Here is a 57369-nt window from a genome sequence, read left to right on the forward strand (position 1 = left end):
TTATCTTCGCTGCCAGTGAGTTCGTACGCGACCGCCAGGTTGTTGCGCAGGGTCGGGACGGCCGGATTGATTGCGTGGGCGCGTTCGTAGAAGGGAATGGCGTCCGTGTGACGGTTGGCGAGCTGGAGCGCATAACCGAGATGCCAGAGCGCAAGCGCGTGCTGCGGATGACGATCGACAAGTTGAGCCGCGAGCTGAATTCCATCGCCAATGCGGTTTTGTTTCAGCATGGAGTCGACCAGGTCGAGGCCCGTCTCCGGCTGATCGGATTGCAACATCATGGCGGCCTGCAGCCAAACGGCGCGCTCGACCTGATTGCCTTGCGCGTTCGCGCTGCGAGCGTTGTCAATGAATGCGTTCAGCGCGCGCGGGATAATGGTGTCTTGAACGGCGCCGGTTTGCGGCGCTTCGCTGAGAAGCTGATTGGGGCGGGAGGATGGGCTGTTAGTCATTTTGTGTATGCGGCCTGGCCGCCCTGTACGAGACAACGCTAGATGGTGCGGCAAGCGGCTATATCCAACCATTAGACTAATCTGAAATTTGAGGTGAAATTCACCGCGATGCATCGAATAACGAACACCGGCCGCGTCAATCTCGGTCACCTGTTTTGGCTTCGCAGTCTGGCGATCATCGGTCAATTGGGGACGATCGCTGTCGTACAGACGTTCTATGGTGCGCATCTCCCGCTAGCGGCCATGCTGACCGTTGTCGCGCTCGAGGTATTGTTCAACGCGTTGACATGGGTACGCGTTGCGCGCGCGCAGCCTGAAACGAATCTGGAGTTGTTCGGGCAGCTTTGGGTCGATCTCGGTGCGTTGTCCGCCTTGCTGTTCCTGAGCGGCGGCGCGACGAATCCTTTTGTCACGCTGTACCTGCCGTCGCTGGCAATTGCTTCCGCCGTGCTGCCGTGGCGGCTGATGGCCTGGCTCGCGTTGTTCGCGGTCGTCTGTTATTCGTTGCTGACGGTCAGCTACGTGCCGCTGAACATAGAAGATCCGCTGAATTTGTTCGAATATTTCCGCATTGGGCTGTGGGTGAACTTCATGGTCAGCGTGGGGTTGATCGGCTGGTTCGTGGCGCGGATGTCGCGGGCGCTGCGAGCGCGGGATTTTGCGCTGGCCGATGCCCAGGAGCGGCTTCTGCGCGACGAGCGCGCCGTGGCGCTGGGTGTCCAGGCGGCAACGGTCGCGCACGAAATTGGCACGCCGCTGTCGACCATCGCGATGCTGAGCGAGGAGTTACGCGATTCCGCCCGTCACGACCCACATCTCGCCCCTTATTCCGCCGATATCGAACTCCTCGAGCAGCAAATGACGCTGTGCACGTCCGCGCTCGCGCGCCTGCGCAGTCGCGCGACCGTACCCGCGCCGCGGCAACCGCTGGATGACTGGCTGCATGGGTTTGTCGAACAATGGCGGCTGCGCCATCCGCACGTGCGTTTCGAGTTGATTGAGTCAGGAAATGAGTCGGAAAATGAAGCGGAGGAGCACAAGCGCGCGGGGCTGTTTCTCAGCGATCCCGTCGCGGTAGGGCAAATACTGACTATTCTGCTGGATAATGCTGCGCGGGCCAGCAGCGATTCGGTGACGCTGATGACGTCGGCAAACCGGCATCTTGGCGAGCCCGTGATTCAATTCGATGTCCGCGATCAAGGCCCCGGGATTCCGGCGGCATTGCGGGGTTCGCTCGGCGCGATGCCCGTCGACAGTACGCAAGGCGGCCACGGTGTCGGCTTGTATCTGGCATTCTCAGCGGCAACGCGGCTTGGCGGGTCGATCGAACTCACGCCAGCCAGTCCGCACGGTACGCACGCCATCCTGCGTCTCACCGACACAAGCGCCCCCGAATCGCGGGAAAAAGCAGCACGGACGGGCCGCGGCGGGGTCGCCGCTTCCGTCACTACGGAGAAAAGAGCATGAGCGATACAAATTTTTTGGTCATCGACGACGATGAGGTCTTCTCGGGCATCCTCGCGCGCGGACTGACGCGCCGCGGCTATACGCCGCATCAGGCGCACGACGCCGCCACGGCGTTGCGATTGGCGAACACGCAGAAGTTCGGCCAGATCACTGTCGATCTGCACCTCGGCCACGATTCAGGATTGACGCTCGTCGCGCCCTTGCGCGATCTTCAACCTGATGCGCGAATTCTCGTGCTAACGGGTTATGCGAGCATCGCGACGGCGGTTCAGGCCGTGAAGGACGGCGCCGATAATTATCTGGCGAAGCCGGCAAACGTCGAGACAATCCTGTCCGCGCTGCAGGAGGAGGCCAGCGAGCAGACGGCCGAAGAAGCGATCGAGCACCCGGCGTTGTTATCTGTTGCGCGCCTGGAGTGGGAGCATATTCAGCGCGTGCTTGCCGAGAACGGCAACAATATTTCGGCTACGGCGCGAGCATTGAACATGCATCGGCGGACACTGCAGCGCAAGCTGGCGAAGAAACCCGTGCGGCAATAAACGTTATGTAGAACGTAAAAGGGCGGTTCACGATTTCAGTCATTTGCTGAAACCGTGAACCGCCCTTTTTTGACTCGAATCGCGTTACAGCACGTAGCGCGACAAATCTTCGTCTTCGGCTACATCGTTCAACGCTTTATCGACATAAGCGGCGTCAATTTTCACCGGATGACCCGTGTGATTGCCCGCCGCAAACGACACTTCTTCGAGCAACTTTTCGATCACGGTATAAAGCCGCCGCGCACCGATATTCTCCGTCTTCTCATTCACTGAAAACGCAATCTCTGCCATCCGGCGAATACCGTCCGTGCTGAAAGCCAGTTCGACGTCTTCCGTTGCCAACAACGCCGTGTACTGCTTCACAAGACTGGCGTCGGTCGTATTCAGAATGGATTCGAAATCCTCAACGGACAGCGAATCCAGTTCGACGCGAATCGGAAAACGCCCTTGCAGTTCGGGGATCAGGTCGCTCGGCTTGGCCAGATGGAACGCACCGCTGGCGATAAACAGGATGTGGTCGGTCTTGATCATCCCGTATTTCGTATTGATGGTGGTGCCTTCCACAAGCGGCAGCAGGTCGCGCTGCACACCGGCCCGCGATACTTCCGCGCCACCCGTCTCACTGCGCGACGCGATCTTGTCGATCTCGTCCAGGAACACGATGCCATTCTGCTCGACGTTCTGAATAGCCTTCGTCTTGACCTCTTCGTCATTCAGCAGCTTGCCGGCTTCTTCGTCGGTGAGCAGCTTCAGCGCGTCCTTGACCTTCACCTTGCGGTGCGTCTTCTTGCCGCCGCCGATATTCGCGAACATGGAGCGGATCTGGTCGGTCATTTCCTCCATGCCCGGCGGCCCCATGATGTCCATGCTTGGCTGCGGCCCTTCAATGTCGATCTCCACTTCCTTGTCGTCGAGCAGACCTTCGCGCAGGCGCTTGCGGAACGTCTGGCGCGTGCTGTTCGCGCTGTCGTCCTGCAACTCGGCCGTGCCGAAACCTGCCGCCGGCCGCGCGCTCGGCAGCAGAATGTCCAGGATCCGATCCTCGGCGCGATCGATGGCGCGCGAACGCACTTTGCGCATCTCGCTTTCGCGCGTCTGCTTGACCGAAATTTCGATCAGGTCGCGCACGATGCTGTCCACATCGCGACCGACGTAGCCGACTTCGGTGAACTTCGTTGCTTCAATCTTGATGAACGGCGCGTCGGCAAGCTTCGCCAGACGCCGCGCGATTTCCGTCTTGCCGACGCCGGTCGGTCCGATCATCAGGATGTTCTTCGGGGTGATTTCCTGGCGCAGCGGTTCGGCGACCTGCTGACGCCGCCACCGGTTGCGCAGCGCGACAGCGACCGCTTTTTTCGCGCGGCCCTGGCCGATGATGTGTTTATCGAGTTCCGAGACGATCTCGGCGGGAGTCATGGTTGTCATCGTTGGTCCTTGTCCTGTGCTCGCGAATACGCGAAAGCCGTGTTACTCGATCGTCTCGATGACGCGATTGTGATTCGTATAAATGCACATGTCGCCCGCGATTGTCAGTGCCTTTTCGACGATATCGCGCGGCGAGAGTTCGGTGTTTTCGGCGAGCGCTTGTGCTGCGGCCTGCGCGTACGCACCGCCCGAACCGATCGCGCAAATGCCGTTTTCCGGATCGAGTACGTCGCCGTTACCCGTGATGACGAGCGTGGTTTGGGCGTCGGCGGCAATCAGCATGGCTTCCAGACGGCGCAGCATGCGGTCCGTGCGCCAGTCTTTCGCAAGCTCGACGGCGGCGCGTGTCAGGTTGCCCTGGTGTTTTTCCAGCTTGGCTTCGAAGCGGTCGAGGAGTGAAAACGCGTCGGCTGTGCCCCCCGCGAAACCGACCAGGACCTTGCCGCCATAGATGCGGCGCACTTTCTTCGCGCCGCCTTTCATCACGATATTGCCGAGGGTGACCTGGCCGTCGCCACCGAGGGCGACCTTGTCGCCGAGTCTTACGGAGACGATAGTCGTGCCGTGAAATTGTTCCATGTGCATTCCTATGAAAGCGGAGTGGGCGCGGCAGCCGGTTGACCGGTATGCCGCCGCGCCGCCGGGGAATCCTTGGGGAGCGTGAGGAGCCCGGACGCGCTGCAAGGTTGCGCTCGACCGGACCCTGGCCACGTCCGCGCTACGAGAGCGCGTCCAGTTCATTTTAGGGCGCTGCGGAGTTTATCAAGGCGCGTCTTGCGGCATCTTGTGCGGGATGGCGTTTTGGACGTGCCAGCCTTATGGAATAAGCCTTATCAGCCGAAAAAACGGGGCACAAAAACAAAAAGGCACACGATTTTTCGTGTGCCTTTTGTGTTTCAAGCGTGTTTTCAAGCGCTTTCCAATCTCTTCGATACAAATCCCAGCCGGCAAGTTTCCCGCCGCGGCCCAGGCCGCAGCGTATGCTCGACCGGCCGATCAGTCCCCGAACAGCTTCTGGCGCAGTTCGCGTCGTTCCTGCGCTTCGAGCGAGAGCGTCGCCGTCGGGCGCGCGATCAGGCGCGGAATGCCGATCGGCTCGCCTGTTTCCTCGCACCAGCCGTAATCGCCCGACTCGATACGCGCCAGCGATTGCTGAACTTTCTTCAGCAGCTTGCGTTCGCGGTCGCGCGTGCGCAGTTCGAGCGCGTGCTCTTCCTCGATCGTCGCGCGATCAGCCGGGTCCGGAACGATGACGGTTTCCCGCAGGTTTTCCGTCGTCTGGCCCGCATTCTTGAGAATGTCGGTCTGCAGCTGTTCCAGTCGGATCCTGAAGAACGCGAGTTGATCCTCGTTCATGTAATCCTTGTCGGCCATCTTCAGGATTTCGTCTTCGGTCAACAATCGTTTCGTCGTCATCTGGCTTGCTTCTTCAATGTGGGGCGATGTCGTTCGCCATCTTCGCGGTCGCTCGCCGCGCTCGCCGCCGCTGTCGTTCGGTTACCCTCACTCCAGCGATACTCGCCAACAATTACTGCATGCACTTACTACGCTAAACGGGCTGCGACTCTCGGGCGCTGGACGGCGCCACGCGGGGCCGGATTCATCTAGACCGATTCATCTGTACTGATTTTCAAGCGATTCGACCGGTGCCCGATGTTCGGAACAACACCTTACTCGTCACTTCCACTCTCTTGCCGGGTTTGCAATATAACGGTGAAACGTTGCTCGCGGCGCCGGCGGGAGCCTTTTTTAGCGTCTTTTCAGCAAGCCCTCGCGCCGGGCTTTGCAGTCAAGGCTTGGCGGCGTACCGGCTTCTCCAGTGGGGCTGTATTGTAACTGAATCGCAAATGCGTACTACACCTGAGCAAAACGCCGGCGCGATTCGTTCGTTATCTCAAAAATATAACGCGCTGACGTTTAAAAAGCGATGGTTCTTGGCGTGCGTGAACACATATTGCAACGACGCTCATCGCAAAAAAAGCAGCGGCCCCTAAAGGCGCAGCGATTTTAGCTTCGCTGAAGCGCCGCAATGGTTGCGCTACAGGAGAGAAATAGCGAGAACTGTGCCGAGAATGGAGGTTTTGGATCGAGCGGCGGCGCGAAGCCTTCGTGTGAAGGCTTCGCGTTCGCCGGTTACTTCGGTTACTTTCGCGCTTCAGCGTATTCCGCTTCTTCGATCAGACCAGGCAGGCGGTCAGTCCGTCGATGATCAAATCCTGCGGCAGCTCAATGCCAATGAACACCATCTTGCTGTTCTTCTTTTCGATCGGTTGCCATTTCGCGGCAAGATCGCTGCCCATCATCTGATGCACACCCTGGAACACGACCTTGCGATCGACACCCTTCATATACAGCACGCCCTTGTAGCGCAGCAGGCGTTCGCCGTAGATCTGCAGGATGCCGCCGAGGAAATCTTCGAGCCGGTTCGGATCGAAGGCGCGGTCGCTGCGGAATACAAACGACTTGATTTTGTCGTCGTGATGCGCGTGATGGTGATTCGCGTGGCCATGCTCATGGTCGTGGCTGTGATCGTGGCCGCAGGTGGCGTGGTCGTGATCGTCGTCGTGCGCATGATCGTGCTCGGCATGGTCGTGCGCGTGATCGTCTTCCGCCAGGAAATCCGGATCGATTTCGAGCTTCGAGTTCAGGTTGAAGCCGCGCAGGTCGAAGATTTCCTTGATGTCCGCTTCACCGAAATTCACCACTTTGATCGCGGCGCGCGGGTTCATGTGAACCAGCCGGTGCTTGAGCGCGTCGAGCGCGGCAGCGTCGACCAGATCGGATTTCGTGATGAACAGACGGTCCGCGAAACCCACCTGGCGCTGGACGACTTCATGCTCGTCTAGCTGATGGTTGGCGTGCTTTGCATCGACCAGCGTGATGATTGCGTCGAGCAGGAATTCGTCGGCGATGCTGTTGTCCATGAAGAACGTCTGAGCGACCGGGCCAGGATTCGCGAGCCCGGTTGTCTCGATCACTACGCGGTCGAAGTTCAGCGTGCCGGCCTTCTTGCGCTCGGCGAGATCTTCGAGCGCCCGCGCGAGGTCGCCGCGGATCGTGCAGCAGATGCAGCCGTTGCTCATCTGGATGATCTGCTCGTTCGTTTCCTGGACGAGGATCTCGTTGTCAATATTTTCTTCGCCGAACTCGTTCTCGATCACGGCGATCTTCATGCCGTGCTTGTCGTTCAGGATGCGCTTGAGCAACGTGGTTTTGCCGCTGCCTAAAAAGCCGGTCAGGATGGTAACGGGAATCATGGTGGTCGCCCTGTTCTTTAAAGTCGAAGGATCGTGCGGCATGTTTTTCGGCGGCGGGCGTGATCTGAGAGCCTGCGCTACGCCTTAAAACATGCGGTCGGTCGATTATTGAAACATATTTGTCAAGCGGACGCTCTGTGCTCCCCTCAACGCGCGCTGTCCGAAGCGTTCAACTATGGGCGATCACGCGATTTGCAACAATAGGCCTTTCAGGTATTCCCCTTCGGGAAACGCGGTTAAAAGCGGGTGATCGACGCCTGCGCCAAGGCGCTTCAGGATACGCGCGTCAACTTTCGCGTCGGCCGCGGCGCCTGCCACGATCTTCTGGAACAGATCGGCGTCAATGGCGCCGGAGCACGAATAGGTGAACAGCAGGCCGCCCGGGCGCAACAGTTTGAAGCCGGTCAGGTTAATGTCCTTGTACGCACGCGCGGCGCGGTCCACATGTTCCCGCGAAGGCGCGAACTTGGGCGGATCGAGCACGATCAGGTCGAAGCGCTCGCCTTCCTCATGCAAGCGGCGCAAGGTCTTGAACGCGTCGGCGTCGAGCCACTCTGCGCGTTGCGGATCGAAACCGTTCGCTGTGACGTTTTGCTGGGCGAGGGCCAGCGCGTCGCCGGAGGAGTCGATCGATACCACGCGTTTTGCACCGCCTTTCAACGCCGCCAGCGAAAAACCGCCGGTGTAGCAGAAGCAGTTGAGAACGTCCCGGTCGCCCGCGTATTCGCGGACAAGCGAGCGATTGTCACGTTGATCGACATAAAAGCCCGTTTTATGACCCCGTTCGACGTCGATGTGGTACCGCACCCCGCCTTCCTTCGCAATCAGCGTTGCCGGGGGCGGATCGCCGGCGAGCACGCCGGTGATCTGTTCGAGCCCTTCCTTCTGCCGGATCGACACGTCCGAGCGCTCATAGACGTTCGGGCAGCCGGTCGCGCCAATCAACGCCTTCACGATCGCCTCTTTCCAGTGTTCCACGCCCGTCGCCATGAACTGGCAGACCAACTGGCCACGCTGGCTTTCATCGTCTGCGATGTAGTAATCGACGATCAAGCCCGGCAGCCCGTCCGCCTCGCCGAAAATCAGCCGCGTGGCGCCGGTGTCGCGCACCATCGTTTGCCGGTGCGCGATCGCGCGTTGTACGCGTCGCTTAAAAAACGCGTGATCGATGGGCTCGCTTTCATCGAAACTCCAGACACGGGCGCGAATCTGCGAAACCGGGCTGTACGATGCGCGCGCCATGAATCGGCCATCGTGGGCGCGGATCAGCACGGTTGCACCCGGCGCGGGTTTGCCTTCCACGTGTTCGATCGCGTTCGAATAGACCCACGGATGGCGGCGCGCCAGCGATTTTTCTTTCGCCGGTTTCAGCGTGATGGTGTTCATGAGGGTCTTCGGTGAAAGCGCAAACTGGGACAGAGAAGTGCACGTTGGAGAGGTTTTGATCCGTGTTCTGTTTCTGTTTCTATTCGCAGCGAGAGAATTTGGCGGTAGGGCGGTTAGGGCGGTTCGGCCGTTACGCCGGTTTCACGGTGAGTCGGCCACGTTTTTGCGCGCAGCGACACGCCCGCATCTCGTTGCTTACGCGCATGCCGGCCTAGTCGCGTTTTTTTGCGCGTGGATGTGTCTGGTCGTAGACGCGAGCCAGATGCTGGAAATCGAGCGACGTATAAACCTGCGTGGCCGCGATACTGGCGTGGCCGAGCAGTTCCTGCACAGCCCGGAGGTCGCCGCTGGATTGCAGCACGTGTGTGGCGAACGAATGCCGCAAGACGTGCGGATGCACATTCGACGGCACGCCGGCCAGCAAAGCCATGCGTTTCACGCGGTCACGCACCACATTCGGCGACATCCGGTTGCCGCGCACGGACAAAAACAACGCGTGCGGATCATCTTTCACGAATTGCCCGCGCACCTCAATCCACGCGCGCAACGCGGTGATCGCCTTGCTGCCCACGGGCACCGACCGCCGCCGGTTTCCCTTGCCGAGCACATTGACTTCGGTGCTGGCGAGGTCGAGCCAGCCGGCCGAAAAATATCCTTCGGATTGCACGAAATGCACGTCCAGCCCGACCAGTTCGGCGAGCCGTAAGCCGGACGAATAGAACAGTTCGAGTATGGCGTGGTCCCGCAGCGCCTCAGGCGTATCGGCCTGGGGCGCTTCCATCAGCGCGTTGGCGTCGTCGACGGAAAGCGCCTTGGGCAAGGACTTCGCGCGTTTCGGCGCGCGCACGGTCGCGACCGGATTGGCTTGCATTTCAACCTGCTCGGCAAGCCACCGATAAAACGCCCGCCATGCCGATAACCGATGTGCAATGGAGCGCGCCGACAACCCGCCGCCGTGAGCACGCGCCACAGCGCCGCGCATGTCCGTGGCGGTCAGCGATTCCAGCGCCCGTCCATTGGCCAGCTTCTTCAGCTCGTCGAGTTCGTGCGTATAACCGCGCAACGTATGGTCCGATAATCGCCGCTCGTGCTCGAGCATCGACAGATAGGCGGCTACCGGATTGTCGGTCATATCAGTGGGGCAGCAAGCGGCTGAGCGCGGCGCTTGCGAGCGTGCCGATCTGTGTAAGGAAGTCGGTGGCCATGCCTTCGTGGAACCGGCGCGGATCGGGCGAACCCATGACCAGCAAACCAAACGCGGGCGCTTCGGGGCCGGCCGACGGATCACGCAGCGCGAGCAGCGCGATGGATTCAGTGGTGTTGGCGGTATCGACGACACCATCCGTTGTCGCCGATGCCACCGAGACCGAACTCGCCGATGTCAGCCATTGGGCCGCCTCAAAGCCGGTGTTCGGCCCGCAATACGCTGTGGTCAGGCCACTCGTGAAGGAGCGGACTTCCTCGCTCGTGGTCCGCGCGAATTCGGCTTGCGCATACGGTTCCGCGACATCCCACACCCGCAGCGCGGCTTGCGGCACCTCGAAGATTTCACACAGGCCAGCGGGAATGGTTTTCGGCAGCGCATGCGGATCGCGCTCGGACATGACCCGAATTGTCCATCGATGAAACTTCGCGGCAATGCTGTCGTTCTCATGTCCATACCGCAGGAGCTCGGCCAACCGGCGCTCGATCTGCTTGTTCTTGTCGCGGAGCATTTGCATCTGGCGCTCCTGCAGCGACACCGCGGACTTGCCATGCGGATTGGACAGCCGGATCGCACCGAGCAACTCGGCGTGCTCGGCAAAGAAATCAGGATTGGCGATCAGGTAATCGGCGACTTCGCGTTCGTTCATGGTATCGGGCAGCATCGTGGTTCCTGGCGGTCAGTCGGCGTGAGCGAGTTTGGAATCAAGCTCGATCTGGCCTTCGAATACGGTGGTGGCGGGGCCGGCCATGAAGAGCGGGGCCGCGGCGTTGTGCGCGCCATCCCAGGCGATGGTCAGCATGCCGCCGTGGGTCTGGACCTGCACCGGCGAGTCGAGCAGACCACGCCGGATACCCGCCGCGACCGCCGCACATGCGCCGGTACCACACGCCAGCGTTTCGCCCGCACCACGTTCGAAAACGCGCAGCTTTACCGCACCGCGGTTCACGATCTGCATGAAGCCCGCGTTGACCCGGTTTGGAAAGCGCGCGTGATGTTCGATCACCGGGCCCTCTGCCAGCACCGGTGAGTTTTCCACGTCGGCCACGATCTGTATGGCGTGCGGATTACCCATGGATACAACGGAAATCCAGCGCGCTTCGCCATGCACGTCGAGCGGCCACAGCGTGTCGGCGCCTTCAGTGCGGCCTTGCAAACCTGCGGCGTCGAAGGGCACCAAAGCTGGTTCGAACTCCGGCCGCCCCATGTCCACCACTACGTCGCCGTTCTCCTGCATGGTCGGTACGATCACGCCGTGATGTACCTGTACCCGGATGCTCGTCTTGCTGGTAAGGCCCCGGTCGCGCACGAACTTCACGAAGCAGCGCGCGCCGTTGCCGCAATGCTCTACTTCGCCGCCGTCGCAATTGAAGATGCGGTATTTGAAATCAACGTCTTCAATGTCTGGTTTTTCGACCAGCAGCAACTGATCCGCGCCGACGCCGAAGTGCCGGTCCGCGAGCGCGCGCACCTGGGCTCCGTTCAGCGAGAGCGGTTTGGAGTAGCCGTCGAGCACGACAAAGTCGTTGCCCGCGCCTTGCATTTTGGTGAATTCGAGTTTCATGCCGCTATTGTAAGTGACGCGCAGCAAGGGCACGCACTAGACCGAATGGGGGATGAGCCCGATCTTGTGCAGCAATCTCCCGTTGTTTCCCGGACACTGGTACACGCCGGTTAATAAAAGCCCGGCTCGCCTGGCGGGCGCGTCTTGAAGCGCTTGTGCACCCAGTAATACTGTTCGGGCATCAAGCGGACCTGGTCTTCGAGGAAGGCGTTCATGCGGCGGGCGTCGGCTGCGTCGTCGCCGGTCGGGTAGTTGTCCCAGGGCTTGAAGACCCGCAGCCGGTAACCCTTGTAGTTCGGCAGCACTTCGCCCACGAACGGCATGATTTGCGCGTGCCCGGTTTTGGCCAGGCGGCCGACCGCCGTCAACGTGCATGCTTGCACGCCGAAGAACGGCACGAAGGTGGAGTTGCGCATGCCGTAGTCCATGTCGGCGCCGAGCATGACCGGCTTGCGGTCCCGCAGCCAGCGCAGCACGATGCGTGCGCTGTCAGCGCGGCTCGCCATTTCGGCGTCGAAACGGCCCCGCTGCTTCTTGGCTATGTCGTCGAGCGCTTTGTTCGACATCGGCTGATACAGCGAACCACACGTACGGTGCAGCGAGTAGTTGATCCACACTGAAGCCGCCTCGATCGCGACGAAGTGGAAGCCGAGCAGCAACGTGGGCGGCATGTCGGGATCGAGGAGATCGACTTCACTGTCCACCTGGATCAGCTTGGTGAGTTTCTCCGCCGAGCCGAACCATTGCACGCTGCGCTCCACGTAACTGCGGATCGCGTGCCGGAAGTGCTTCTGGGCGACTTCTTCCCGGCGCTCGGGCGTCCACTCGGGAAAACACAGGCGGAGATTGATATGCACGATCCGTTTCCTGTGGCTCGGGACTTGATAAAGCAGCCAGCCGAGACCGTCGCCGAAACGGGCGGTGATGCCGTAGGGAATGAGGGCGAGCAGCTTCAGGAAGCCCACCGCCAGCGCGACGCCAATGCGACCTAACATGTGACGCTCCCGTGGGTCCGTGTGGCGGGGTTTCGATTTTGCCGGGGAGCGTTCCGGGCATGACGCAGGTGAAGGTAATTCTGGATGGGCAGCAAACGTTCGGCTCTGTGACAAAAGTGAGAAACCGCTATAATAAAACCTTCGCCGAGTTAATGGACAACTTGCGGGGCGAAGCCGGATGGCGCTTAACGGCGCTTTCTGGACCATGTTTTCCGCTAAAGCGTCGCCGCTTCAGACTCCAGACGAAGTCGGCTACGTGAGCAACTTACCCGTACTCAAATGGAGTCTGAAGCGTGTCAAACAATTACTTCTTTACCTCTGAATCCGTCTCCGAAGGCCACCCGGACAAGGTAGCCGACCAGATCTCCGACGCCATCCTCGACGCCATCCTGGCGCAGGACAAGTATTCGCGCGTCGCGGCCGAAACCCTTTGCAACACGGGTCTGGTCGTTCTGGCGGGTGAAATCACCACGCAGGCGAACGTCGACTACATCCAGGTCGCGCGTGACACCATCAAGCGTATCGGTTACGACAACACGGAATACGGCATCGACTATCGCGGTTGCGCGGTGCTCGTCGCGTATGACAAACAGTCGCGCGATATCGCGCAAGGCGTGGACGCCGCTCATGACGACAACCTCGATCAGGGCGCCGGCGACCAAGGGCTGATGTTCGGCTACGCATGCGACGAAACGCCCGAACTGATGCCGCTGCCCATTCACTTGGCACACCGACTGGTCGAGCGTCAGGCGAATCTGCGTCGCGACGGTCGCCTTAACTGGCTGCGTCCGGACGCGAAGTCCCAGGTGACCGTGCGTTATGTGAACGGCAAGGCGCATAGCATCGACACCGTCGTGCTGTCCACGCAACATGCACCGGACATCGAACTGAAGGCGCTCCGTGAAGCCGTGATCGAAGAGATCATCAAGCCGGTTTTGCCGGCCGAGTTGATCAAGGGCGATATCAAGTTCCTGGTGAATCCGACCGGACGTTTCGTGATCGGCGGTCCGCAAGGTGATTGCGGACTGACGGGTCGCAAGATCATCGTCGATACATACGGCGGCGCGGCGCCTCATGGCGGCGGCGCGTTCTCGGGCAAGGACCCGTCGAAGGTCGATCGCTCCGCAGCGTATGCAGGCCGCTACGTCGCGAAGAACATTGTCGCGGCAGGGTTGGCTTCGCGATGCCTGATCCAGGTGTCCTACGCAATCGGCGTGGCGCGCCCGACTTCGGTTATGGTCAACACGTTCGGCACGGGCCGCGTGTCGGATGAAAGGATCCAGGAACTCGTGCTCGAGCATTTTGACCTGCGTCCGAAGGGCATCATCCAGATGCTCGATCTGCTGCGTCCTATCTATGAGAAGTCGGCTGCGTATGGCCACTTTGGCCGTGAAGAGCCGGAATTCTCGTGGGAAGCCACGGACAAGGCACTGCTGCTGGCGGAAGCCGCCGGAACGGAACCGGTTGTTGAAACGGCCTGAAGGTCTGGTTTGAGTATGTAAAAAAGCCCGCTGAGCGTTGCGCTCAGCGGGCTTTTTTAATCATGGCGCAGTTGGACGTCGATCTTGCCACCGGGGGGGAAACTCCGCTTCGCCCCGCACTCACAGCGGCAAATCGGCGCACGCGTGAGGACAACCGAGTTCAGACCAAGGCATTGCGTCTTCAAAAATAATCAGCGGACAGCAAACGCAAACCATCCGTCGCTGGTCGAAAGCCTGCGCGGACGACGGCTCGTCGTATTAATCACACCAGGCGCCAATTTCAATTTAGCCACGGGCGCACGTAATTGCGTTGGTTTTCGCAATAGCGCTTTAAATGCGGCCTGTCGCGATGCTGCCCTTAATCGCAGATTCGAAAAAAATCCGTGAAACCAGGAGCGAATACCATCGACGGGGTGGGTATTCCTGAATTGTCCTGCGAGCAATTGAGTGCGCGCGGAATGATGGCGTAGGGCCCGAACAACGCTGCGTCCGGCTGGACGTGCAGCGCGGACGGCGGCACGGGTAAGACGATTCGTGAAACGAATATTCATGGATTTCACAGGCTCGGGTTCGCAATGGCTGCAACCCGACATTAGTCGGATCAAAAAAAGCGTTCAACAGTTTGATCGATTGAACACAATAAAAGTTGCGAGCCTGAAGCGCGCACTTATTTAATAGATTTTCATCGAAAGCGATTTTCGATGGGCTCTCTCAATGCACGACGGCAGGTTATAGAAGAAATGTTACTGCCGGAAGTCGGCATTTTCCCGCACGGATGTGCGAGCAATTGTTCGACGGCCGAAACTCGCAGGACGGAGCGCTGGGCGGCCCGGGCGATTTACAATCGATGTATTCGCCCTAATTAGCCGGCTTGTCTACAGTCTGATCAAGCCTGCCGGCCAGATGCTTTCCCTGTGAGTCGATATGCCGAATCAATCGAAGTTGGAACAAGTCCGCGCGTTGCGTGAGAACGGCTACGTGGTGTTGCCGGGTCTTGTCACGCCGGAACGCTGCGAAGCCATGCGCGACCTTGCGCGGCGGCAGTTAGTAGAAGCTGCGGCGCCCGTCGAGTTCGAAGCCGACCTGCAATATCCCGGCGCGCCGAATTCGAAAGACGCGCCCGGGGGGCAGACCGTGCGACGCTTGCTCGACGCATACGGGCGCGATCCGCGGTTCGCCGCCTGGGCCACGTCGCCCGATGTGCGTGGCTGGATGGAGGTGTATTTCGGCGAAGCGCCGACGCTTTCGCGCGCGCATCACAACTGCGTGATGACGAAACATCCGGCTTACGGCAGCCTGACCGGCTGGCATCGCGACGTGCGCTATTGGAATTTCGAGCGGGATGACCTGGTGTCGGCGTGGGTGGCGCTGGGTAACGAGACGGTCGAAAACGGCGCGTTGTGGTTCGTGCCGATGTCGCACAAGCTGCCGTTCACGTCCGAACGTTTCGATAAAGCCAAGTTCTTCCGTTCCGACCTGCCCGAGAACGAAGTGCTGATTCGCAGCGCGGTATCGCCGAAACTGAATGCTGGCGACGTAGTGTTTTTCCACTGCAACACGCTGCATTCGGCCGGCAAGAATCTCACCGATCAGGTGAAATTCTCGCTGGTCTACACCTATCGCGGCGCCAGCAACTTGCCGTTGCCGGGAACACGGTCGGCATCTATGGAAGACGTGCCGCTTATTTGAAGCATGCGCCTGAACGCGTCAGCGCTTGCCCGGGATCGCCAGGCCGATCAATCCGGCCAACATGGCGACCGCGCCTGCCGCGATCAACCAGATTGTCTTGTTCGTCGGCGCGCCGGTGAAGAACCGCGAGACGTCGTTGCCCAATGAATGGAACGACTGGCCACCAAAATACAGCAGCACGACGCCGCCTACGATCAGTGCAATGGAAATCGCCTTGGTCATGAAAATCTCTTCAATGTGCGGACGCCAAGCTTATTGGGCCTTGGCCGAAGCGTCCAGCGCCGCGTCAGTGCCAGGTGCGGGTGGCTGCGGGGCTGGCTTGATGCCCGGCTTGATCTGGCGCAGCAAATCGGCCTGCACGTTCGCGTAATCGGTCCGCTTTGTCCAGACGGCGACGTTCAGTTTCACGCCGGTATCGGTGTAATCGGAGACGGCGATCCACGGTTTGGTCTTGTCGTCGATGATGATGCGCGGATCGGTATCCACAATCCGATGCAGCGAAGCCAGCGACTCTTCAATATTGTGATCATCAGGGATGATCACATTCAGCACCACGCGCCGCCGGTCGTTGGCCGTGAAGTTGGTGACCGGGTTCGCCCAGATCGTGCTGTTTGGTACGAACATGATGACGCCGTCGCTTTTCGTCAGACGAGTGCTGAACAAGCCAATTTCGTTGACGGTTCCAGCAGTCGCCCCGGCCCCTTCAATGTAGTCGCCCACCTTGAACGGCCGCAGCAGCAACAGCATCATGCCCGCTGCAATGTTCTGCAACGTGCCCTGCAATGCGAGGCCGATAGCCAGACCGGCCGCGCCGAGCACGGTCAGGATGCTGGCCGCCGCGACGCCGAACTTGCCCAGCGCTGCAACAATGGCAACCACGCGGATCGCCCATTGCACCAGGCTCGCCATGACGGGCGTGAACGTGGCGTCCGCGTTCGTGCGGCCGAGCGCGCGTTTCACCGCGTTCGCCACGCGGTTCGACACCCACCAGCCGACCAGTAGAATCAATATGGCCATCAGGATGTCGAAGCCGTATGTGACACCTGCTGTCAGCAAGAAATTGTAGACAGGGCGTAGTTTGTCCAGCGGGTCCATGAAATTTCTCCTCGTTCGAATGAACAGGGTTTGGCCGGGTCCGCCCCCTAATCGTTCCCCTGTTGGCCATTTGGCCGTGTCCCGAATATCGGGATAGCCTTGATGTTCTTCGGGTCAAGCCCGACACGAGTTCGCGCGATTCGCTACCATGGCGGACTTGGTGCACGTCAGACGACATGTCCCGCGCGATTGTTGCTTGCCTGTGTTTGCACCCCCCTTTGTCCCTTCACCAATTCGAGGATTTCGTCATGGCTTACGAAGCAGCTTCCGAACGCTATTCAGAGATGACTTACCGCACCTGCGGCAAGAGCGGCCTGAAGTTGCCGGCGTTGTCGCTGGGTCTTTGGCACAACTTCGGCGACACCACGCCGATCTCCACGCAGCGCGACATCCTGCGCACCGCGTTCGATCTCGGCATTACGCACTTCGATCTCGCGAACAACTACGGGCCGCCGTACGGCAGCGCGGAGACGAATTTCGGGCGTTTGTTCAAGGACGATTTCCGGCCGTATCGTGACGAATTGCTGATTTCGTCGAAGGCGGGCTGGGACATGTGGCCGGGGCCGTATGGCCAGGGCGGCGGATCGCGGAAATACGTGCTGGCGTCTCTTGATCAGAGTCTGCAGCGCATGGGCCTGGATTACGTCGATATCTTCTATTCGCATCGTTTCGATGCCGATACGCCGCTCGAAGAAACCGCTGGTGCGCTCGCGACCGCCGTGCATTCAGGCAAGGCGCTGTACGTGGGCATTTCGTCGTATTCGTCGGCCAAGACGCGCGAGATGGCGAAGCTGCTGGCCGAGCATAAAGTGCCGCTGCTGATTCATCAGCCGTCCTACAACATGCTGAACCGGTGGATCGAGGAAGATTTGCTCGATACGCTCGACGATGTGGGCGCGGGCAGTATCGCGTTCACGCCGCTGGCGCAGGGGCTGCTGACGGGCAAATACCTGAACGGCATTCCGGCCGATGCGCGCGTCAACAAGCCGGGCGGCGGGTCGCTGAAGCAGGAGCATTTGAGCGAGAAGAATATCGATCATGTGCGCAAGCTCAACGAACTCGCGCAGCGGCGTGGCCAAAGCCTCGCGCAAATGGCATTGGCGTGGGCATTGCGCGGTGGGCGCGTGACGTCGGTGCTGATCGGCGCGAGCCGTCCCGAGCAAGTGACGGAGAACGTCGGTGCGTTGAAAAACCTGGAGTTTTCGAAGGAAGAACTTGCCGAAATCGATCAGCACGCGACGGAAGGCGGGATCAACCTGTGGGAAAAGCCTTCGACGGATCAGCGGATCTGAATTGCGCTGACGGGCATAAAGGGGCGCTACACGGGCTGCGTTCCCTTGACTCCTGATCGAAGCCGCAATGTTGCTTCGATACTGACGACCGGCTCTGCGTTGGCTGTATTGCCAAGAATGCCAACGGAATATCAGCGCCGAGTCTCATTTCACCTCGCCGAAACCAGCCTGACGGCAGCAGGGCTTTTGCCTTGCTGCCCGCACGGGTTGCTATCATGCGGACTCCGGAATGCTTGCTTCGTCCGCGATCGACTTCGTTGTCCCAGTTCGCAAGAGATTTTGCACGCTTCGCGCGACGTTGTCCCGACGATCCAGCCTGCAAATTGCGCATACAGGTCGACCATTCCAGTGCCGCGCGTTAAAAAAACGCGCCTTGAACCCGGAAATCGCGTGTGCGGTAAAATAGGCGTTTACGCGTGAGGCAAGCGGGGAATGCGGAACATTCGCTCCGAACGCGCGGGTCTTCGCAGCGCTCGACCTGGTTCTCGCATATCGCCGGAAATTCCGCTTTAGCATCACGCATTGCTTTCGTCGCGCCTTCGAGGTGTTGTCGCCGGAATCGAGCCCAAGTTGATCAAACAACGGCCGCCGGAACGCACTACTGCGCCGCCCTGATTCCGCACTATCCATGAAGCCATGAGCAACCTTAATCCGCAAACCGTTCTAAGCGTCCACCACTGGACCGATACGCTGTTCAGCTTCACTTGCACGCGCGACTCCGCGTTCCGTTTCGAAAACGGCCAGTTCACCATGGTCGGCCTCGAAGTCGATGGCAAGCCGCTGCTGCGCGCTTACAGCTTGGCGAGCGCGAATTACGAAGAGCACCTCGAATTTCTCAGCATCAAGGTGCAGGACGGTCCGCTGACATCGCGTCTTCAGCATTTGAAGGTGGGTGACCCGGTGTTGATCGGCAAGAAGCCGGTGGGTACGCTGATCGCCGACAACCTCTTGCCCGGCAAGACGCTGTGGCTGCTGTCGACGGGTACGGGCCTGGCGCCCTTCATGTCGATCATCAAGGACCCGGATGTCTACGATCGTTTCGACAAGATCGTGCTCACGCACACCTGCCGTTTCGTCGATGAACTCGCGTACAAGGACTTCATTACCGAGCACCTTCCGGCGCACGAGCATCTGGGCGAGTTGATCCAGGAAAAGCTGGTGTATTACCCGACGGTTACCCGCGAAGAGTTTGCCAATCGCGGCCGGATCACGGACCTGATCGAAACGAAGAAGCTGTTCGCAGACCTGGACGTGGCGCCCTTCTCCGTGGAAAACGACCGCGTCATGCTTTGCGGCAGTCCGCATATGCTGCGCGACACGCGTCAGCTCCTCGATGAAATGGGCTTCCAGGAAGGCAGCAACAATCATCCGGGACATTACGTTGTGGAAAAGGCCTTCGTCGGCTGAGCTTCGCTTGCGACCTTGGTACCTTGCCCGCGTGCTGGAAAACAAAAACCGAAGCCCTTGTGCTTCGGTTTTTTCATATGGCGGTTCCATCAACCAATCGCGTCATGCAATTCAACGTTGCGACAAGATGCCCTAAAAAGCGGCTTTTACTACTGATGCGGTTTGCGAAAGCCGATCTGATCTCAAATTAGTCCTGATACACAATTTTCGAACGTTTCTGGAAAAAATTCGCTGACACCGGGAAGTCAAAATTCCATTGTGTGCAACGTTTTGCGACGCTTAACTTCCTCATTCCGATAAAATCGCGGGTTTTCCAATCGATTTAGCGCTCCGCGCTCGAGGTTTGAGGAGTCACCCGTTCATGTCCCTGTTCCGCAAGAAAAGCATCGAGCACATGCTCGCCGGCGCGCAACGCGCCGGACTCAAAAAAACGTTGGGGGCGCTCGATCTGACGTTTCTGGGCGTCGGCGCGATTATCGGCACGGGTATTTTCGTGCTCACCGGGACGGGCGCGGTTCAAGCCGGTCCGGCGTTGATGGTGTCGTTTATTCTCGCGGCCATTGCGTGCGCGCTCGCGGCGCTCGCGTACGCGGAGTTTGCATCGACCATTCCCGTCGCTGGATCCATCTACACGTATTCGTATGCCACGCTCGGCGAACTCGCCGCGTGGGTTATCGGCTGGGACCTGATGCTGGAATACGGGTTGGCGACCTCCGCGGTGTCGGTCGGCTGGTCGGGGTATCTGCAGTCGCTGCTGTCGGGCTTCGGCATTTCGTTGCCCGTGGCGCTGACAGCGGCGCCCGGTGCCGTGCCAGGACATTTCACGCTGTTCAACCTGCCCGCGTTTCTCGTCATGATGGCGATCACGTCGCTGCTGTCGATCGGTATCAAGGAGTCGGCGCGCGTGAACAACGTGATGGTCGCGATCAAGGTCGCGGTCGTGCTGATGGTGATCGGCGTCGGCGTGTTTCACGTCACGCCCGCGAACTGGCATCCGTTCATGCCGAATGGCTGGAACGGCGTGTTCGGTGCGGCGGCTGTGATGTTCTTTGCGTTTATCGGCTTCGACTCGGTGTCGTCGGCGGCGGAAGAAGTGAAGAATCCGAAGCGTGACTTGCCGATCGGCATTATTTCGTCGCTGGCGGTTTGCGCCGTGCTTTACGTGGCGGTGGCCGCCGTGGTGACGGGTATTGTTCCGGCGGCGCAGTTCGCCAATGTCTCGCATCCCGTGTCGTACGCGTTGCAGGTCGTGGGGCAGAGGTGGGTGGCGGGTTTCATCGATTTGGGCGCGGTGCTCGGCATGCTGACCGTGATTCTGGTGATGAGCTACGGTCAGACACGCATCATCTACGCGATGTCCCGCGATGGCTTGCTGCCCGCGCGTCTGTCGACCGTGCATCCGAAATTCGGCACGCCGTTCTTTACGACGTGGCTGGTGGGTCTGTTCTTCGGGCTGATCGGTGCGCTCGTGCCGCTCAACGTGCTGGCGGAACTGATCAATATCGGCACGCTGGCCGCGTTTTCGATGGTGTCTATCGCCGTGCTGATTTTGCGTCGTACGCATCCTGACCTGCCGCGTGCGTTTCGTTGCCCAGGCGTGCCCGTCGTGCCGGTGCTGGCGGTTCTGGCTTGCCTGTTCCTGATGCTGAATCTGAAAGCGGTGACGTGGATTGCATTCGTGGTGTGGCTCGCAATCGGGCTGGCGATCTATTTCGGCTATTCGCGCTGGCATTCGAAACTGGGGCGCGGGGTGGAGTGACACGCGGAGGTTGAACCCAGCCGCTTAAGCCTTACGCCGCCCATCGAGGCGGCGTTTTTACGACCGCTTTCCGCGAGACGCGCCCCCGCAACCCTCTGTCCCCACCCGCCTTTAGCCCAATAGCGACGGTTTTCGTTTTGTGCTTTACTAAGTGCTACAACAAATAAACACGAACCCAGCCAGACACTCACACTCGTGAAGTCCGCAAGGCCAGTGAAACAAAAGCGATGAGTGAGCTTCGGCTGTATATCCCCCGAAGGAGACAGAAGCATGGCGCTCAGCATCAGTCTGACGGTCAACGGCAAAGCCGTTACCGCCACCGTCGAACCCCACATCCTCCTAGTCCAGTTTCTCCGTGAGGAGTTGTGTCTCACGGGCACGCACATAGGCTGCGACACCGCCCAGTGCGGCGCATGCACGGTCCACCTGGATGGCCGCGCGATCAAGTCGTGCAACATCCTTGCCGTGCAGGCCGACGGGTCGTCGGTGACGACTATCGAAGGGATGGCGAAGGACGGTGAACTCCATCCCATGCAAGCGGCGTTCAAGGAGTGCCATGGCCTGCAGTGCGGCTTCTGTACGCCCGGCATGGTGATGAGCGCGACCTCCCTCGCCGCGCAAAAGCCCGATCTCACCGAAGCCGATGTCCGCGAACAACTTGACGGCAATCTCTGTCGATGTACGGGGTATCACAACATCGTGAAAGCCATAGTGCAGGGCGCGCAAGCCATGAAGGCCTCGCCCTGAGCCGCCGCCCGCGCTTCAACTGAAGCTGCAACGAAGCCGCACTCACCTTTCCGATGAAGATTCGCGCCTGAACAGGAGTCCGCGATGAACGCCCCTGAAACACCCGATACCCACCGCATGATCGGCGCCGCCGTTAGACGCAAGGAAGACTATCGCTTCCTGACGGGCAACGGCCAATACACCGATGACGTCGTCCTTCCCCGCCAAACCTTCGCCGTCTTCCTGCGCTCACCCTACGCGCACGCGACGATCCGCAGTATCGACATTACCGCAGCGAAAGAAGCCCCCGGCGTCGTCGCGATCTTCACCGGCGCGGACATGGCCGGCGAAAGCGTCGGCGGATTGCCGTGCGGATGGCTGATCCACAACATCGACGGCAAGCCGATGAACGAACCGCCGCACCCCGTGATTGCGCATACGAAAGTGCGGCACGTGGGCGATCAGGTGGCGTTGATCGTTGCGGAATCGGTGAAGCAAGCGAAGGACGCGATCGAGTTGATCGAAGTGGACTACGACGTGCTGCCGGCCGTCGTCGATACCGCCACCGCCGCCGACCCCGGCCAGCCTCAGGTCCACGATGAAGCGCCGAACAACCTCTGCTACATCTGGGGCCACGGCGATAAAGCGGCCACCGACGCCGCTTTCGCCAAAGCCGCGCACGTGACCACGCTGGATATCGTGAACCAGCGCCTGGTGCCGAACGCGATCGAACCGCGCGCCGTGAACGCGAGCTATTCGAAGTCCGACGACAGCTACACCGTCTACGTCGCGAATCAGAATCCGCACGTCGAGCGTTTGTTGATGGCGGCGTTCGTGTTGTCTCTGCCTGAGTCGAAACTAAGGATCATCGCGCCCGATGTGGGCGGCGGCTTCGGCTCGAAGATCTACCTCTACGCGGAAGATGTGGCGTTGACGTGGGCGTCGAAGAAAGTCCGGCGGCCGATCAAATGGACGTGCGAGCGCTCGGAAGCATTCCTCTCCGATGCCCACGGCCGCGATCACGTCACTAAAGCCGAACTCGCGATCGACGCCGACGGCAAGTTCCTCGGTCTTCGCGTTCACACGACGGCGAACATGGGCGCGTATTTGTCGACGTTCGCGTCCGCGATCCCGACCATCTTGTACGCCACGCTGCTCGCCGGCCAGTACGCTACGCCCGCGATCTACGCCGAGGTAAAGGCTGTTTTCACGAATACGGTTCCAGTGGATGCCTATCGCGGCGCGGGGCGTCCGGAAGCCACGTACGTGCTTGAACGTATCGTGGAAACGGCGGCGCGCGAGATGAACATCGATCCTGCTGAATTGAGGCGGCGAAATTTCATCCGATCGTGGCCGTACACCACGCCGGTTGGCCTGACCTACGATTCCGGCGATTACTCGGCGTTGCTCGACCGCGCGATGGAACTTGCCGATGTGGCAGGGTTCCCGGCGCGGCGCGAGGAATCGAAGAAAAACGGCAAGCTGCGCGGGCTTGGATATTCCTGCTACATCGAGGCGTGCGGGTTGGCGCCATCGAATCTGGCGGGTGCGTTGGGCGCGCGGGCGGGCTTGTTCGAAGCTGGCGAAGTCCGTGTACATCCCACGGGGTCGGTCACCGTGTTCACCGGCTCGCACAGCCACGGCCAAGGGCACGAAACCACCTTCGCGCAAGTGGTGGCGGACCGGCTGGGGGTATCGATGGACAACATCGAGATCGTCCACGGCGACACCGGGCGGATTCCGTTCGGCATGGGCACGTACGGCTCGCGGTCGATTGCGGTCGGCGGCTCGGCGATCATGAAGGCGCTCGACAAGATCGAGGACAAAGCCAAGAAAATCGCTGCGCATTTGCTGGAGGCATCGGCGGAAGATATTGAGTTCAAGGACGGAATTTTCCGCGTGGCGGGGACCGATCGGACGAAGGCGTTCGCGGAGGTATCGCTGGCGGCGTATGTGCCGCACAACTTCCCGCTCGACAAACTCGAACCGGGCCTCAACGAAAACGCGTTCTACGATCCGAGCAACTTCACGTATCCGTCTGGCGCGTATTTGTGCGAAGTGGAGGTTGATCAGGACACCGGCGAAACGCGCATCCAGAAGTTCACCGCCGTCGATGATTTCGGCAACATCATCAATCCGATGATCGTCGAAGGCCAGGTGCATGGAGGGATTGGGCAGGGCATTGGTCAGGCGATGCTGGAACGCGCCGTGTACGACAACGAGAGCGGCCAGTTGATGTCGGGTTCGTTCATGGATTACGCGATGCCGCACGCGTCCGATCTACCGAACTTCGATGTGGAAACGTCGAAAGGCACGCCGTGCGTGCATAACCCGCTAGGCGTGAAGGGCTGCGGCGAAGCGGGCGCGATTGGATCGCCACCGGCGGTGATCAACGCGATCATCGACGCGCTTTCGCCGCTCGGTGTGACCGATCTGCAGATGCCTGCCACGCCGCATCGCGTATGGGCTGCCATGCATGCAGCAGCCGATGCTTCGGCCGCTCGCGGCGCTTCGACTCCCGCTTAAGAGGACTTCGACATGTACTCATTCGATTATCAACGGCCCGACAAGTCCGACGCAGCGGTGGCGTTTCTCAAGCAGAACGAGGACGCCAAATATCTCTCCGGCGGCCAGAGCTTGCTGCCGACCATGCGCTTGCGGCTCGCGCAGCCGTCGGCGCTGGTGGATGTGACGCGCATTGGCACGATGAAGGACATCACCGTGACGGGTGACAAGGTGACTATTGGCGGTGCGGTGTGTCATGCGCAAGTTGCCGCGAACCCGGAGGTGCAGCGTGCGCTGCCGGGGTTGGCGGACCTTGCCGGTCATATTGGCGACCGGCAGGTTCGGGAGCGCGGGACGATCGGCGGATCGCTTGCCAACGATGACCCGGCGGCGTGTTATCCGGCGGCGGTGTTGGCGTTGAACGCGACTATCGTGACGGATAGAAGGCGTATTACCGCCGATGACTTTTTCCTTGGCATGTATGAGACGGCTTTGGAGCCGGATGAACTGATTACATCGGTTGAATTTCCGATTGCCGAGCGGGCGGGGTACGAGAAGTTTCGCAATCCTGCGTCGCACTTTGCTTTGGTTGGTGTGTTTGTTGCGAAGCATGCAGGCGGCGTGCGAGTGGCGATCACGGGCGCGGCAGCGAGCGTGTTTCGGGCGTCGGCGCTTGAGGATGCGTTATCGAAGGAGTTCTCGGTTGCGGCGGCGCGTAGCACGTCGATTTCCGCCGATACGCTCAACGAGGATATGCACGCGAGTGCCGAGTATCGGGCGCATTTGATCCCGATACTTGCCGGAAGGGCGGTCGATAGGGCCAATGCGTTTTAGCTTTTCGTTCGCCCCGGTTTTTTGCTCGCGCCGATGAACGGGCTGGGGTTCTCCCGGCGCGAGCGAAACAAACTCTGACTCAACCAGTCCCAGGAACCTTATGGACCCAGCCTCGATCGACGAAACCCTCGCCGCGCTGAGCGGGCAGCAATACTTCGCCAGCCGCGAACTCGCAACGGGGCTTTTCCTGGCGTTAAAAATGCAGCGCCCGCTATTTCTGGAAGGTGAACCGGGCGTCGGCAAGACTGAACTGGCAAAAGCGGCCGCCGGCATGCTCGGCACGCAAATGCTGCGGCTGCAATGCTATGAAGGACTCGACACCGCCAGCGCGCTCTACGAATGGGACTATCCGCGCCAGATCATGGCGCTGCGGCTTGCCGAGGCAGCAGGTGAACAACCCTCGAACGATTCGCTCTACAAAAGCGAGTTCCTCCTCAAGCGCCCGTTGCTGCAAGCACTTATGCCTGACCCCTCGAATCCAGGCGCTCAACGCGTTTTACTCATCGATGAAATCGATCGCGCCGATGAACCGTTCGAAGCTTTCCTGCTCGAGTTGCTGTCGGATTTCCAGGTATCGATTCCCGAGTACGGAACTGTGCGCGCCGAGCGGCCGCCGCTGGTCGTGATGACATCGAATCGCACCCGCGAGGTCCACGATGCGCTCAAACGACGCTGTTTATATCAATGGATCGGCTATCCCGCCCGCGATGTGGAACTGCAGATTGTGGCTGCACGCGCGCCCGAAGCAGGCGCGGACTTGCAGGCGCGAGCGGTGGCGTTTGTGCATCGGCTGAGGACGCTCGACTTGTTCAAGGCGCCGGGCGTGGCGGAAACCATCGACTGGTGTCGTGCGCTGGCGGCGCTTTCTGTCAGTGAACTCGATCCGCAATCGGTGCAGGACACATTGGGCGTACTGCTGAAGTACCAGGACGACCTAGCACGCGTGGACGCGGCCGAGATCGCCCAGTGCCTCGCCGCGCCGGCCTGAGCGATCATGTCGACGCCAACGCTTGCTCACAACGTCGTGCATTTTGTGCGGCTCTTGCGCGGCGCAGGCCTCGCGATGTCGCCGGCGCACAGCGTTGATGCGCTCGAAGCGCTGCGCTGGATCGACATAACCCGCCGCGATGATGTCCGCGCCGCGCTCGCCGCGCTGCTTGTTCATGCGCCCGACGAGCGCGACCTCTTCCATCAGGCCTTCGATCTTTTCTGGCGCGATCCCGATTGGGAAGGGAAATTGCGCGCGTTATTGCTGCCGAAGGTGACGAACGGCGTGCCGCCGCCCAAGCGTAACAATCGTCTCGCCGATGCCCTCGCCGCACGCGCGGCTGCATTGAAGCAGGAGAACAATCAGCCGGACACGGTTGAACATCTCCACGCGCGCATCACGTTCAGCGCGCAGGAGCGTCTGAGCCATCGCGATTTCGACACCCTTACGTCCGATGAATGGCGCGCGCTTCGACATCAAATTCGTTCGCATAGAATGCCGCTAGCCACGGAGCCGACCCGGCGCTTAAAAACGGCATCGCACGGCACGCATGCCGATTTGCGCGCCAGCGCCCGTAGCGCCGTGCGCTCGGGCGGCGACTGGACCACGTGGAAATACAAGAAAGTGGTCGAGCGCCGCCCGCCGCTTGTCCTGCTGCTCGACATTTCCGGGTCGATGAGCGCGTATTCCCGGGCTGTGCTTTACTTCTGTCATGCCTTGCTGCAGTCGCGCGAACGCCTGCAGGTTTTCCTGTTTGGCACGCGCCTGACCAACGCCACGCGGGCATTACGCGAACGCGATCCTGACGTAGCGATTGCCGCGATCTCCGATCAGGTGGTCGACTGGTCGGGCGGAACGCGGATCGGCGCGGCGCTGGCCGAATTCAACCGGCGCTGGGCGCGGCGGGTGCTCAACGGACGTGCAACGGTTTTGTTCGTCACTGACGGGCTCGATCACGAAGCAATCGATGTCCTCGAAACCGAAATGCTGCGCCTGAGGCGCTTTGCGCATCGGCTGGTGTGGCTTAATCCGTTGCTTCGATACGCCGATTTCACCCCGCGCGCGCGGGGCGTGCGGGCGATCCTGCCGCATGTCGATGCGATGCTTGCGGCTCACAACCTCGACAGCCTGAACGCTGTCGGCCGGGAGCTGGCGGCGGTGACGCGTCGATCGGACCGGAAATCAGCCGGAGACACGTCATGGAACTGACCGAAACGCATCATCTGCCCGTGCCGCAGAATGTCGCTTGGGAAGCGTTGAACGATACTGAAATCTTGCGCGCGTGCATTCCGGGTTGCGAAAGCATAGAAGCCGATGGCGAGAACGCGTATGCGGTGGCAATGACGGCGTCGGTCGGACCCGTAAAAGCGAAATTCAAGGGGCGCATGAATTTGGTGGACATCGACGCGCCGCACACGTACACCATCGTGTTCGAGGGGCAAGGCGGGACGGCCGGTTTCGGCAAGGGGCAGGCGAAGGTGAACCTGGAACCGGGCGACAATGCGGATTCGACCACGTTGACTTACACGGCGAACGCGCAAGTGGGCGGCAAGCTTGCGCAGATCGGCTCGCGGCTGGTGGACGGCGCGGCCAGAAAGATTGCCGGGGAATTTTTCAAGCGCTTCAGTGCGCAGTTGACGCAGGGCGATGAACCCGAGGCGGAGCCCGACTCGGCGGACGGTGAAGGTGTAGAGAAGAAGAGGAAAAGATCATGGACAGCGTGGATCTCGAAGTCCTGAGAAACAGCGCGCGATGGCTCGAACGGGGGCATCGCGTGTTGCTGGTGACTGTAGTTAAGACGTGGGGTTCGTCGCCCCGGCCAGAAGGCGCGATGCTCGCCGTGCGCGATGACGGCGCGGTGATGGGATCGGTGTCGGGCGGCTGCATTGAAGACGACTTGATCGAGCGCGTCAGGCAACGCGGCATTGAGCAGACCAAGCCCGAGAGCGTGAAATATGGAATCTCGGCGGAAGAGGCACATCGGTTCGGACTGCCTTGCGGCGGGACGATTCAACTGGTGCTTGAACCGTTGTCGATGAAGAGCGGTATTGCTGAGTTATGCGATGCCGTTCTCGCCGGCCAGCTGGTGACACGCACGCTCGATATGGCCAATGGCGCGGTCAAGTTAGAGCCAGCGCAAGCAACGGATGGCGTGACGTTCGATGAAACCACGTTGTCGACCATTCACGGGCCGCGGTATCGGATGCTTGTGATCGGCGCGGGGCAGTTGTCGCGGTATTTATGCAGTATCGCGGTCGGGCTGGATTACCACGTGACGGTCTGCGATCCACGTGAGGAGTACACCGACGAGTGGGATGTGCCGGGCACGAAGATTGTGCGCACCATGCCCGACGATACCGTGATGGAAATGAAACTCGATGAGCGTTGCGCGGTGATTGCATTGACGCATGATCCGAAGCTCGACGATCTAGCGTTGATGGAAGCGTTGAAGACGCCGGCGTTTTATGTCGGCGCGTTGGGGTCGCGGAAGAACAACGCGGCGCGCAGGGAAAGGCTGAAAGAGTTCGATCTCTCCGATGCCGAGTTGTCGCGCCTGCATGGGCCGGTGGGGATTTATATCGGTAGCCGGACGCCGCCGGAGATTGCCGTTTCGATTCTTGCTGAAGTGACGGCGGCGAAGAACGGGGTTTCGTTGCCGACGATTCTTCAGGTTGAAGGCGCGAAGGCGGCGCGGGAGCTTGAAGGGACCGGGGAGATTTGCGGGATTTAGGGTGGGTATTTGGTGTCGCCGCGCTTGGACGATAAGCGCGGCACGTTGTTCTCAAGTCACTTTGCCGTTGAGTCGCATGGACTGGAGGTATTGACCGGATACCTCCGATGCTCCGTAATGAACCACGGTCTGGTCAATCAGTGCCCAAATCGATATTCCTGCCTGGCGCGCACGCATGCAGAACGACACGTCTTCGCCCAGATAGACGCCGTCTTCTTCGATGGTTTCGAAGAAGCCGTAGAACTTGCCGCTGGGTATCATCGATGCATATTGTTTCGGCGGCGAGTAGCACTCCGTAAAAGGTTTCGTTACCTCGAACGCTTCGCGTTGCGCCAGGAAAACGCCGGTGCCAATATGCCGTGCTTCGGCAAATCCATTCACGAAATCCATATCTCCGTCCGCATTCGTAACGGGTGCGAACGTGTAGTCGGCATGCTTTTCCAGCCATTGACGCATGGTGAGACCGGAATCGGCGGGAGCTATCGAACGATCCAGATTGAAACGTCTGAACGGATAGGCGAGGCCCGTGAGCGTTTTGTTAGCGGCCAGAAGCTTGATGACGGCTTCGGCGGGAAACTTCATGTCGGTATCGAGGAAAAGCAGGTGCGTGAATTTGGGATGGTCCAGGAAATAGTTGGCGAAGAAGTTTCGCGCTCGAACGATTTGCGAGGACGCAACGTGCAACATTTCGTAGCTTGATCCCGAATCCGTTAATGCGCGTGTGAGGTCCATTAGCGAAAAGGCGAAATTGACGTGGACTTCTTCGCTGTAGGTGGGCAGGCAGATGAGGATGTGGTGGTTGGCCATGAGCAATTGTAAAAATTAGTGATGCGAAATAGTTGGGCGACGATTGAAGCCTTGATGGTACATGCTGCGTGGACTGAGATCGTTTCGTTTTGTTTGCTTTTGTGGATCGGAAAGCGGTTTAATCCACGTGCCGCGTAAGATGTGCAAAATCAAAAAAACAAACCCCGCTTTTTGTCGCGGGGTTTGTTGTTTAAACCGCAGCAAACGCAGACGGCGGCGCCCTCACATCAACCCCATACAAACCATCGCGACAATCGATACCATCACAATCACCGCGCCCACCGTCTTGCGTTTATTCAACTCGGTCCACAGCAACACGCCCGTCAGCGACAGCAGAATAATGCTGCCCGCCAGCGTATCGATGAGCAGCACCCAGCCCACGCTCAACCCCACGCCTTTGTGCAAATTGCTCATGGTCGAGAGAAAGCTGTTCTCGGTGCGTTTCACCGATACAAACCCGTTCCCCACCCAGTATTCCGCCGATACCGACCCGCCCGGCGACGCCACCGCCACCGTCCACAATTCCGGCTGCATGGTCTTCTGATCGCCCCAGCCCACCGCGTGCGCGGACTCACGTTTCGGCCGGCCGATATTCCCGTCAAGCTGGAGTTCCTGCTTGAGCCACTTGCCGAGTTCCATCGGTGACTTGAGGCCATGCTCGGGCACGGCCATTTGCATCTGGGAAACCTGCGGTTCTCCGCTCGAAATCTTCAGCGGACCGGCGCGATGATTCAGCAGAAATCCCGTCGTCCCGAACAGTAACCCCAGCACGGCGCCCCACAAACCGACCCAGCCATGCACCTTGCGTAGCCATTTGATGAAGGTTGCGCGGCGCGAGCGCTGTTTCCGTGCGAACTGTTCAGCGTCGTCGATAAGGCGGCCGCCTCGCGGCGCGTACGGCATCGAGGTCACGTTGGACGCGGGTTCAAAGGTTTCAGGCGCGTTCACGCGTCTCTCCAGAGGGCATAGCGAATAAGGGGATGCTGCGGATGGATTTCTCACCGATACGGCTGACAAGCCGCCAATAAGCACATCGGCGGAGTCAAGCTTTCAAATGAGAATTGTTATCATTACACGAACATTGCAAATCTTCAATAGTCGTGTGACGCGGCCGGAGCAGGAGGGAGGCACTGGCCGCGCCAAAAAGACATCGGCGAACGATCGCCGAAAAAACCGTCAAACCGGCCAGAGCGGCCCTTCTTCCATTGCGCCGACCTGCTCGCGCAACTCCAGAATCCGGTCTTCCCAATAACGCTGCGTGTTGAACCACGGAAACGCGGCGGGAAACGCCGGATCATTCCAGCGACGCGCCAGCCAGGCCGCATAGTGAATCAACCGCAGCGTGCGCAGCGCTTCGACCAGATGCAGCTCGCGCGGCTCGAAATCGCAGAAATCTTCGTATCCCGCCAGCAAATCACCTAGCGCACGCGACGCCTCCGGGCGATCGCCCGGCAGCAACAGCCACAAATCCTGGATAGCGGGCGCCATGCGGCTATCGTCGAAATCGACGAAATGCGGACCCGCATCCGTCCACAACACGTTGCTTGGATGACAATCGCCGTGCAGCCGGATGCTTTTGATATCGCCGGCGCGTTCGTAGCATCGCTCGACACCTTCCAGCGCCATCTTCACTACGGTTTCATACGCTTCCCGCACGTCCTTCGGCACAAATCCGTGCGTCAGCAAAAACTCGCGCGGTTCGTATCCAAAGGTCTGAATATCGAGCGCTGGGCGTTCCACGTACGGCTTGATCTGCCCGACCGCGTGAATCCGGCCGATAAACCGCCCAAGCCATTCCAGCGTCTCCGGCCGGTCGATATCCGGCGCACGTCCTCCGCGTCGTTCGAAGATGGAAAACCGGAAACCTTCAAACGTATGGAGCGACGCGCCATTCAGCACGCGAGCCGGCACCGCCGGAATCTCGCGCTCATAAAGGGTCGAAACGAAAGCGTGCTCTTCGAGAATGGCGTCGTCGGACCAACGCAGCGGCCGGTAGAACTTCGCGACCATCGGCGGCCCGTCTTCCATGCCGACCTGGTACACACGGTTCTCATAGCTGTTGAGCGCGAGCATGCCGCCGTCGGTGCGTTCGCCAAGCGGTATCAGGACGCTGTCGAGCGCATCGAGCACACGCTCGGGCGTGAGATCGGCGAAAGGCGGAGGCGGGAGATTAGCGTCGTCGCCGGAGAGAGAAAGGCTGTCTGCGGGCGCGCGCGATGCATCGGAATGGTTCGAGTTCATCCCTGCATTGTGACGCGCATCGCGGGGGGAAGCATCAGCGATGCGCGGATACAGCGAAACAACGTTCTGAAACGCGCTAATTCCTTAATGTATGAGCGCGTTGGACGGGCGGACGAGTTCGCCGGTGTCGATCAGATCTTCGAGGAAGAACGGTTCCGTGTTTAGCAGCTCCGACGTGCCGGGTTCATCGGCGTACCAGGCGACCATCGCCATGTCGCCGAGAATCCGCATGACGATCCCGCGTGCGCCTTGTGGCACAGCAATATGGACGGAGCGAACGATTGAACCAATTTGCATGATGACTCCCCGAGGTGTGCCGGCAAAACAGTGCGCGTGCCGGTCGGTTCTGCATGAAGCACAGGAGCGTGAGGCCCTGTGCACGAAACTAAAGTGCCGCGCGTGAATTCCTCGAATGCCTGCAAACTGCAGTCCTGTACCGATGATTTCGGCCGAAACGATGTTCTACTTTAGCGCAACAATTCCCGTGGGGCGAAAACTTGCATCGCATCGAAACAACGTATGCGCAATCCAACTATTTTTCGAAAGTTGATTGAAAGCGCCCGGCGTGGAACGCTGCGTGAAGCTTCCGGCCCGATGTCCGGCAAAACCCTGACGATCAAGGTATGGTTAGGGCCTTCGCCACCGGAGATCCACTTGTGACTTCATCGCCGGCGTCGTCCCGGTCAGCTTCGTCTTCCTCGCATAGCCCCGATTCCTTGCCGTACCTCGAACGCGGATCGCGTGCTTATTGGCACGCGGCGATTGCCTTGCTATTTGCAGGCTACGCCACCTTCTCGCTGCTCTACTGTTTGCAGCCGCTCCTTCCGGAGTTCACCAAGACGTTTGGCGTGAGTCCGGCGGAAAGTGCGCTGTCGGTATCGGTGACGACGGCTTCGCTTGCCATCGCGATTTTTATCGCCGGCTTTCTTTCAGAGGGCTGGAGCCGGCATCGATTGATGACGTTGTCGCTGACGGTTTCTGCGCTGCTGACGATCATCGTGGCGTTTCTGCCGAGCTGGCACGCGTTGTTGTTCGTGCGTGCGCTCGAAGGACTCGCGCTGGGTGGCGTGCCGGCCGTCGCCATGGCCTATCTTGCCGAGGAAGTGCATCCCGACGGCCTCGGCCTCGCGATGGGACTCTACGTCGGCGGCACGGCAATCGGCGGAATGGCTGGGCGGGTGATCAGCGGAATTCTCGCGGACTTTTTCTCGTGGCGTGTGGCTATCGGCGGAATCGGGGTGCTTGGGCTGCTCGCCACGCTGGCGTTTCGCGCGCTCCTGCCACCATCGCGACGTTTCGTGCCGCGCGCCGGAATGGCCTTTAGTCATCACCGGATTGCGCTGGCTGGGCATCTGAAAAATCGCGGCCTGCGATGCGTGATCTTGATGGGTTTCGTGCTCATGGGCAGCTTCGTGACGCTTTATAACTACGTCGGATATCGGTTGATCGCAGCGCCGTTCAATCTCAACCAGACGGAGATTGGCGCGATATTCGTGGTGTATCTGACGGGCGTGGTGGCATCGCCGTGGTCCGGAAAAATGGCCGATATATTCGGCCGCGGCCGCGTCCTGATCGCCGCGCTCCTGCTGATGATTTTTGGCGTGGCGTTGACGTTGTCGAGTTCGCTGCCCGTGGTGATTGCCGGCATCGCGTGCATGACGTTCGGGTTTTTCGCGGGGCATTCGGTCGCAAGCGGCTGGATCGGCTGGTTGGCCAAAGGGCCGAAAGGCCAGGCGGCGGCGCTGTATCTGCTGGCGTACTACATCGGCTCCAGCGTGCTCGGTTCCTGGGGTGGGCACTTCTGGACTATCGCCGGCTGGCCGGGCGTAAGCAGCTTCGTTTTCGTGCTGCTGTTAATCGGTTTGGGCGGCGCAGAATACTTGCGCCGGCTGGAGCATTGCGCGAATGCCTGATCGCTTAGATACACGGAAGAACGTAATGAAAGACCTTTGTAAATATCGATGAACAAGGGTTTTTACGTATCCACTTAAAACATCTGACCTGAAAGCCACGCCCTGTATGGCGTTTCTTTAATCGTTCGCTAACGTTTGCGGAAAGCGGCACAAATAAAGTTTAAACAACGGCCTATACTCGAATCGACAGTGCGACGTCTCACGCAGCCAGGTGAACGCTGAGCACGAATGATGGGAGACGGGTATGACCACATACTTCACGATCGGCGACTTCATCCTGATTATCCCGATGGCGCTTGCCGGCATTCTCTTTCTCGGGGCTGTGCCGTGCGCGACGCAATTCCGGAAAAACACACTACGCGTATTTGGCGCGCTGCTCGGCGTGCTGATTGCGTTCCTGCTGGTGGAAGGATTGCCGGCCCTCGTTTAGCAGTTCTATGTCGGAATGAACGGCGCGGCGAGTAGGGGCTTCGGCTTTCACTTCCACGCCTGTTGATCGGGAACAGGGCGCCGCAAGACGCGCCGTTCCTGCGATCGCGGTCATCGTCAGGAATGTCCTCTGCTCACGTTCGCTCTGAACGTCGACATCTGGTTTACTTCAATCTCGCTTTTGCTACTTCGAATCCGCGCATCCGTCGGAGGACAATGTGCGTAATTAGCCCAAGTCGTAATCGCAATCGCTCTCCAGTCGATGCCACCGATATTCAACGAACAATAAATCGACATCGAGGATCTCATGCCGCCGCTCACCGTTGCCGTTATCGCTTTTATCGCGCTCATCGTTGTTTTCGCAGCGGTTTGGGCATGGCAGGTTAAATCGAAGAATGCCGGGATGGTCGATCCCATCTGGGCGATGTCGCTTGGCCTGATCGCGGTGCTGGTCGCAGTACTCGCCGAGGGCGATCTGCACACGCGGGTCGTCGTGGGAATTGGCGGGTTCATCTGGGGCATGCGACTGGGTGTGCATCTGTGGAAACGCAATGCAGGTCACGCCGAAGATCCGCGGTATCACAAGTTCCGCGAGCAATGGGGCGCTGACGCCAACAGGAAAATGTTCTGGTTCTTCCAGATGCAAGTCGTGATTTCGATGTTGTTATCGCTCGCGTTTTTCGTGCCGGCCTATCGCGCAACGCCGCCGGGCGCCGCCTGGGTCGCGCTCGCGGCGGTGATCTGGGTGATCTCGATTGCGGGCGAAACGCTCGCCGACCATCAGTTGCGCGTGTTCAAGGCGGACCCGTCGAATCACGGCAACGTCTGCCGCGCGGGCTTGTGGCGTTATTCACGGCACCCGAACTACTTCTTCGAGTGCGTGCATTGGGTCGCGTACATCCCGCTTGCAATCGGCGTAGGCGCATGGATTTTCGCCATGCTGTTGCCGCCCGTGCTGATGGCGTGGCTGCTGATGAAAGTCTCGGGCGTACCCATGGTTGAAGCAGAATCGGCTAAAAAACGCGCGGGCTATGCCGACTACATGCGTACGACCAGCGCATTGATTCCATGGCCGCCGCGTCACCCTTAAATAATAATAGCGAGGAGTTTCCACATGAGCGATCTGCCATCGCAAGCGGTTATGTCAGAACCACAAGAAAAAGAAGTGCCGACGGAGAACTGGCTGATCGACTGGTGCGAGCGCGGCCGCGTTCCTGACTCGCTCGTGCGCTTCGGGATGCGCTGGCTGATGAAGCAGCGTCTGCGAGATGAGGGCATCGACGACGGCGAAGCGCGTTCGAAGCGCTTCAATCGTCTGGTCGATGAACTGCGCGCAAGCCCGATAGCGATCGAAACGCAAGCCGCGAACACGCAGCACTACGAGATGCCGGCAGCGTTTTTCCATGGCCATTTGGGCGAGCACCTGAAGTATTCGTGCTGCTTGTATCGGACGGGAACGGAAACGCTTGATCAGGCCGAGCGCGCCATGCTCGAGGAATACGCCGTCCGTGCGCATCTCACCGATGGCCAGCGCATTCTCGATCTCGGTTGCGGCTGGGGTTCGCTCTCGTTGTGGCTGGCGGAAAATTATCCGCGTTCGCAGATCGTGGCTTTATCGAATTCGCGGGGGCAGCGCGAGTTTATAGAGAGCGAGGCGGCCGAGCGCGGCATCACGAATTTGAGCGTGGTGACGGGGAATATTGTCGATCATCAATTCGATCCGGCATTGCTCGGCGATGGATTCGACCGCGTGTTGTCGATCGAGATGTTCGAGCACATGAAGAACTATCGGCTGTTGCTGAAGAAGATTTCTGGCTGGATGCGCGAGGACGGCAAGCTTTTTGTGCATGTGTTCGCGCATCGAACGCTGGCGTATCACTTCGAAGTGAAGGATGGCAGCGACTGGATGTCGAAGTACTTTTTCACGGGCGGGACGATGCCATCGGAGGCGCTGCTCCTGCATTTCCAGGACGATCTCACCATTGACCGTCAATGGTGGGTGAGCGGCACGCATTATGAGAAGACGGCCAATCACTGGCTGGCGAATCTGGACGCGGCGCGTAACGAATTGATGCCGATGCTGATCCAGACGTATGGCGCGGACAACGCCGGCATCTGGTTTCAGCGCTGGCGCATGTTTTATATGGCCGTGGCGGAGTTGTTCGGTTACGCCGGCGGCAACGAATGGGGCATCGCGCATTACCGGTTTTCCAAACGGGCGGGCTAGGTTGCACTGATGCGGGTTGGGCAAAAACGCTTCATCTCGCCGCCATCAATGCCGGGCGGCGGGCGAACCACGGCCTTGCGGCCTCCAGCTGCGCTGCCAGCCGGAACAACGTGGCATCGTCGTTGATCCGCCCCGCGAACTGCACGCCGATCGGCATGCCGCGGGCGTTCCAGTACAGCGGCACGGACATCGCCGGCTGACCGGTGAAGTTGAAAAGCTCCGTGCAACCGGCCCAGTCAAATGCCTTCTTGGAAGAAATCGACAACATCCGCTTCAACAACGGCTCAATGGGAATCGCCGAAAGCACGCGCATCTGGAAACGCTCGAACTGGGTCGGCTGCTTCGCTCCAATCCTGACCGGTGCGGCAGCAAGCGTGGGCGTCAACAGCACGTCATATCGCGTCATCAACGTAGCCATCTTCGCCTTGAACTGACGCTGGGTTTCCAGTGCGGCCGGCAGATCGCGTTCGCCGATCTTGCGGCCAATATGCGCCATCGCCCACGATGCAATTTCGAAATCAGCGCGCTTCGGCTTCTGGCCGCTGATGCGATCGGCGTGCAGCACGATCTCTTTGGCCAGCACCGACCACATCACCAGGAACGCATGGGCGAGGACGTCGAAGTCGAGCCCGAAAGACGTTGGCTCTACACGATGACCCAGTGATTCAGCGAGCCTGGCGGCATCGTCGAGAGCGGCTTTTACATCCGCCGATATCGCCCCCGCAAGCTGCGGCTCTTCCATATAGCCGATGCGCAACGGCCCGCACGGTTCGCCGACAGCCCGGAAGAAGGCGTTCGAATGCCCGGACGATGTGAGGTCGAGCAGCAGGGCGCTATCGCGGACACTGCGCGACACGGCATGATCCACCGCCAGATCGCCGGGAGCGGGCAGCGGCTGCGGTTGGACACTGTTGGATGGCTTGTAGCCGAAGAGCCCGCAACACGACGCCGGGATGCGGATCGAGCCGCCGCCATCCGCCGCGTGCGCAAGTGGGACGACACCGCCCGCGACCGCCGCCGCTGCGCCTCCGCTGGAACCGCCCGGGGTGTAGTCGAGTCCCCACGGGTTGCGCGCCGGGCCGAACAACTCGGGTTCGGTGTACGGCATCTGGCCGATCTCAGGCGTGTTGGTCTTGCCGAAAATGTTGAGCCCGGCCTGCTTCGATCGCGCGACGATCAGCGAGTCTTCAGTGGGCGTGAAATGCTGGAAATGGCGGCAACCCATGGACATCCGCAAACCCGCGACCGGCGCACCCAGGTCCTTGATGAGGTAGGGAACGCCCGCGAGCGGACCTTGGCCCAGGGTGGCGGAGCCATCGCGTCCGCCACGGCTCGCGCGGTTGCGAGCCGCCTGATAGTCCTTCAGGACAATGGCGTTGAGCGCCGGATTAACGGCTTCGGCGCGCGCGATTGCCGTATCGATCAATTCCCGCGCGCTGACCTGGCCGCTGCGCACGAGCTCGGCCAGGCCGATCGCGTCGTAGTCGAGATACTCGGACTGCAAGGTTCTCCCTCCTTTGATGCGGTTGTGTCCCGTCTTCTCAGGCGGCCAACCGTGCAGTCCGCGGAACAGCGCGCCGAGTTACGAATGCTCGCCGAGGAACGTCAGTGTGCGGCCGTGCGCCAGTGCCGACGCCGCTTGATTGTACGATGCGCGATCCGTGCAATTGAAGCCGTGATCGGCGCCCGGATACACGTGGACCTGAGCGTCCTTGCCCGCGAAGCGCTGCTTGACCGAGTCGATCGCGGTGGACGGAATGTGGGCATCGAGTGCGCCGTAGTGAAATTGCATCGGCACCTTGATCTTGTCGGCCTGGTCGAGCTCGTTCTGGATGCCGCCGCCGTAGTAGGCCACGGCGATATCGAATGCACCTTGCGCAGCGGACAAATAGGCCAGCCGGCCGCCAAGGCAATAACCGACGGCCGCGATCTTGCCCGTGACTTCCGGCAAAGCGCGCAGCGCGGCGGCGGTTGTGGTGACATCGTCGACTGCTTTCGATGCGTCGAGCTTGCCGTAGATTTCCATCGCCTTTTCGCGGTCGGCGCCGTCGTAGCCGAGTTCCACGCGCGGCTGGACGCGCCAGAAAATGTCGGGGGCGAGCGCGACGTAACCATCGGCCGCGTACTGGTCGGCCACGGCGCGGATGTGCGAGTTCACGCCGAAGATTTCCTGGATGATGACGACACCCGGGCCTTTGCCGCCTTTGGGCAACGCGAGATAGCCCTGGAAGGTGTCGCCGTCTGCAGGAATGTCGATCCAGCGGGATGTCACGGTCATGATGAAGCTCCTGGCTGATGCCTGAATAAGTGGGGCGAAATGATAGGGGACGATAAGGGTGGGAACCGCGGCCGGACAGTGTGCCACCATTCGATGCGCCTTGCTGGCAAGGGCGCGCGCTGTAAAGCAGCTGTAGGCAACGCGCGCGGCAGAGGGTTTTCAGCGATATTTCTGAGCCGTTCCACCGTCGTCATGGAGCACGGCGTGAGGCTTTGAAGCGGTGACTAGTTAATAGTGCTACCCGAGTGCTAACCCGAGTGCTAACCCCAATGCTTACCCGAGTTCTTAACCCACGAAATTGACTTGAAACAAACGGACCGAACAATAACGGCACGGCCGGGTAAAACTAAAGTGCCGCCTCTAGAACGCCGCGAACGACCACTTGCGCAAACGTGTCAATCTGCTGAAGAACCGCATGTACAGGACCTTTGCGCACTGCACCAGCACACTTTCAAGCGCTTCTCAACACATCTCTTATTGGTAGTCGCACCACTATCCTAAAAAACTTCCCCAAATTAATTTGATAACCCTACACTTGCGCGCAGTGCGGATGCTGGTCGTCATAAACGGCCTGCGGAAGTACGAGCCAAGTGCATGACGATGCATCCGGCGTGGTCGTCCACGGGGCTGAGCGAAACGTGATGAAACGGAGCACAGGGCGACACCGTTGTTTTTGGGACCGAAACTGGAGACTTACATGAACACCAAGCTTCACAAACTGTTGCCTATCAGCGCTGCAGCGCTAATGTTCGCCTCGATGGCAACAACCGCTACGGCCGACGAAACCGTCAAGATCGGTCACGTTGCACCGTTGACCGGTGGTATTGCCCACCTGGGCAAGGACAACGAAAACGGCGCGCGCCTCGCAGTTGAAGAAATCAATGCCAAGGGTCTGACGATCGGCGGCCAGAAGATCACGCTTCAACTCGATCCGCAAGATGACGCAGCTGACCCGCGTACAGCTACTCAAGTGGCGCAAAAGCTCGTCGACGACAAAGTCGTTGCCGTGGTTGGCCATTTGAACTCGGGCACCTCGATCCCGGCATCGAAGATCTATAGCGATGCAGGCATCGTGCAGATTTCGCCGTCGGCAACGAACCCGGTGTACACGCAGCAAGGCTTCAAGACGACGTATCGCGTTGTGGCAACCGATGCACAACAAGGTCCGGCACTGGCTAACTATGCCTCCAAGGAGCTGAAGCTGAAGAGCGTCGCGATTGTCGATGACTCGACCGCTTACGGCCAGGGTCTCGCGAACGAGTTCGAAAAGACTGCCAAGTCGCTCGGCATGAACGTGATGTCGCATGATGCGACCAACGACAAGGCTGTCGACTTCCGCGCAATTCTGACGAAGATCAAGGGCGAAAATCCTGACGCTGTGATGTTCGGCGGCATGGACGCAACCGGCGGCCCGTTCGCCAAGCAAGCCAAGCAACTCGGCCTGCGTGCCAAGGTACTGGCTGGCGACGGTGTTTGTACCGACCAGTTGTCGCAACTGGCTGGCGATGCAACCGACAATATCGTCTGCTCGGAAGCCGGTATGGCGCTCGAAAAGATGGCGGGCGGGGCGGAATTCTCGGCCAAGTTCCAGAAGCGTTTTGGCCAGCCGATCCAGATCTACGCTCCGTTCACGTATGACGCGGTGTACATCATTGTCGATGCTATGAAGCGCGCCAATTCCACCGATCCGGCGAAGATTCTGGCAGCAATGCCGAATACGGATTACAAGGGTGTGATCGGCGAAACGACCTTCGACTCGAAGGGCGACCTGAAGCACGGCGTGATCTCGCTGTACAACTACAAGGCAGGCAAGAAGACGCTGCTGGACGTAGTCAAGATGTAATTGCCGCAGGCGGTCAGAGTCGTGATGTTTCGACTGTGGCCGCCTTCGATGATTTTCATTCTTAAAAAAACGCGCTGATTTCGGTCAGCGCGTTTTTTTTGCGCGGCTATTTGGCTAATAGTAAGTGGCCAATGCCTGTTGCATGGTTGGTGTCTGTGGTCGGTTAGCCCGTTGCAATCCGGTGACCGCGGCGCTGTCCGTTCACAGCTTCAACTGTTTCATGATTCTCGGTCCCACGAGCGCGATCAGCGCTGCGCAAGCCGCGACCACCGATAACCCGATCGGCAACGTGCTCACCTGCGCCACACCGCCTATCAGCACCGGCCCGAGCAGCAAGCCGAAGTAAGCGAGGCCTGCGACATGCGCGAGCCCTTCTGCCGGGCTCACGCCCTCCACACGCGCCGCTGCGGCGAACAACACCGGCATCATGTTCGCGAGTCCGAGCCCCATGAGCGTGAAACCCGCGAGCGTGATGACCGCGTGTGGAAACAACAGCGCCGCCACCATGCCGATAAATGCCAGCGCCGCGCTCGCGAAGATGAGTTGCGGCGCGCCGAAGCGGGCGCGGACCGCATCGCCACCGAAACGTCCCGCCGCCATGCCACCGGTGAAGGCCGCGTAGGCCGTGCTGGAGAGCGCAGGCGTGGCGAGCACCACGTCACGCATGTAGACCGTTGCCCAGTCGTACATGGCCCCTTCAGCGATCAACGCGACCAACGCCATGCCGCCGAGCGCCCACAACGCTCGGGAGCGCCAGCGATTCGATGACGACCCGCCATGCGCATGGTCTGCGTGAGGGACGTGCGGCAGGACGGCGGGCATGGACACCAGGAGCACGATCACGCTCACCACCGACGCCAGAGCGAGATGCACCTCCGGCGCCATGCCATGCGCGAGCAGCGCGCCGCCAGCGGCCGCACCGGCCATCCCGCCGACGCTGAACATGCCGTGCAGCGACGACATGATGGGCCGCTCGAGCGCTTCTTCAACGGCGCTGGCTTCCGCGTTCATCGCGACATCGAGCGTGGCCATGCTGAAGCCGAACAGCGCCAGGACGACCAGCAGCAGCCAGTAGAACGGTGCGACGAGGATCAGCGCGCCGCCAATCGTCATGCCGATACCGCCGGCCAGGCACGCGCGGCGAGTGCCGACGCGCGCGATCCACGGACCGTTGGTGAGCATGGCGACAATCGAGCCGCCGGCGACCGCCAGCAACGCAATAGACAGCGATCCGGGACTCAGGTGGAATTTGTCACGCACGGTGGGTACATGCACGCCCCAGGACGCGTACAGCATCCCGGCGATGAAAAACACGGCCATGGTCGCGTAGCGCGCCCGCTCGCGTTTTGCCGCGGGAAGCCGCCGATGCGCGGCGTTCGGGGTGTCGTGCCCGACGGCGCGGGCACTTGAGACAGATTCGGACACGGGTGTTTGCTCTCTCTCGGCTTTCTTGTTGGCTTCTTGTGCTCACGGCCGGTCTTTCGTTGGCCGGCGAAGCTTTCAATTCTATCGGGTTGCGGACGGACCTGGTTTTAGTGCTTTAAGATCGCAAAGGCAGCCCGCTGCTCTTATTGGGTTCGCTGCCTGGCCGCTGGTGAGTTCTCTCGTGAGGTCCCGCTTTGAATATCCCGTCGCATGCTCCGTTGCATCTGCTGCATCAAGTGCCGCACGGCACGCTTGCCACGCATTCGCGTGAGCCGCGCGGTTTTCCTTACCCCACCGCATTACCTTTCGCGCCAACTTCCCGTCACGTGCCAATGGTCCTTATTAGCCATCTGGCCGAACACACGCGCAATCTGCAACTGGACGCACGCGCGGGATTCCTGATTACCCAAACGGCCAGCGATGCCATTCTCGAAGGGCAGCGTCTTACCATGCTCGGCTCGTTTTCTCCGGCGCCACCTGAATCCGTCGATGAACTGGCGCGCCGTTATCTCAGATATCACCCGGAAGCGGCCCGTTATCTTGAATTGGGCGACTTCACGTTCTGGATCATGTCGCTCGAACGGATGCGCTATATAGGCGGCTTTGGCGCAATGGGCTGGCTGGATGCAACGGCGCTTGATCCACTTGAACCGTTATCCGAGCAGAATGAACTTCGACTACTGGAATTATTTTCCGATTCTCCCGCGCGACCGGCTGATCTCGAACTAATGGGGATAGACAAATATGGTTGCGACCTGCGGACTCCCGGAGCGCGCAATCGTTTCACCTTCGATAAACCGAAACAAACCCGCGCAGAATTGAATGCTGCGTTGATCGATTGTATTGAACGGCATAGGTGATTGTCTGAACTCGTGATCGCCCGATACGTGTCTTTATGTCGCCGAATTACGAGATGGCGTTACGGCGATGAAGACGTTTGAGCAAACTCGCACGGAATGGAAGGTTTGGCCGATATGTTTCGGGTTATTTTCATTTCATGAAAGATTTTCCGGGTTAATTTAATGATGTAAGTAAGATGAATGCGTAGTTTCGGTAGCATTCACGAAATATCACGAATTGTTACGAACGCCCGTCGACTGAATTGATTTAAATCGACAGCGTAGAAGCGTGCGCGCAATCCTAGTTGTGTTAATCTGCGATTCATTGAGAGGCTTAACGTTATAACCGGAACGGGCAACGACTCGTACACTGCAAACCACAAGGAAAAGATCATGACGTCTTACAAGGAACTTCTCGCGCAGCGCGAAAATCTCGAGCGACAGATTGAAGAAGCGAAGTCGCGGGAATATGCCGAAGTTCTCAATGAAATCAAGCAGAAAATGGCCGACTATGGGATCACGCTCGCTGAATTGGCAGGCGGTCGCGGCGGCAAGAATTTGAAAAACGCTGCGCGTCCGCGTGCAGGCGTTGCACCGAAGTATCGTGACCCGGACAGCGGCAGCACGTGGTCCGGCCGTGGCAAGCCACCGAAGTGGATTGCAGGCCAGGAGCGCGACAACTTCCTGATCCAGAAGTAAAAGGGCGATTGTTTGAAAAAGCCGCACCATTAAAAAGGTGCGGCTTTTTTTGCGCCTGTGCAGCGGCCGACTGATTGCCAGCAGTCGAAATCATTCGGTTGCGCGGCATTGCGACGATATTCAAGATGCGACATGAGAACACGTCGCGTTCAGATAAATAGATGATTTTTATAGGGTTTTTTGTTTTTAAACGTGTGAGTGGAAGCGCGGCTTGGTAAAATTCGTCAAACGATGACTTCGAGTGATGACATGCCGCAATCAACAGCGCGCGCCGCAGAAAAGCAGGACGTAGCCCGCAAAACAACCTTCGCGAGTATCGCGGTGAATTCTGTGCTGATGGCGGCGCAGATCGTCGTCGGTGTGTTTGCGCATTCCCAGGCCTTGATTGCCGACGGTATTCATTCACTGTCTGACCTGGTGTCGGACTTCATCGTGCTGCTGGCCAATCGGCATAGCACCGCTGCTCCTGACGACGATCACAATTACGGCCACAGCCGTTATGAAACGGTCGCTTCATTATTTCTCGGTGCTCTTTTAATTGCTGTCGGCGTGGGGATGTTATGGCGAGCAGGTGAACGTATTACCAATCTTCAAGACATCCCGGAGGTTCACGCAAGTGCACTGGTTGTCGCAGCCATAGTTCTGATTTCTAAGGAGTTATTGTTCCGCTATATGCTCCGCGCGGCCGAACGCGTGAGATCGGCACTATTGATTGCCAATGCATGGCACGCCCGGTCTGACGCGGCGTCATCGCTGGTCGTCGCTATCGGCATTATGGGGAGTATGGCCGGCTGGCGTTTGCTGGACCCTATCGCGGCCGCAATTGTCGGTTTTATGGTTGCGCGAATGGGTTGGACTTTCGGATGGGATGCTCTGCAGGATTTGTCTGATCGCGCGCTGGATCATGCCGAAACCGAGAAGTTGCGCATGCTGTTGAGCAGCACGCCCGGTGTTCTCGATGTTCATGATTTGCGCACGCGGAAAATGGGCGATCTCGCCATTGTCGACGCGCATATTCTCGTCGATCCCCTCATTTCAGTTTCGGAGGGCCACTACATTGCAGAATTGGCGCGAGGGCGGTTGTTGACGAATACCCACGTTCTGGATGCATTGATTCATGTTGATCCGGAGAATGACGAAGCCAACCCTCAGCCGGGCAGAATGCCGACGCGTTCGGCGGTCAGTGATGCCATAAGCGCTGTATTGGGAACTCACGGTCTCACGTACAACGCATTGAACCTGCATTATCTGAGCAGCGGATTCGATATCGACGTGACACTTCCCGCCGACTTAACTGATGAGCAGCTGGCCAGTCTGGAAGCCGGCGATTTTGAGGCACTCAAGCGAAAACTCGGTGCACGCGAGATTCGGTTTACGCAAACTGTAAGAAACACGCCGCACGTTGCCATTACAGAATCCGCTGCGGTTTCGCGCCCTGCTTTGCGCCCTGATTAAAGCGCCCGCATTCATGTAATTGAAAGCTATCTTAAAGCGGCAATTGCGTATCGAATTTGATTTCTCGCAGGACCACACTGGTCCGGACTTGCGCGACTGCCGGAATCTTGAAGATGCGGTCGTGGAGAAAAGCGTCGTATGACTTGATGTCGGGCGCGACAATTTTCAGGATGTAATCGGCCTCGCCCGTGGTGCTGTAGCACTCGGTGACTTCCGGGCACGTGGTGATCTCGCGTTCGAATTGCTCGACACCGCCCTCTGTGTGACGCGTGAGATGAATATGAGCGAGCGCGCAGACATGTAGCCCAAGCTTTTCGCGATCGAGCAGCGCGGTGTACCGCTGGATCACGCCCGATTGCTCCATGTCCTTGATACGACGCCAGCACGGAGTGCTCGAAAGCCCGACCTGATCGGATATCTCCTGAACCGAACGGCGGGCGTCCAGTTGCAGAAGTCGCAGGATTTTTTGTGAAAACGTGTCGAGAGTCAACTGCGCCTCCTTTCGGTCGCTACCAAGTCCAATAGTAGAGGGGGCAGAAAGGAAGCGCAATGTCAAACGCCCGGTGTGAGCAATATTGCCTAACTCAACGCCCAGACTGCGCGTTTTGTCCTTCGATGTCAGTATCGCCGGGCGTTTCGCCAGCCGCTTTTAGCGACGCCAGCAGCGTCCGTTGAGTCCGCAATTCGGCCAGCATGTTGCAGAAAAGCGCACCTTGTTCAACGGCGTCATCGAGCGCGACGTGAGTGTGCGGGAGTTCATCGAACCAGTGTTTCGGCAAACGCGGTTTGATCGCCTTCCGGTACGGCAGATCGGTCAGCGCGAACGCGAGCGTCTTGATGTCGAGCGCGGACCATGAGAACGGACAGCGTTCAGCGAAACGCATCATGTACCAGAACATATAAGTGAAGTCGAAACCCGCCGGATAGGCGACGAACACCGGCTTACCGGGCAATGCCTCGACCCATTCCACGTAGGCGCGCAGTGCAGTCAACGGTTCCTGCAGGTCGGTCCGGCATGCGGCCCATGCCTCGGGCTGGGTTTTCCACCAGGCGGCCTGAACCGGGTGAGGCGCCGCACCTTCGAGCGTTTCGAGATTGGCTGAAAACGTGCCAATCAGCTCCTTGTGTTCCGTATAGGCCGCCGACGCAAAACTCAGCATGGAGTGCGGCCCGGGGATCGGTCCATCAGCTTCGACGTCCGTACTGACGTAAATTTCAGGAATGGCGGTGGTGTTGCTCATGCGCTCTTCCGGTTGGCGACAAACGGGTTGGTGCGGCGTTCGTGCCCGAACGTGGACGTGGGACCGTGCCCGGGTACGAACGTAACATCATCGCCCAGTGGCCAAAGCTTTTCCTGGACGGAGCGCACGAGGTCCGAATGATTGCCGCGCGGAAAATCGGTACGGCCGATAGAGCCCGCGAACAGCACGTCGCCTACCAACGCCACGCGATTCACGCGGCTGAAGAAGATCACATGGCCCGGCGTATGTCCGGGGCAGTGATAGACCTCCATGGTCTCGTCGCCAAACTGAACCGAGTCGCCATCTTGCAGCCATCGGTCGGGCGTGAAGGCCTGCGCGTCGCCGAAGCCGAAGCGTTTGCTTTGAGCAGGCAACTGGTCGATCCAGAAAGCATCTTCAGTGTGCGGTCCGTGGATCTCCACGTTGAAGTGATCGGCGAGCGCCTTTGCTCCGCCGCAGTGATCCAGATGCCCGTGCGTGAGCAACACCTTGTCGACGGTCACCTCGAGTTGTCCAACAGCGCTGATGATCCGCTCGACTTCGCCGCCTGGATCGACGACAACCGCGCGACCCGTTGTCTCGCACACAACGATCGAACAATTTTGCTGAAACGGTGTCACGGGAATTAGGGTGACCTTCATGGGTGGGCAACCGGGACGTGTAAAAACGTCCATTGTAGCGGGCGAAAACTAGCGCTGCGGTAGCGCGCCAGGCGTTAGCCAAACGGTCGAGATGTGCCTAAAAAGCAGGCAGATTCTGCAATTTTTACGCCAACGGAGAAAATGAGTAACATTTTGTTCGTCTCCGGGCGGTCCACCTGTGCTTTTGGGTATAATCCGTTCACTTGTGCATGGTTTCAACATGCCATCAATGGGCAATGAGAGACACGAGTAGCGCGTTTTTACAATTGTCATCAAGTACGCAGTTCGGAGCAGATCGCTTCGAAATCGCAATCAAGCATCGGTTTTAACCGATGTACACGTCTTGTCCAGCCAGGTGCGATGCGCCTGCCAACGGCCTTAGCTGCCGTTACGCTGGATGGGGCCTACGCCGCCGTTCCTGCGCAGTTTAGCGCGCAAGAACGTGTGATCCACGTTCGATGGCGGCATGTGGGGTCTGGTCAGGCTGCCGGGGACAGGTTGCGCCAGACGTGAAAACTAACCGGGCATTTGCGGCGAGGTACGCCGCACCCGAGCACTGGCTCGCCGTTCGACTTTTCGAGCGGCGCGTACCTTTGCGCGGAAAGCCTTGAGCTGCCTATGCACGTCCGCATTTTGTCGGATGTAGAGGCGGCTCTAACCGTTGATTACACGTCTATGAATTTACGACTAACCCGACGTTTCGGGAGTCTTTCGGTCTTTGCAATCCTCACGGGTTGCGCCATGCCGCCAGGCGGCAGCGATCAGGCCAGCGCGCTGAAAACCGGCTCGCAGCTGACAATTGCAAACCCGGACCGCAGTCCGACGCGGGTCGCAGCACCACTCGCGTACGACTCACAGCTGAATGCATTGCCTTCATCGGCCAGCAATTCTTCCGTTACATCCTCGCTCGCAAACGCGGAGCCCATCACTGCCGGGCCTGACGTCAGCGACTTCGAGCAGCAGGGCCGCGCCTCTTGGTATGGTCGCGGTTTCCACGGTCGCAAGACGGCAAGTGGTGAACGCTACGACATGCACGCGCTCACCGCAGCGCATCGCACGCTGCCGCTGGCTTCGTGGGTTCGTGTGACCAATGAATCGAATCACAAGACGGTGGTCGTCAAGATCAACGATCGCGGCCCGTACGCGCGTGGCCGCGTGATTGATCTTTCCTATGCGGCCGCTGCCATTCTGGGCATGCGTGGCGCGGGCGTCGGAAAGGTAAAGATCGAGGGCTTGTCGGCGCAGGAAGCGCGGGCGGCGGTACGAGATCAATCGCTGGCATCGAACAACTCAGTCGACTGATCATCGTCAACTTGTTGCGCAACAAAACGGGCCGTTTCTACGGCCCGTTTTTTATTGCGCGGCGCGTTTGCCCGCCTTATTCCAGGTCGTCATTCATGCTCGTTTTCGCCCTGTTCTCCGCGTTCTTTCTCCATTGCCAGCGCCCTTGTGTAAAGCGCGTTGCGCGATGCGCCCGTCAGCGTTGCGGCAAGTCTGGCAGTGCTGCTCACCGACAATTCCTCCAGTAACGTCGCGAGCAACGCATCATGAGCGTCGTCCGCCGCCTCCTTCTGCGGCGCGCCTTCCACTACAAGAACGAACTCGCCGCGTTGCCGGTTTGCATCGCCGGATAGCCACGTTGGCCCTTCGGCCAGGGTGCATCGATGGATGCTCTCATGTAACTTGGTCAGCTCACGAGCAATCAGCAATTGCCGCTCACCACCGAACGCGCGCTCGAGCGCCTGCACCGTTTCCACAATCCTGTGCGGCGCTTCGTAGAACACGAGTGCGGGCGTGTGTGTGAGCAGCGACTGCAATTGCGTGTCGCGCTGCTTCGGTTTGGTGGCAAGAAAGCCGATGAACGAAAACGTGTGAACCCATGCGCCGGCTACGCTGAGCGCGGTGGTGAGGGCGCTTGCGCCCGGCAAAGGGATAACGGGAAAGCCCGCTTCGCGCACGGCATCGACCAGTTTCGCGCCAGGGTCGGAAATACCCGGGGTGCCTGCGTCGGACACACACGCAATGCGCTCGCCATTGCGCAGATGCGCGATCACGTTCTCGGCAGCGCTGCGCTCGTTGTGTTCGTGCACGGCGATGGTCGGCTTCGAAATGCCGTAGCGCGAGAGCAGTTGCGACGTGTTGCGGGTGTCCTCGGCAGCTACTCGGTCGACTAGTCCGAGCACGTGCAGCGCGCGCACCGTGATGTCCGCGACATTGCCGATCGGCGTCGCGACTATATAGAGCGCGCCAGCCGGAAACTGCTGGCCAACGGCCAATTCGGAGAGTGGAGTCATGAGGGCGGGTGGCATGCGGAGGACGTCATTGTGCCATGCGATGAGGGACAACTTTTTGGGGAACGAGGTGTCGAAAACAATCGGAAGCGCGTTCGAGCAACGCGCGCTTGAATATCTGCAGCGGCAGCGCCTGCGTTTTGTCGCACGCAATTTCGCCTGTCGCGGCGGCGAAATCGATCTCGTGATGCGTGAGATCGGCAGTCAGCGTGCACTTGTGTTTGTGGAAGTACGCGCGCGGCGCAGCCGCCAGTTCGCGGCAGCGGCGGCGAGTATAGGTGCGCATAAACAGCGGCGGCTGGTGCTCGCGGCACAGCACTACCTGATGACGTGGCGCGGTGCGTTGCCCGTGTGCCGCTTCGACGTGATCGCATTTGATGCGGGCCGTATCGTGTGGTTACGCGATGCTTTTCGCGCCGATACGTCGTGAAAATGCGCGCATCTTAAGTGACGCGGACAGCGAGTGCGGTAAACTGCGCGGAGCCTGCGCGTCGGGTTGATCGAGGTCCTATGGTCTGATGGTCTTACGTTCGACCGCTGCGCACGAGCGCGTTGCGGCGAACAACGGATCGTGAGGCGCTGGAGCTCAAGTATTGAAGTGGTGAAGCATCGGCGTCGGAGAGCGTAGCAGCAAGTCGTCGAAGCCAGCCGTCGAAACAAATCATCGAAGCAGCCCGTCAATGAACTACCGCGCATGGCGCGGCCGATAACCGAGAGTCGATGTCCGTCGAACGTATCCAGCAACATTTCCGCGAAAACGCGGCAGTCCATCGTGAAGCACTCGACACGCTTGCTTTCCCCGTCGCCGCAGCCATTGACGTGCTGTTCGGCGCGCTCGCCAACGGCTCGCGCATTCTCACGTGCGGCAACGGTGGATCAGCGGCCAACTCGCAGCGGCTCGCATCCGCGTTGGTTGGGCATTTCGAGCGCGAGCGGCCAGGTTTGCCGGCCATTGCGCTGGACGCCAACGTCCTGACGCTCACGGGCATCGGCAACAACTCGGCGTTCGAAGAGATCTATTCGAAGCAGATCCGCTCGCTCGGACAAGCCGGCGACGTGTTGGTCGTCATCTCCACGTCGGGCAACTCGGTCAACCTGCTCTCGGCGATCCAGGCCGCGCATGAGCGCGAGATGTTCGTGATCGCGATGACGGGGGCGGGCGGCGGCGTGATCAGCGAAGTGCTCGCTGACACTGACATCCATATCTGCGTGCCGTCCGAACGGCCGGCGCGAATCCAGGAAGTCCATCTGTTAACCATTCACTGCTTGTGCGATGGCATCGACGCGATGCTGCTGGGCGACGAATGATTCTTAAGGGGAACGAGTTGATGAACAAGACACGCGTCAGGTCGGCGCTAGCCAGGGCCACGCTGCTGGCGAGCCTGTTGTCAGGCGTTGTGCTGACTCTGGAAGGGTGCCCGTTGGTGGCTATTGGCGCTATAGGTGGTGCAGTGGGTGGCGGCACGCTTGTCGCGACCGACCGGCGCACGCTCGGCGCGCAGACCGAGGACCGCGAGATCCAGGTCAAGGCCAAGTCGCGCATCAATGAAAGCCTGCCCGACGAAGCGCATGTCAGCGTGACCGTGTTCAACCGGCGAGTGTTGTTGACCGGCGAAGTGCCGAGTGCTCAATGGAAGCAGAAGGCCGAAGAGGTGGTGCGCGGCATCAACAATGTGAACAGCATTGTGAATGAGCTGGCTATCCAGGGCGCGAGTTCGTTGTCGTCGCGGAGTAACGACGCCTATCTCGAGAGCCGCGTGAAGGGTGCGATGGTTGGCGAGAAGGACATGCGGGCGAACTTCTACAAGGTGGTGTGCGAGCGCGACACGGTGTATCTGATGGGTCTGGTCACGCGCGACGAAGGTGCTGCCGGCGCGAATGTGGCGGCGCAGGTCCCGGGCGTTGCACAGGTGGTCAAGGTATTCCAGTACATCAAGCCGGAAGATGCTCAGGCGTTGTCGGCCGCTGCTGCGTCGGGCGCGAGTACACCGGTGGTCACTCCCATCGATAGCGATCCGACCGTCGGCGCGGTACCGGATTCGTCGGTCAGCTCGAAGCCGCTCGATGGGCAGGCGCCGGTCAAGAACTCCGATGTGCATCCGGGTAATCCTGCGCCCGCAGCGAAATGAAGCGGTGGCTTTGCATGACCGTGTTCGCAATGGCGATCACGGCCGCGACGGGCCAGGGTGCGCTCGCAGCCGACGCACCCGCCGCTTTTTCTCCCACCGATGCCATGAACATCGCTGGGAAGAATGCCTGCATGGGATGTCACGCGGTGGATCGCAAGCTGGTTGGGCCGTCGTTCCAGCAGATCGCCGGGAAGTACAAAGGTGATGTGCAGGCGCAGGCGCGGCTTGAAACCAAGGTGAGGGACGGTGGCAGCGGCGTGTGGGGTGTCTTGCCCATGCCGTCGCATCGAACGATGGACGGGGCGGATATCAAGACCGTTGTTGGCTGGATTCTCGCGGGTGCGCCGACGAAATAAGATGCGCCGCGCACGGCTTTGGGGCCTTGCCAGACGGTCTTGAGGCTGTGCTAGAATCAAGACGCGTCGGGGGGGTAGCTCAGCTGGGAGAGCGTCGCGTTCGCAATGCGAAGGTCGGGAGTTCGATCCTCCTCTCCTCCACCACGGTTAATTTTCGCAGTATTTTGACTCGATGTTAAGAAGCCCGCACGGCGCAACCCGTGCGGGCTTCTTTGTTTTGCGGCCTCCGAGCAGGACCACCCAAAGCGATCCTGCGCCCGTGACATTTCTCGATGCAACGAATCGGCCACGCCCAATAGTCGGCGAACACGCTCTGCCAAAAAACCTAAACCCACTTTGCAGGGGGGCGACGGCAGCGTCAAGTCGGCACGACATGAGTTCAAACCTAAACTCGTTCGTTATCCCGAAAAAACCTCCAAAAAAAACCGCTCAAAGCCGGAGGCTGTGAGCGGACAAGATCGGAGAGTTACAACGACATCATGCACAGTCATGGATTGCGCATGAGATGAAGTATGCGACGCTGGGCGTCGGCAGCGAATACGAAAACTCTTAAAAATTCAGTAGTTGATTCGTTCGCGCCCATTGTGTCCAAACCCGGAACGCCGCGGCCCCTGGTATGGCGGATCGCCATGAAGTGACAAACAGGAAACACGGTTCACGCGGTACTGCCTTTCTTCCGGTTCACAATCGCGGTCTCCGACAAATCGATTTCCCGCATCAGCTTGTTCAAGGTTTCATCGTTGATCGCTTGCCGCGTGCGCATCTTGAGCAACTCCGAGCGCTCCGCCCTCAACCCGGCCATTTTCAGTTTCGTCTCCACCATCTCGCTTTGACGGGCGGCCCGGCGCGGCTCCTCGTCTTCGCCAAGCCCTTCAAGACGCCGCCGGTACAAACTCATCACGCGCGCGGCCGTATCCGTGCAGCGTGCCGACGCGGCTTCGTCCATCTGCTCGCTGAGATTTTCCTGGGCGGTATCGATAGCGCGGATCGCGGCCTGCGCCGCATGCCGGCGCGCGATGCGTTCTTCGGCCGCGTGTGGATCGCCGCGTTTTTTCAGGCCGTTCAGCAGCAAGGGCAAACCGACCACGCCGATCAGCAGCGACATCAGGATAGTCGCCGATGCAATGAAAACCGCGAGATCGCGTCCGGGCAGGTCCGACCCATTCGGCAGCACCTCGGGCAAGGACAGGACGCCCGCGAGCGTGACCGCGCCGCGCACGCCGCCGATGGTGGTCATCGCGACCGTGCGCACCCCCGGCACCGCGTTCGCCACACCGTGTTTCGCGGCGCCCCGGCTCGCGACCCAGCGCAGCACCCAGACCCACGCGAAACGCAGGCCGTACAACGCGATCACGACGGCGGCGACATAACCGAGCAGCAAGCCGACCTGCTGTAGCCCGTCGTGATGCGCTTCGATCAACGCGCGTCCGATAATGTGCGGAAACTGGAGCCCGAGCAGGATGAACACCATGCCGTTGAACACGAATTCGATCATCGTCCACGTGCTGGTCATGCGTACTCGGGCTGCCGTGGGGATGCCTTCGCGCAGGCTCTGGAAGTTCATCATCATCCCTGCCGACACCGCCGCCAGAATCCCCGAGCAGCCGAACCGCTCGGCAATGAGATAGGCCGCGAACGGAATCAGCAGCGTCAGAACGACGCCGGCGGCGGGATCATCGTCTTCGGACATCTTCACGAGCCGCCCGGGAATGGATGTCACGAGCCAACTGATTGCTGCGCCTATCGCCAGGCCGCCCACCGCTATCAGAACGAAACTGACCGCCGCGTCGCGCAATGAAAACACGCCGGTGAGCGCCGCCGCGATTGCGAATTTGAGCGCGACCAGGCCGGACGCATCGTTCATCAACGCCTCGCCTTCCAGTATGTGCATCAGGTTCGCCGGAATGCGGCCCTTGCCGGCGATGCCGCTGAGCGCAACGGCGTCAGTCGGCGATAACACCGCGGCGAGCGCGAATGCGACCGGCAGCGGCATGGTGGGGATCATGAAGTGCAGGGACCATCCGAGGGCGCCTACGGTCATGAATACGAGGCCCAGCGCAAGCATCAGGATCGCGCGGCGCTGCATGAAAAATTCGCGTTTGGGGATGCGCCATCCGTCGGCGAACAAAAGCGGCGGGATGAAGAGCATCATGAATAGCTCGGGATCGAACGTGACGTGCAGGCCAAATCCCGGCCACGCGAGACACGCGCCGATCGCGATCTGGATAAGAGGCAGCGGCAACGTGAAAGGCAGCGCGTTGGGCAAAAGACTGGTGACGAATCCGGACAGGGCGACCGCCAGCATCAGGATCAAGACGGTGAAGACGATTTCCATAGATTTTTGCGATCCGGCAGGGGCGCGGCAAGCCGGCAGCGACGCTCCCTTTTAACGAAGGAGGTCCAAAGTTTAGCGTGGACGTCCTTAATCGGTGTTTTTGGAAACAGTGGGGCGAGGCAGGTTGCACCGTACTGGTGCATTCGCACGCTGCTCCGTGAACCCGGCGTGTCGCGGCGGTGCACATACAGCCGGTCGGTCTGGAAACAGTGGGACTTGCGTGAGCACGGAGCTTGCTTTATCGATGCGGCACGGGACGGGCAGATTCCGCTTGAAGATAACGAGGGCATCGTATGAAATCAGGATTGAGGGCTTCGGTTGCGCGACGTCGAGCGCAATCGATTGCGTTGATCGACCATGACCGCGACTATGACCGGTCGCAGAAATCAAGGTCGAATGCGGACATCCGGAACGGGAAGGCACGATGGCTATAGCGAATCCTGACAAGGTGAAGCCGGTCTCGCCGCGGACATTTGAACTGAGCGTGACGTCGGGCTTCGACCGGTATTCGGTCGAGCACGGCGCGTGGACGTTGTCGAGCGCATTTCAGCCGGTGTTCAGCTTGTCGCATATGCGGGCAGTCGGCTACGAAGGTTTGCTGCGTGCGCATGACGCGCTGGACCGCGCGGTGTCGCCGCTCGATGTATTCGGTCAGGCCGCGCGCGTGGGCGAGGCGATGCAGGTCGACCGGTTGTCGCAGGCGCTGCATCTCGAGAATTTCAATGTGCTCGGCACGGAGAACGAGTGGTTGTTTCTCAACGTGCATCCGGCCGCGTTGACCGAGCCGTATCACATGGCCGCGTTGCTGGCGAATCTCAAGCGCTTGCAGATCGAGCCGCGCCGCGTGGTGCTGGAGGTGCTGGAGCAACGCGCCGACGACATCGAAACGCTCGCGGACGCGGTGCAGCATTTTCGCGAGCATGGTTTCCTGATCGCGCTCGATGATTTCGGCGCGGGGCACTCTAATATCGAACGGATCTGGCAACTCGATCCGGATATCGTCAAGCTGGATCGCGTGATGTTGTCGCATGCTGCGCACTCGGCGCATTCCGTGCATGGGACGAGCCACCTGAAGCATCGGCGCAACATGGAAGCGATTCTGTGCGGCGTGGTGTCGCTGCTGCACGAGGCGGGCAAGCTGGTGCTAATCGAAGGCGTGGAGACCGAGCATGAGGCGCAGTTGGCGCTCTCGAGCGGGGCGGACTTCGTGCAGGGTTTTTTCTTCGGCCGGCCAAATCCTGGTCTCGCCGATGCCCCGCAGGCACACACGTTGATGAGCGAATTGACCGAGCGTTTCCGCTTGCAGACGGAGGCGAAGGAGCGGCGCGTTGCGGCGCGGCTGCAGCCGTACATGCGAGCGTTTGAGCGCGCGGCGGAGCGGCTGGCGGCGGGCGAACCGCTCGAGGAAGTGTGCTGGAATTTCCTGGCGCTGGATAACGCCGCGCGGTGTTTTCTCCTCGATGCCAACGGCCGGCAGGCTGGGCGCAACGTCGTGCTAAGGGCCGATCGCGCGGCGCATGAGGCGCGGTTGTTGCCGCTTATCGATGCCCAAGGCGCGAACTGGTTGCGGCGGCCGTATTTCCGGGCGGCGCTGGGCGACCCGGATAGGGTGCATGTGACGAAGCCGTATTTATCGATTAACGAGGCGTTGCCGTGTGTGACGCTTTCGGTCGAGACAAGAATGGGCGGGCAGCGGTGTGTGCTTTGTGGGGATATCGACTGGATGGCGGAGGAGGAAGAGTAGGGGCGTTTCCATTTCCGGGACATCACGAAAAAGGCCCGCGAATTCGCTCCTCGCGGGCCTTTTTATTTCTGCGGGATATCGCCTGCTGAACAGTTATCCAACTGCTCAGGTTACGGTCGTTATTTCGCCACCACGACAGGAATGCCTCTCAACGCCCCGGCGCCTTTCACCTCATCGAGCGACGCTTTTACATATCGCCCTGTCTCCGCAACGATCCCCAGCTTCACCCCCAGATCCCTCTCCCGCCGCTTTACCATCGACAGATTCGCCAGCTTCACGTGTCCATAACCGCGAATGCGTTCGTGCAGCAGCGCGAGCGTTTCGATGTCCCTAGCGTTATCCGGCGTCATCACTTCAAGCGCGCGTCGGATGGTTATTTCATAGTCTCCAGCAAGCTCACGTTCCATCTTTCGTTCGAGCGATTTGCCGAACGGATCGATGATCGTGCCACGCAACCCGCGCACTTTCGACATCATCCCAAGCACTGGCCAGAGCCACTGCCCGAACGTCATCTTGCGTGGTTGACCGCCGTTTTTCGCCTTCGATAAAACCGGCGGCGCCATATTAAATTTCACCGCGAAATCCCGGCCCGCCGTGCCTTCGAACTGCGCTTCCAGTGCAGCGCGGAATGCCGGATCGGTGTGGAGCCGTGCGACTTCGTATTCGTCCTTTACCGCTAGCAGCCGATAAAACGTCGACGCCACCGCTCGCGTCACGGCATCGTTACGATATGCCGCAGCGGTCGAAACCAAGGCCCGATATCGCATCACATAACTCGAACCGCCGTAAGCCAGCAGCCGTGCTTCACGATCCGCGATCAACACGTCCAACGGCATCGCAGCCATCTCGACCCGCGGCGTAACAGCGGCTTTGCGCAGCGATTCCAACGCATCCATATCCGCTGCAGCCAGTCGGCCGATAGCAAACGCCAGCTTGTTCATCGGCACGGCGACATTGTTCAACTCGATCGCGCGCATCAACGCGGCATGCGACACGGGCACCAATCCAAGCTGCCACGCATAACCCAGCATCAAAATATTCGCGCCGATGGTATCGCCGAGAAAACGCGTCGCCAAAGCCTGCGCGTCGCACGTGTTCATGCGCTCTGCGCCCGCCGCGTGCTGCATCTTTTCCAGCAGCGATCCGGCGTGAAGGTCCGCATCGGGGTTCTGTACAAACGTCGCGTTCGGAATTGCGTGCGTGTTCACGACAATCCGCGTACGCCCATGCCGCACCGTTTGCAGCGCGTCAGCGCTCGCACCGACGACCATGTCGCAGGCGAGCAATACATCGGCTTGTTGGGTATCGATGCGAACCTGGTTCAGCAATGCATCGGTGGAAGCGAAGCGCACGAACGACAGCACCGCGCCGCCTTTCTGCGCAAAGCCCATGAAGTCGAGAACGGACGCGCTCTTGCCCTCCAGATGCGCGGCCATGCTGATCAGCGCACCGACCGTCACCACGCCCGTGCCGCCGACGCCGGTAATCAAAATGTCGTACGGAGCGTTATCGAGTTCGAGCCTGGGTTCCTGCAATGCATCGACACGTGCAGCAAGCGCGTCCGGATCAAATACATTCCCCGCAGCTTTCTTAAGCTTCGCGCCTTCGAGCGTGACGAAGCTCGGGCAGAAACCGTTCACGCACGAGTAGTCCTTGTTGCACGACGATTGGTCGATGCGG

The 57369-nt window shown here is 59.8% G+C and carries 55 protein-coding genes and 1 tRNA gene (2 of these 56 cut by a window edge); 30 read left to right on the plus strand and 26 right to left on the minus strand.

The window, feature by feature from the left end:
- On the minus strand, positions 1 to 452 hold the 5' end (the start) of the coding sequence (locus FH08_RS0103505; RefSeq protein ID WP_081889344.1) for a tetratricopeptide repeat protein. Its footprint begins 1255 nt before the window's first position; only the first 452 of its 1707 coding nucleotides appear in the window; its start codon is at positions 450 to 452; the stop codon falls past the left edge of the window.
- A 406-nt stretch (positions 453 to 858) separates the two neighbouring features.
- Here FH08_RS0103505 and FH08_RS54295 point away from each other — a divergent pair, with 406 nt between their 5' ends.
- The 3 genes from FH08_RS54295 (at position 859) to FH08_RS0103515 (ending at position 2458) form a co-directional block, all read left to right on the plus strand.
- Positions 859 to 918 (plus strand): hypothetical protein, encoded by a 60-nt coding sequence (locus FH08_RS54295; protein ID WP_419177984.1) that lies wholly within the window; start codon positions 859 to 861, stop codon positions 916 to 918.
- A 392-nt stretch (positions 919 to 1310) separates the two neighbouring features.
- Positions 1311 to 1919: a sensor histidine kinase gene (locus FH08_RS54300; protein WP_419177985.1), complete on the plus strand. Its 609-nt coding sequence runs from the start codon at positions 1311 to 1313 to the stop codon at positions 1917 to 1919.
- A complete protein-coding gene (locus FH08_RS0103515) occupies positions 1916 to 2458 on the plus strand; it encodes a response regulator transcription factor (protein WP_031356987.1) in 543 nt (180 codons plus the stop codon). Before FH08_RS54300 ends, FH08_RS0103515 begins: the two co-directional genes overlap by 4 nt.
- A gap of 84 nt (positions 2459 to 2542) precedes the next feature.
- Here the strand turns inward: FH08_RS0103515 and hslU are convergent, their stop codons facing one another.
- From hslU to FH08_RS0103560, 9 genes are all read right to left on the minus strand, one after another.
- Positions 2543 to 3883 (minus strand): ATP-dependent protease ATPase subunit HslU, encoded by a 1341-nt coding sequence (gene hslU / locus FH08_RS0103520; RefSeq protein ID WP_031356988.1) that lies wholly within the window; start codon positions 3881 to 3883, stop codon positions 2543 to 2545.
- Between the two features lie 42 nt (positions 3884 to 3925).
- Positions 3926 to 4462, minus strand: coding sequence for an ATP-dependent protease subunit HslV (gene hslV, locus FH08_RS0103525; RefSeq protein ID WP_031356989.1), 537 nt, complete (start codon positions 4460 to 4462; stop codon positions 3926 to 3928).
- A 417-nt stretch (positions 4463 to 4879) separates the two neighbouring features.
- On the minus strand, positions 4880 to 5299 hold the full coding sequence (gene dksA / locus FH08_RS0103530; RefSeq protein WP_031356990.1) for an RNA polymerase-binding protein DksA: 420 nt from the start codon (positions 5297 to 5299) through the stop codon (positions 4880 to 4882).
- Positions 5300 to 6060: 761 nt separating this feature from the next.
- On the minus strand, positions 6061 to 7140 hold the full coding sequence (locus tag FH08_RS0103535; RefSeq protein WP_031356991.1) for a CobW family GTP-binding protein: 1080 nt from the start codon (positions 7138 to 7140) through the stop codon (positions 6061 to 6063).
- 183 nt (positions 7141 to 7323) lie between these two features.
- Positions 7324 to 8526 carry a class I SAM-dependent rRNA methyltransferase gene (locus tag FH08_RS0103540; protein WP_031356992.1) on the minus strand — a complete coding sequence of 401 codons (1203 nt, stop codon included), beginning with the start codon at positions 8524 to 8526 and terminating at the stop codon, positions 7324 to 7326.
- Between the two features lie 211 nt (positions 8527 to 8737).
- A complete protein-coding gene (gene xerC / locus FH08_RS0103545) occupies positions 8738 to 9658 on the minus strand; it encodes a tyrosine recombinase XerC (protein WP_031356993.1) in 921 nt (306 codons plus the stop codon).
- A gap of 1 nt (position 9659) precedes the next feature.
- Entirely contained in the window at positions 9660 to 10379 is a 720-nt protein-coding gene (locus FH08_RS0103550; RefSeq protein WP_031356994.1) for a DUF484 family protein, read from the minus strand.
- Positions 10380 to 10409: 30 nt separating this feature from the next.
- Complete coding sequence (gene dapF / locus FH08_RS0103555; protein ID WP_031356995.1) at positions 10410 to 11294, minus strand: diaminopimelate epimerase; 885 nt, start codon at positions 11292 to 11294, stop codon at positions 10410 to 10412.
- A 110-nt stretch (positions 11295 to 11404) separates the two neighbouring features.
- A complete protein-coding gene (locus FH08_RS0103560) occupies positions 11405 to 12289 on the minus strand; it encodes a lipid A biosynthesis lauroyl acyltransferase (RefSeq protein ID WP_031356996.1) in 885 nt (294 codons plus the stop codon).
- 293 nt (positions 12290 to 12582) lie between these two features.
- Here FH08_RS0103560 and metK point away from each other — a divergent pair, with 293 nt between their 5' ends.
- Positions 12583 to 13770 (plus strand): methionine adenosyltransferase, encoded by a 1188-nt coding sequence (gene metK / locus FH08_RS0103565; RefSeq protein WP_031356997.1) that lies wholly within the window; start codon positions 12583 to 12585, stop codon positions 13768 to 13770.
- Between the two features lie 191 nt (positions 13771 to 13961).
- Here the strand turns inward: metK and FH08_RS53200 are convergent, their stop codons facing one another.
- Positions 13962 to 14321 (minus strand): hypothetical protein, encoded by a 360-nt coding sequence (locus FH08_RS53200; RefSeq protein ID WP_235210276.1) that lies wholly within the window; start codon positions 14319 to 14321, stop codon positions 13962 to 13964.
- Between the two features lie 373 nt (positions 14322 to 14694).
- On the opposite strand from FH08_RS53200, the gene FH08_RS0103575 reads away from it, so the two are divergent.
- Positions 14695 to 15459, plus strand: a complete 765-nt coding sequence (locus tag FH08_RS0103575; protein ID WP_031356998.1) for a phytanoyl-CoA dioxygenase family protein — start codon at positions 14695 to 14697, stop codon at positions 15457 to 15459.
- 18 nt (positions 15460 to 15477) lie between these two features.
- Here FH08_RS0103575 and FH08_RS0103580 read toward each other — a convergent pair whose 3' ends face one another.
- A complete protein-coding gene (locus FH08_RS0103580) occupies positions 15478 to 15681 on the minus strand; it encodes a DUF3185 family protein (RefSeq protein ID WP_031356999.1) in 204 nt (67 codons plus the stop codon).
- Between the two features lie 30 nt (positions 15682 to 15711).
- On the minus strand, positions 15712 to 16554 hold the full coding sequence (locus FH08_RS0103585) for a mechanosensitive ion channel family protein (RefSeq protein ID WP_063771161.1): 843 nt from the start codon (positions 16552 to 16554) through the stop codon (positions 15712 to 15714).
- A gap of 248 nt (positions 16555 to 16802) precedes the next feature.
- Between FH08_RS0103585 and mgrA the strand changes: the two genes are divergently transcribed.
- The 10 genes from mgrA (at position 16803) to FH08_RS0103635 (ending at position 28796) form a co-directional block, all read left to right on the plus strand.
- A complete protein-coding gene (mgrA, locus tag FH08_RS0103590; protein WP_031357001.1) occupies positions 16803 to 17846 on the plus strand; it encodes an L-glyceraldehyde 3-phosphate reductase in 1044 nt (347 codons plus the stop codon).
- A 636-nt stretch (positions 17847 to 18482) separates the two neighbouring features.
- The gene (locus tag FH08_RS0103595) at positions 18483 to 19253 is read left to right on the plus strand and encodes a ferredoxin--NADP reductase (protein WP_031357002.1); all 771 of its coding nucleotides are present in this window, start codon (positions 18483 to 18485) and stop codon (positions 19251 to 19253) included.
- Positions 19254 to 19614: 361 nt separating this feature from the next.
- The gene (locus tag FH08_RS0103600) at positions 19615 to 21012 is read left to right on the plus strand and encodes an amino acid permease (protein ID WP_031357003.1); all 1398 of its coding nucleotides are present in this window, start codon (positions 19615 to 19617) and stop codon (positions 21010 to 21012) included.
- 270 nt (positions 21013 to 21282) lie between these two features.
- A complete protein-coding gene (locus FH08_RS0103605) occupies positions 21283 to 21759 on the plus strand; it encodes a (2Fe-2S)-binding protein (protein WP_031357004.1) in 477 nt (158 codons plus the stop codon).
- Between the two features lie 84 nt (positions 21760 to 21843).
- Positions 21844 to 24264, plus strand: a complete 2421-nt coding sequence (locus FH08_RS0103610) for a xanthine dehydrogenase family protein molybdopterin-binding subunit (RefSeq protein WP_031357005.1) — start codon at positions 21844 to 21846, stop codon at positions 24262 to 24264.
- A 12-nt stretch (positions 24265 to 24276) separates the two neighbouring features.
- Positions 24277 to 25077 carry an FAD binding domain-containing protein gene (locus tag FH08_RS0103615; RefSeq protein WP_031357006.1) on the plus strand — a complete coding sequence of 267 codons (801 nt, stop codon included), beginning with the start codon at positions 24277 to 24279 and terminating at the stop codon, positions 25075 to 25077.
- 100 nt (positions 25078 to 25177) lie between these two features.
- Positions 25178 to 26065, plus strand: a complete 888-nt coding sequence (locus FH08_RS0103620) for an AAA family ATPase (protein ID WP_031357007.1) — start codon at positions 25178 to 25180, stop codon at positions 26063 to 26065.
- A gap of 6 nt (positions 26066 to 26071) precedes the next feature.
- Positions 26072 to 27274 (plus strand): vWA domain-containing protein, encoded by a 1203-nt coding sequence (locus FH08_RS0103625; RefSeq protein WP_031357008.1) that lies wholly within the window; start codon positions 26072 to 26074, stop codon positions 27272 to 27274.
- Positions 27265 to 27804 (plus strand): CoxG family protein, encoded by a 540-nt coding sequence (locus FH08_RS0103630; protein WP_031357009.1) that lies wholly within the window; start codon positions 27265 to 27267, stop codon positions 27802 to 27804. The genes FH08_RS0103625 and FH08_RS0103630 overlap by 10 nt, the downstream gene beginning before the upstream one ends.
- Positions 27777 to 28796 carry an XdhC family protein gene (locus tag FH08_RS0103635; protein WP_031357010.1) on the plus strand — a complete coding sequence of 340 codons (1020 nt, stop codon included), beginning with the start codon at positions 27777 to 27779 and terminating at the stop codon, positions 28794 to 28796. Before FH08_RS0103630 ends, FH08_RS0103635 begins: the two co-directional genes overlap by 28 nt.
- A 51-nt stretch (positions 28797 to 28847) precedes the next feature.
- On the opposite strand, the gene FH08_RS0103640 is transcribed toward FH08_RS0103635, so the two are convergent.
- The 4 genes from FH08_RS0103640 to FH08_RS0103655 all read right to left on the minus strand — a co-directional run bounded on the left by FH08_RS0103640 (position 28848) and on the right by FH08_RS0103655 (position 32141).
- Positions 28848 to 29603, minus strand: a complete 756-nt coding sequence (locus FH08_RS0103640) for a glycosyltransferase family 2 protein (RefSeq protein WP_031357011.1) — start codon at positions 29601 to 29603, stop codon at positions 28848 to 28850.
- Positions 29604 to 29825: 222 nt separating this feature from the next.
- The gene (locus FH08_RS0103645) at positions 29826 to 30551 is read right to left on the minus strand and encodes a PepSY-associated TM helix domain-containing protein (RefSeq protein WP_031357012.1); all 726 of its coding nucleotides are present in this window, start codon (positions 30549 to 30551) and stop codon (positions 29826 to 29828) included.
- Positions 30552 to 30779: 228 nt separating this feature from the next.
- Entirely contained in the window at positions 30780 to 31844 is a 1065-nt protein-coding gene (locus tag FH08_RS0103650) for a serine/threonine protein kinase (RefSeq protein ID WP_031357013.1), read from the minus strand.
- Positions 31845 to 31928: 84 nt separating this feature from the next.
- On the minus strand, positions 31929 to 32141 hold the full coding sequence (locus FH08_RS0103655; RefSeq protein WP_031357014.1) for a hypothetical protein: 213 nt from the start codon (positions 32139 to 32141) through the stop codon (positions 31929 to 31931).
- 359 nt (positions 32142 to 32500) lie between these two features.
- Between FH08_RS0103655 and FH08_RS0103660 the strand changes: the two genes are divergently transcribed.
- The 4 genes from FH08_RS0103660 to FH08_RS0103675 all read left to right on the plus strand — a co-directional run bounded on the left by FH08_RS0103660 (position 32501) and on the right by FH08_RS0103675 (position 36413).
- Positions 32501 to 33757, plus strand: coding sequence for an MFS transporter (locus FH08_RS0103660; RefSeq protein WP_419177981.1), 1257 nt, complete (start codon positions 32501 to 32503; stop codon positions 33755 to 33757).
- Between the two features lie 244 nt (positions 33758 to 34001).
- A complete protein-coding gene (locus tag FH08_RS0103665) occupies positions 34002 to 34187 on the plus strand; it encodes a hypothetical protein (protein ID WP_031357016.1) in 186 nt (61 codons plus the stop codon).
- Between the two features lie 306 nt (positions 34188 to 34493).
- Entirely contained in the window at positions 34494 to 35276 is a 783-nt protein-coding gene (locus tag FH08_RS0103670; protein WP_031357017.1) for a DUF1295 domain-containing protein, read from the plus strand.
- Between the two features lie 51 nt (positions 35277 to 35327).
- Positions 35328 to 36413 (plus strand): class I SAM-dependent methyltransferase, encoded by a 1086-nt coding sequence (locus FH08_RS0103675; protein ID WP_152602726.1) that lies wholly within the window; start codon positions 35328 to 35330, stop codon positions 36411 to 36413.
- A 31-nt stretch (positions 36414 to 36444) separates the two neighbouring features.
- On the opposite strand, the gene FH08_RS0103680 is transcribed toward FH08_RS0103675, so the two are convergent.
- Positions 36445 to 37917 (minus strand): amidase, encoded by a 1473-nt coding sequence (locus FH08_RS0103680; RefSeq protein WP_031357019.1) that lies wholly within the window; start codon positions 37915 to 37917, stop codon positions 36445 to 36447.
- Positions 37918 to 37995: 78 nt separating this feature from the next.
- Positions 37996 to 38691 (minus strand): dienelactone hydrolase family protein, encoded by a 696-nt coding sequence (locus FH08_RS0103685; RefSeq protein WP_031357020.1) that lies wholly within the window; start codon positions 38689 to 38691, stop codon positions 37996 to 37998.
- A gap of 697 nt (positions 38692 to 39388) precedes the next feature.
- Between FH08_RS0103685 and FH08_RS0103690 the strand changes: the two genes are divergently transcribed.
- A complete protein-coding gene (locus tag FH08_RS0103690) occupies positions 39389 to 40534 on the plus strand; it encodes a branched-chain amino acid ABC transporter substrate-binding protein (protein ID WP_031357021.1) in 1146 nt (381 codons plus the stop codon).
- 201 nt (positions 40535 to 40735) lie between these two features.
- Here the strand turns inward: FH08_RS0103690 and FH08_RS0103695 are convergent, their stop codons facing one another.
- Positions 40736 to 41959: an MFS transporter gene (locus FH08_RS0103695; RefSeq protein ID WP_031357022.1), complete on the minus strand. Its 1224-nt coding sequence runs from the start codon at positions 41957 to 41959 to the stop codon at positions 40736 to 40738.
- Between the two features lie 194 nt (positions 41960 to 42153).
- Between FH08_RS0103695 and FH08_RS0103700 the strand changes: the two genes are divergently transcribed.
- The 3 genes from FH08_RS0103700 to FH08_RS0103715 all read left to right on the plus strand — a co-directional run bounded on the left by FH08_RS0103700 (position 42154) and on the right by FH08_RS0103715 (position 44952).
- On the plus strand, positions 42154 to 42819 hold the full coding sequence (locus tag FH08_RS0103700; RefSeq protein WP_031357023.1) for a HugZ family protein: 666 nt from the start codon (positions 42154 to 42156) through the stop codon (positions 42817 to 42819).
- A 372-nt stretch (positions 42820 to 43191) separates the two neighbouring features.
- On the plus strand, positions 43192 to 43497 hold the full coding sequence (locus tag FH08_RS0103705; RefSeq protein WP_031357024.1) for an H-NS family nucleoid-associated regulatory protein: 306 nt from the start codon (positions 43192 to 43194) through the stop codon (positions 43495 to 43497).
- A gap of 249 nt (positions 43498 to 43746) precedes the next feature.
- Positions 43747 to 44952 carry a cation diffusion facilitator family transporter gene (locus tag FH08_RS0103715; protein WP_081889345.1) on the plus strand — a complete coding sequence of 402 codons (1206 nt, stop codon included), beginning with the start codon at positions 43747 to 43749 and terminating at the stop codon, positions 44950 to 44952.
- A gap of 31 nt (positions 44953 to 44983) precedes the next feature.
- On the opposite strand, the gene FH08_RS0103720 is transcribed toward FH08_RS0103715, so the two are convergent.
- From FH08_RS0103720 to FH08_RS0103730, 3 genes are all read right to left on the minus strand, one after another.
- On the minus strand, positions 44984 to 45442 hold the full coding sequence (locus tag FH08_RS0103720) for an Lrp/AsnC family transcriptional regulator (RefSeq protein ID WP_031357026.1): 459 nt from the start codon (positions 45440 to 45442) through the stop codon (positions 44984 to 44986).
- 94 nt (positions 45443 to 45536) lie between these two features.
- A complete protein-coding gene (locus FH08_RS0103725; RefSeq protein ID WP_031357027.1) occupies positions 45537 to 46193 on the minus strand; it encodes an exonuclease in 657 nt (218 codons plus the stop codon).
- A complete protein-coding gene (locus FH08_RS0103730) occupies positions 46190 to 46834 on the minus strand; it encodes an MBL fold metallo-hydrolase (RefSeq protein WP_031357028.1) in 645 nt (214 codons plus the stop codon). The genes FH08_RS0103725 and FH08_RS0103730 overlap by 4 nt, the downstream gene beginning before the upstream one ends.
- A gap of 675 nt (positions 46835 to 47509) precedes the next feature.
- On the opposite strand from FH08_RS0103730, the gene FH08_RS0103735 reads away from it, so the two are divergent.
- Complete coding sequence (locus FH08_RS0103735) at positions 47510 to 48136, plus strand: septal ring lytic transglycosylase RlpA family protein (protein WP_031357029.1); 627 nt, start codon at positions 47510 to 47512, stop codon at positions 48134 to 48136.
- 89 nt (positions 48137 to 48225) lie between these two features.
- Here the strand turns inward: FH08_RS0103735 and rsmI are convergent, their stop codons facing one another.
- The gene (gene rsmI, locus FH08_RS0103740; protein WP_031357030.1) at positions 48226 to 49128 is read right to left on the minus strand and encodes a 16S rRNA (cytidine(1402)-2'-O)-methyltransferase; all 903 of its coding nucleotides are present in this window, start codon (positions 49126 to 49128) and stop codon (positions 48226 to 48228) included.
- Here rsmI and FH08_RS0103745 point away from each other — a divergent pair.
- From FH08_RS0103745 to FH08_RS0103765, 5 genes are all read left to right on the plus strand, one after another.
- Positions 49127 to 49555, plus strand: a complete 429-nt coding sequence (locus tag FH08_RS0103745; protein WP_419177982.1) for a YraN family protein — start codon at positions 49127 to 49129, stop codon at positions 49553 to 49555. The genes rsmI and FH08_RS0103745 overlap by 2 nt on opposite strands.
- A 290-nt stretch (positions 49556 to 49845) precedes the next feature.
- Positions 49846 to 50433 (plus strand): SIS domain-containing protein, encoded by a 588-nt coding sequence (locus tag FH08_RS0103750; protein ID WP_031357032.1) that lies wholly within the window; start codon positions 49846 to 49848, stop codon positions 50431 to 50433.
- A gap of 20 nt (positions 50434 to 50453) precedes the next feature.
- Positions 50454 to 51254 (plus strand): BON domain-containing protein, encoded by an 801-nt coding sequence (locus tag FH08_RS0103755; protein ID WP_031357033.1) that lies wholly within the window; start codon positions 50454 to 50456, stop codon positions 51252 to 51254.
- Positions 51255 to 51268: 14 nt separating this feature from the next.
- The gene (locus FH08_RS0103760) at positions 51269 to 51610 is read left to right on the plus strand and encodes a c-type cytochrome (RefSeq protein ID WP_235210277.1); all 342 of its coding nucleotides are present in this window, start codon (positions 51269 to 51271) and stop codon (positions 51608 to 51610) included.
- 68 nt (positions 51611 to 51678) lie between these two features.
- Positions 51679 to 51754: transfer RNA gene (locus FH08_RS0103765), tRNA-Ala, on the plus strand.
- A gap of 511 nt (positions 51755 to 52265) precedes the next feature.
- Here FH08_RS0103765 and FH08_RS0103770 read toward each other — a convergent pair.
- A complete protein-coding gene (locus FH08_RS0103770; protein WP_031357035.1) occupies positions 52266 to 53945 on the minus strand; it encodes a Na+/H+ antiporter in 1680 nt (559 codons plus the stop codon).
- A gap of 424 nt (positions 53946 to 54369) precedes the next feature.
- On the opposite strand from FH08_RS0103770, the gene FH08_RS0103775 reads away from it, so the two are divergent.
- Positions 54370 to 55689, plus strand: a complete 1320-nt coding sequence (locus tag FH08_RS0103775) for an EAL domain-containing protein (RefSeq protein ID WP_031357036.1) — start codon at positions 54370 to 54372, stop codon at positions 55687 to 55689.
- Positions 55690 to 55808: 119 nt separating this feature from the next.
- Here FH08_RS0103775 and FH08_RS0103780 read toward each other — a convergent pair whose 3' ends face one another.
- Positions 55809 to 57369: the 3' end of an indolepyruvate ferredoxin oxidoreductase family protein gene (locus FH08_RS0103780; RefSeq protein ID WP_031357037.1), read on the minus strand. The gene runs 2009 nt beyond the window's last position; 1561 of the gene's 3570 nt are visible here — the last part of the coding sequence; its start codon lies beyond the right edge, outside the window — the gene reads right to left on this strand; the stop codon is at positions 55809 to 55811.

It is taken from the genome of Caballeronia sordidicola, assembly GCF_000729995.1.
GTDB classification, from domain to species: domain Bacteria; phylum Pseudomonadota; class Gammaproteobacteria; order Burkholderiales; family Burkholderiaceae; genus Caballeronia; species Caballeronia sordidicola_A.

Coding starts and splice junctions, on each gene's coding strand:
- hslU (WP_031356988.1), bottom strand. CDS start 3,883: ATGACAACCATGACTCCCGCCGAGATCGTCTCGGAACTCGATAAACAC.
- FH08_RS0103595 (WP_031357002.1), top strand. CDS start 18,483: ATGAGCAACCTTAATCCGCAAACCGTTCTAAGCGTCCACCACTGGACC.
- FH08_RS0103625 (WP_031357008.1), top strand. CDS start 26,072: ATGTCGACGCCAACGCTTGCTCACAACGTCGTGCATTTTGTGCGGCTC.
- FH08_RS0103550 (WP_031356994.1), bottom strand. CDS start 10,379: ATGAACGAACGCGAAGTCGCCGATTACCTGATCGCCAATCCTGATTTC.
- FH08_RS0103580 (WP_031356999.1), bottom strand. CDS start 15,681: ATGACCAAGGCGATTTCCATTGCACTGATCGTAGGCGGCGTCGTGCTG.
- FH08_RS0103535 (WP_031356991.1), bottom strand. CDS start 7,140: ATGATTCCCGTTACCATCCTGACCGGCTTTTTAGGCAGCGGCAAAACC.
- FH08_RS0103750 (WP_031357032.1), top strand. CDS start 49,846: ATGTCCGTCGAACGTATCCAGCAACATTTCCGCGAAAACGCGGCAGTC.
- FH08_RS0103610 (WP_031357005.1), top strand. CDS start 21,844: ATGAACGCCCCTGAAACACCCGATACCCACCGCATGATCGGCGCCGCC.
- FH08_RS0103745 (WP_419177982.1), top strand. CDS start 49,127: ATGAGGGCGGGTGGCATGCGGAGGACGTCATTGTGCCATGCGATGAGG.
- FH08_RS0103585 (WP_063771161.1), bottom strand. CDS start 16,554: ATGGACCCGCTGGACAAACTACGCCCTGTCTACAATTTCTTGCTGACA.
- mgrA (WP_031357001.1), top strand. CDS start 16,803: ATGGCTTACGAAGCAGCTTCCGAACGCTATTCAGAGATGACTTACCGC.
- FH08_RS0103730 (WP_031357028.1), bottom strand. CDS start 46,834: ATGAAGGTCACCCTAATTCCCGTGACACCGTTTCAGCAAAATTGTTCG.
- FH08_RS0103685 (WP_031357020.1), bottom strand. CDS start 38,691: ATGACCGTGACATCCCGCTGGATCGACATTCCTGCAGACGGCGACACC.
- FH08_RS0103540 (WP_031356992.1), bottom strand. CDS start 8,526: ATGAACACCATCACGCTGAAACCGGCGAAAGAAAAATCGCTGGCGCGC.
- FH08_RS0103665 (WP_031357016.1), top strand. CDS start 34,002: ATGACCACATACTTCACGATCGGCGACTTCATCCTGATTATCCCGATG.
- FH08_RS0103725 (WP_031357027.1), bottom strand. CDS start 46,193: ATGAGCAACACCACCGCCATTCCTGAAATTTACGTCAGTACGGACGTC.
- rsmI (WP_031357030.1), bottom strand. CDS start 49,128: ATGACTCCACTCTCCGAATTGGCCGTTGGCCAGCAGTTTCCGGCTGGC.
- FH08_RS0103615 (WP_031357006.1), top strand. CDS start 24,277: ATGTACTCATTCGATTATCAACGGCCCGACAAGTCCGACGCAGCGGTG.
- FH08_RS0103560 (WP_031356996.1), bottom strand. CDS start 12,289: ATGTTAGGTCGCATTGGCGTCGCGCTGGCGGTGGGCTTCCTGAAGCTG.
- FH08_RS0103770 (WP_031357035.1), bottom strand. CDS start 53,945: ATGGAAATCGTCTTCACCGTCTTGATCCTGATGCTGGCGGTCGCCCTG.
- hslV (WP_031356989.1), bottom strand. CDS start 4,462: ATGGAACAATTTCACGGCACGACTATCGTCTCCGTAAGACTCGGCGAC.
- FH08_RS0103705 (WP_031357024.1), top strand. CDS start 43,192: ATGACGTCTTACAAGGAACTTCTCGCGCAGCGCGAAAATCTCGAGCGA.
- xerC (WP_031356993.1), bottom strand. CDS start 9,658: ATGACCGACAATCCGGTAGCCGCCTATCTGTCGATGCTCGAGCACGAG.
- FH08_RS0103735 (WP_031357029.1), top strand. CDS start 47,510: ATGAATTTACGACTAACCCGACGTTTCGGGAGTCTTTCGGTCTTTGCA.
- FH08_RS0103775 (WP_031357036.1), top strand. CDS start 54,370: ATGGCTATAGCGAATCCTGACAAGGTGAAGCCGGTCTCGCCGCGGACA.
- FH08_RS0103605 (WP_031357004.1), top strand. CDS start 21,283: ATGGCGCTCAGCATCAGTCTGACGGTCAACGGCAAAGCCGTTACCGCC.
- FH08_RS53200 (WP_235210276.1), bottom strand. CDS start 14,321: ATGAATATTCGTTTCACGAATCGTCTTACCCGTGCCGCCGTCCGCGCT.
- FH08_RS0103515 (WP_031356987.1), top strand. CDS start 1,916: ATGAGCGATACAAATTTTTTGGTCATCGACGACGATGAGGTCTTCTCG.
- FH08_RS0103640 (WP_031357011.1), bottom strand. CDS start 29,603: ATGGCCAACCACCACATCCTCATCTGCCTGCCCACCTACAGCGAAGAA.
- FH08_RS0103575 (WP_031356998.1), top strand. CDS start 14,695: ATGCCGAATCAATCGAAGTTGGAACAAGTCCGCGCGTTGCGTGAGAAC.
- FH08_RS0103675 (WP_152602726.1), top strand. CDS start 35,328: ATGTCAGAACCACAAGAAAAAGAAGTGCCGACGGAGAACTGGCTGATC.
- FH08_RS0103670 (WP_031357017.1), top strand. CDS start 34,494: ATGCCGCCGCTCACCGTTGCCGTTATCGCTTTTATCGCGCTCATCGTT.
- FH08_RS0103655 (WP_031357014.1), bottom strand. CDS start 32,141: ATGCAAATTGGTTCAATCGTTCGCTCCGTCCATATTGCTGTGCCACAA.
- FH08_RS0103690 (WP_031357021.1), top strand. CDS start 39,389: ATGAACACCAAGCTTCACAAACTGTTGCCTATCAGCGCTGCAGCGCTA.
- FH08_RS0103760 (WP_235210277.1), top strand. CDS start 51,269: ATGACCGTGTTCGCAATGGCGATCACGGCCGCGACGGGCCAGGGTGCG.
- FH08_RS0103650 (WP_031357013.1), bottom strand. CDS start 31,844: ATGAACTCGAACCATTCCGATGCATCGCGCGCGCCCGCAGACAGCCTT.
- FH08_RS0103600 (WP_031357003.1), top strand. CDS start 19,615: ATGTCCCTGTTCCGCAAGAAAAGCATCGAGCACATGCTCGCCGGCGCG.
- FH08_RS0103620 (WP_031357007.1), top strand. CDS start 25,178: ATGGACCCAGCCTCGATCGACGAAACCCTCGCCGCGCTGAGCGGGCAG.
- FH08_RS0103755 (WP_031357033.1), top strand. CDS start 50,454: ATGAACAAGACACGCGTCAGGTCGGCGCTAGCCAGGGCCACGCTGCTG.
- dksA (WP_031356990.1), bottom strand. CDS start 5,299: ATGACGACGAAACGATTGTTGACCGAAGACGAAATCCTGAAGATGGCC.
- dapF (WP_031356995.1), bottom strand. CDS start 11,294: ATGAAACTCGAATTCACCAAAATGCAAGGCGCGGGCAACGACTTTGTC.
- FH08_RS54300 (WP_419177985.1), top strand. CDS start 1,311: ATGACGCTGTGCACGTCCGCGCTCGCGCGCCTGCGCAGTCGCGCGACC.
- FH08_RS0103635 (WP_031357010.1), top strand. CDS start 27,777: ATGGACAGCGTGGATCTCGAAGTCCTGAGAAACAGCGCGCGATGGCTC.
- FH08_RS0103715 (WP_081889345.1), top strand. CDS start 43,747: ATGCCGCAATCAACAGCGCGCGCCGCAGAAAAGCAGGACGTAGCCCGC.
- FH08_RS0103630 (WP_031357009.1), top strand. CDS start 27,265: ATGGAACTGACCGAAACGCATCATCTGCCCGTGCCGCAGAATGTCGCT.